The sequence below is a fragment of the Blautia glucerasea genome (assembly GCF_020537505.1).
In the GTDB taxonomy this organism is placed as follows: Bacteria; Bacillota; Clostridia; order Lachnospirales; family Lachnospiraceae; genus Blautia_A.
On record NZ_JAJBMO010000025.1, the window covers coordinates 1 to 57,259 of the forward strand.

49 protein-coding genes and 2 pseudogenes are annotated in these 57,259 nt (G+C 43.5%); 10 read left to right on the forward strand and 41 right to left on the reverse strand.

The window, feature by feature from the left end; all coding sequences use genetic code 11:
• The 4 genes from LIQ05_RS15740 to LIQ05_RS15755 all read right to left on the reverse strand — a co-directional run.
• Positions 1-2,095: Cna B-type domain-containing protein (locus tag LIQ05_RS15740; RefSeq protein WP_226822174.1), on the reverse strand; the 2,095-nt coding region annotated here is incomplete at its 3' end.
• Between the two features lie 251 nt (positions 2,096-2,346).
• The gene (locus LIQ05_RS15745; RefSeq protein WP_226822176.1) at positions 2,347-3,552 is read right to left on the reverse strand and encodes an AfsR/SARP family transcriptional regulator; all 1,206 of its coding nucleotides are present in this window, start codon (positions 3,550-3,552) and stop codon (positions 2,347-2,349) included.
• Between the two features lie 198 nt (positions 3,553-3,750).
• Positions 3,751-3,930, reverse strand: a complete 180-nt coding sequence (locus LIQ05_RS15750) for a chorismate--pyruvate lyase (protein WP_226822178.1) — start codon at positions 3,928-3,930, stop codon at positions 3,751-3,753.
• Positions 3,931-3,974: 44 nt separating this feature from the next.
• Positions 3,975-4,202 carry a purine biosynthesis protein PurH gene (locus tag LIQ05_RS15755; RefSeq protein ID WP_226822179.1) on the reverse strand — a complete coding sequence of 76 codons (228 nt, stop codon included), beginning with the start codon at positions 4,200-4,202 and terminating at the stop codon, positions 3,975-3,977.
• Positions 4,203-4,597: 395 nt separating this feature from the next.
• Between LIQ05_RS15755 and LIQ05_RS15760 the strand changes: the two genes are divergently transcribed.
• The 3 genes from LIQ05_RS15760 to LIQ05_RS15770 all read left to right on the forward strand — a co-directional run bounded on the left by LIQ05_RS15760 (position 4,598) and on the right by LIQ05_RS15770 (position 8,350).
• Positions 4,598-5,683: a polysaccharide pyruvyl transferase family protein gene (locus LIQ05_RS15760; protein WP_226822181.1), complete on the forward strand. Its 1,086-nt coding sequence runs from the start codon at positions 4,598-4,600 to the stop codon at positions 5,681-5,683.
• 16 nt (positions 5,684-5,699) lie between these two features.
• Positions 5,700-6,920: a Coenzyme F420 hydrogenase/dehydrogenase, beta subunit C-terminal domain gene (locus LIQ05_RS15765; protein ID WP_226822183.1), complete on the forward strand. Its 1,221-nt coding sequence runs from the start codon at positions 5,700-5,702 to the stop codon at positions 6,918-6,920.
• A 170-nt stretch (positions 6,921-7,090) separates the two neighbouring features.
• A complete protein-coding gene (locus LIQ05_RS15770) occupies positions 7,091-8,350 on the forward strand; it encodes a lipopolysaccharide biosynthesis protein (RefSeq protein ID WP_226822185.1) in 1,260 nt (419 codons plus the stop codon).
• Between the two features lie 71 nt (positions 8,351-8,421).
• On the opposite strand, the gene LIQ05_RS15775 is transcribed toward LIQ05_RS15770, so the two are convergent.
• The 21 genes from LIQ05_RS15775 to LIQ05_RS15875 form a co-directional block, all read right to left on the reverse strand.
• Positions 8,422-9,306 (reverse strand): Ig-like domain-containing protein, encoded by an 885-nt coding sequence (locus LIQ05_RS15775; RefSeq protein WP_226822186.1) that lies wholly within the window; start codon positions 9,304-9,306, stop codon positions 8,422-8,424.
• 191 nt (positions 9,307-9,497) lie between these two features.
• On the reverse strand, positions 9,498-10,841 hold the full coding sequence (locus LIQ05_RS15780) for a hypothetical protein (RefSeq protein WP_226822188.1): 1,344 nt from the start codon (positions 10,839-10,841) through the stop codon (positions 9,498-9,500).
• Positions 10,822-12,891 carry a hypothetical protein gene (locus LIQ05_RS15785; RefSeq protein WP_226822190.1) on the reverse strand — a complete coding sequence of 690 codons (2,070 nt, stop codon included), beginning with the start codon at positions 12,889-12,891 and terminating at the stop codon, positions 10,822-10,824. Before LIQ05_RS15785 ends, LIQ05_RS15780 begins: the two co-directional genes overlap by 20 nt.
• Positions 12,892-13,343: 452 nt before the next feature.
• Positions 13,344-14,003: a hypothetical protein gene (locus LIQ05_RS15790; protein ID WP_226822192.1), complete on the reverse strand. Its 660-nt coding sequence runs from the start codon at positions 14,001-14,003 to the stop codon at positions 13,344-13,346.
• A 62-nt stretch (positions 14,004-14,065) separates the two neighbouring features.
• Positions 14,066-14,770, reverse strand: a complete 705-nt coding sequence (locus LIQ05_RS15795; protein ID WP_226822194.1) for a hypothetical protein — start codon at positions 14,768-14,770, stop codon at positions 14,066-14,068.
• Positions 14,771-14,838: 68 nt separating this feature from the next.
• The gene (locus tag LIQ05_RS19955) at positions 14,839-17,856 is read right to left on the reverse strand and encodes a glycoside hydrolase family 3 N-terminal domain-containing protein (RefSeq protein WP_226822195.1); all 3,018 of its coding nucleotides are present in this window, start codon (positions 17,854-17,856) and stop codon (positions 14,839-14,841) included.
• A 212-nt stretch (positions 17,857-18,068) separates the two neighbouring features.
• Entirely contained in the window at positions 18,069-19,403 is a 1,335-nt protein-coding gene (locus tag LIQ05_RS15805) for an ATP-binding protein (protein ID WP_226822197.1), read from the reverse strand.
• On the reverse strand, positions 19,400-20,113 hold the full coding sequence (locus tag LIQ05_RS15810; RefSeq protein WP_226822199.1) for a LytR/AlgR family response regulator transcription factor: 714 nt from the start codon (positions 20,111-20,113) through the stop codon (positions 19,400-19,402). The genes LIQ05_RS15805 and LIQ05_RS15810 overlap by 4 nt, the downstream gene beginning before the upstream one ends.
• 121 nt (positions 20,114-20,234) lie before the next feature.
• Positions 20,235-21,584: a M20/M25/M40 family metallo-hydrolase gene (locus LIQ05_RS15815; RefSeq protein WP_226822201.1), complete on the reverse strand. Its 1,350-nt coding sequence runs from the start codon at positions 21,582-21,584 to the stop codon at positions 20,235-20,237.
• 209 nt (positions 21,585-21,793) lie between these two features.
• Positions 21,794-22,750 (reverse strand): tRNA dihydrouridine synthase DusB, encoded by a 957-nt coding sequence (dusB, locus tag LIQ05_RS15820; protein ID WP_226822264.1) that lies wholly within the window; start codon positions 22,748-22,750, stop codon positions 21,794-21,796.
• Between the two features lie 38 nt (positions 22,751-22,788).
• Positions 22,789-23,139, reverse strand: a complete 351-nt coding sequence (locus tag LIQ05_RS15825; protein ID WP_226822203.1) for a DUF6145 family protein — start codon at positions 23,137-23,139, stop codon at positions 22,789-22,791.
• Positions 23,140-23,268: 129 nt separating this feature from the next.
• Positions 23,269-24,105: a biotin--[acetyl-CoA-carboxylase] ligase gene (locus LIQ05_RS15830; RefSeq protein ID WP_226822205.1), complete on the reverse strand. Its 837-nt coding sequence runs from the start codon at positions 24,103-24,105 to the stop codon at positions 23,269-23,271.
• 132 nt (positions 24,106-24,237) lie between these two features.
• Complete coding sequence (gene argF / locus LIQ05_RS15835) at positions 24,238-25,239, reverse strand: ornithine carbamoyltransferase (RefSeq protein ID WP_226822207.1); 1,002 nt, start codon at positions 25,237-25,239, stop codon at positions 24,238-24,240.
• A 114-nt stretch (positions 25,240-25,353) separates the two neighbouring features.
• Complete coding sequence (locus LIQ05_RS15840; RefSeq protein ID WP_226822208.1) at positions 25,354-26,298, reverse strand: SPFH domain-containing protein; 945 nt, start codon at positions 26,296-26,298, stop codon at positions 25,354-25,356.
• A gap of 91 nt (positions 26,299-26,389) precedes the next feature.
• Positions 26,390-26,815 carry an NfeD family protein gene (locus LIQ05_RS15845; protein ID WP_226822210.1) on the reverse strand — a complete coding sequence of 142 codons (426 nt, stop codon included), beginning with the start codon at positions 26,813-26,815 and terminating at the stop codon, positions 26,390-26,392.
• A gap of 18 nt (positions 26,816-26,833) precedes the next feature.
• Positions 26,834-27,616 carry a TrmH family RNA methyltransferase gene (locus LIQ05_RS15850; RefSeq protein ID WP_226822212.1) on the reverse strand — a complete coding sequence of 261 codons (783 nt, stop codon included), beginning with the start codon at positions 27,614-27,616 and terminating at the stop codon, positions 26,834-26,836.
• A 15-nt stretch (positions 27,617-27,631) separates the two neighbouring features.
• Complete coding sequence (locus LIQ05_RS15855) at positions 27,632-28,288, reverse strand: potassium channel family protein (RefSeq protein ID WP_226822214.1); 657 nt, start codon at positions 28,286-28,288, stop codon at positions 27,632-27,634.
• Positions 28,289-28,363: 75 nt separating this feature from the next.
• Positions 28,364-29,656, reverse strand: a complete 1,293-nt coding sequence (locus LIQ05_RS15860) for a TrkH family potassium uptake protein (protein WP_226822216.1) — start codon at positions 29,654-29,656, stop codon at positions 28,364-28,366.
• A gap of 261 nt (positions 29,657-29,917) precedes the next feature.
• Positions 29,918-30,907, reverse strand: a complete 990-nt coding sequence (gene pfkA, locus LIQ05_RS15865) for a 6-phosphofructokinase (RefSeq protein WP_226822218.1) — start codon at positions 30,905-30,907, stop codon at positions 29,918-29,920.
• Positions 30,908-31,192: 285 nt separating this feature from the next.
• Positions 31,193-34,693, reverse strand: coding sequence for a DNA polymerase III subunit alpha (locus LIQ05_RS15870; RefSeq protein ID WP_226822220.1), 3,501 nt, complete (start codon positions 34,691-34,693; stop codon positions 31,193-31,195).
• Between the two features lie 188 nt (positions 34,694-34,881).
• A complete protein-coding gene (locus tag LIQ05_RS15875) occupies positions 34,882-35,721 on the reverse strand; it encodes a S1 RNA-binding domain-containing protein (protein WP_226822222.1) in 840 nt (279 codons plus the stop codon).
• A 2-nt stretch (positions 35,722-35,723) separates the two neighbouring features.
• On the opposite strand from LIQ05_RS15875, the pseudogene LIQ05_RS20740 reads away from it, so the two are divergent.
• Positions 35,724-35,852 (forward strand): annotated as a pseudogene (locus tag LIQ05_RS20740) (DUF6783 domain-containing protein); the annotation flags it as partial.
• On the opposite strand, the pseudogene LIQ05_RS20745 reads toward LIQ05_RS20740, so the two are convergent.
• The 5 genes and pseudogenes from LIQ05_RS20745 to LIQ05_RS15895 form a co-directional block, all read right to left on the reverse strand.
• Positions 35,793-35,951: pseudogene (locus LIQ05_RS20745) on the reverse strand (hypothetical protein); the annotation flags it as partial. The pseudogenes LIQ05_RS20740 and LIQ05_RS20745 overlap by 60 nt on opposite strands.
• 103 nt (positions 35,952-36,054) lie before the next feature.
• Entirely contained in the window at positions 36,055-36,795 is a 741-nt protein-coding gene (locus tag LIQ05_RS15880) for an amino acid ABC transporter ATP-binding protein (protein WP_330634022.1), read from the reverse strand.
• Between the two features lie 2 nt (positions 36,796-36,797).
• Positions 36,798-37,589, reverse strand: coding sequence for an amino acid ABC transporter permease (locus LIQ05_RS15885; RefSeq protein ID WP_226822226.1), 792 nt, complete (start codon positions 37,587-37,589; stop codon positions 36,798-36,800).
• Positions 37,590-37,603: 14 nt separating this feature from the next.
• Positions 37,604-38,392 carry a transporter substrate-binding domain-containing protein gene (locus LIQ05_RS15890; protein ID WP_416386005.1) on the reverse strand — a complete coding sequence of 263 codons (789 nt, stop codon included), beginning with the start codon at positions 38,390-38,392 and terminating at the stop codon, positions 37,604-37,606.
• A gap of 505 nt (positions 38,393-38,897) precedes the next feature.
• Entirely contained in the window at positions 38,898-39,230 is a 333-nt protein-coding gene (locus tag LIQ05_RS15895) for a glycoside hydrolase family 3 C-terminal domain-containing protein (protein WP_226822230.1), read from the reverse strand.
• Between the two features lie 127 nt (positions 39,231-39,357).
• Here LIQ05_RS15895 and LIQ05_RS15900 point away from each other — a divergent pair, with 127 nt between their 5' ends.
• Both LIQ05_RS15900 and LIQ05_RS15905 read left to right on the forward strand, forming a co-directional pair.
• Complete coding sequence (locus LIQ05_RS15900; protein WP_226822232.1) at positions 39,358-40,377, forward strand: SPFH domain-containing protein; 1,020 nt, start codon at positions 39,358-39,360, stop codon at positions 40,375-40,377.
• Positions 40,377-40,583 carry a TA system antitoxin ParD family protein gene (locus LIQ05_RS15905; RefSeq protein ID WP_226822234.1) on the forward strand — a complete coding sequence of 69 codons (207 nt, stop codon included), beginning with the start codon at positions 40,377-40,379 and terminating at the stop codon, positions 40,581-40,583. The genes LIQ05_RS15900 and LIQ05_RS15905 overlap by 1 nt, the downstream gene beginning before the upstream one ends.
• A gap of 64 nt (positions 40,584-40,647) precedes the next feature.
• Here the strand turns inward: LIQ05_RS15905 and LIQ05_RS15910 are convergent, their stop codons facing one another.
• From LIQ05_RS15910 to LIQ05_RS15960, 11 genes are all read right to left on the reverse strand, one after another.
• A complete protein-coding gene (locus LIQ05_RS15910; RefSeq protein ID WP_226822236.1) occupies positions 40,648-41,715 on the reverse strand; it encodes an MBL fold metallo-hydrolase in 1,068 nt (355 codons plus the stop codon).
• 48 nt (positions 41,716-41,763) lie between these two features.
• Positions 41,764-42,783: a hypothetical protein gene (locus LIQ05_RS15915; RefSeq protein WP_226822238.1), complete on the reverse strand. Its 1,020-nt coding sequence runs from the start codon at positions 42,781-42,783 to the stop codon at positions 41,764-41,766.
• Positions 42,784-42,799: 16 nt separating this feature from the next.
• A complete protein-coding gene (locus tag LIQ05_RS15920; RefSeq protein ID WP_226822240.1) occupies positions 42,800-43,774 on the reverse strand; it encodes an ABC transporter permease in 975 nt (324 codons plus the stop codon).
• Between the two features lie 10 nt (positions 43,775-43,784).
• Positions 43,785-44,759 (reverse strand): ABC transporter permease, encoded by a 975-nt coding sequence (locus LIQ05_RS15925; RefSeq protein ID WP_226822242.1) that lies wholly within the window; start codon positions 44,757-44,759, stop codon positions 43,785-43,787.
• Positions 44,749-46,263, reverse strand: coding sequence for a sugar ABC transporter ATP-binding protein (locus LIQ05_RS15930; RefSeq protein ID WP_226822244.1), 1,515 nt, complete (start codon positions 46,261-46,263; stop codon positions 44,749-44,751). The genes LIQ05_RS15925 and LIQ05_RS15930 overlap by 11 nt, the downstream gene beginning before the upstream one ends.
• Before the next feature lie 72 nt (positions 46,264-46,335).
• A complete protein-coding gene (locus LIQ05_RS15935) occupies positions 46,336-47,424 on the reverse strand; it encodes an ABC transporter substrate-binding protein (RefSeq protein ID WP_226822246.1) in 1,089 nt (362 codons plus the stop codon).
• 305 nt (positions 47,425-47,729) lie between these two features.
• The gene (locus LIQ05_RS15940; protein ID WP_226822248.1) at positions 47,730-48,401 is read right to left on the reverse strand and encodes a GntR family transcriptional regulator; all 672 of its coding nucleotides are present in this window, start codon (positions 48,399-48,401) and stop codon (positions 47,730-47,732) included.
• A gap of 333 nt (positions 48,402-48,734) precedes the next feature.
• Positions 48,735-49,049: a hypothetical protein gene (locus LIQ05_RS15945; RefSeq protein WP_226822250.1), complete on the reverse strand. Its 315-nt coding sequence runs from the start codon at positions 49,047-49,049 to the stop codon at positions 48,735-48,737.
• A gap of 120 nt (positions 49,050-49,169) precedes the next feature.
• Positions 49,170-49,511 (reverse strand): hypothetical protein, encoded by a 342-nt coding sequence (locus LIQ05_RS15950; RefSeq protein WP_226822251.1) that lies wholly within the window; start codon positions 49,509-49,511, stop codon positions 49,170-49,172.
• Positions 49,512-49,763: 252 nt separating this feature from the next.
• Positions 49,764-50,618, reverse strand: a complete 855-nt coding sequence (locus tag LIQ05_RS15955) for an alpha/beta hydrolase (RefSeq protein WP_226822253.1) — start codon at positions 50,616-50,618, stop codon at positions 49,764-49,766.
• A gap of 124 nt (positions 50,619-50,742) precedes the next feature.
• Complete coding sequence (locus LIQ05_RS15960; RefSeq protein WP_226822255.1) at positions 50,743-51,639, reverse strand: helix-turn-helix domain-containing protein; 897 nt, start codon at positions 51,637-51,639, stop codon at positions 50,743-50,745.
• 335 nt (positions 51,640-51,974) lie between these two features.
• On the opposite strand from LIQ05_RS15960, the gene LIQ05_RS15965 reads away from it, so the two are divergent.
• The 4 genes from LIQ05_RS15965 to LIQ05_RS15980 form a co-directional block, all read left to right on the forward strand.
• Positions 51,975-53,267, forward strand: coding sequence for an ABC transporter substrate-binding protein (locus tag LIQ05_RS15965; RefSeq protein ID WP_226822257.1), 1,293 nt, complete (start codon positions 51,975-51,977; stop codon positions 53,265-53,267).
• 157 nt (positions 53,268-53,424) lie between these two features.
• Positions 53,425-54,312, forward strand: coding sequence for a carbohydrate ABC transporter permease (locus LIQ05_RS15970; RefSeq protein WP_226822258.1), 888 nt, complete (start codon positions 53,425-53,427; stop codon positions 54,310-54,312).
• Between the two features lie 12 nt (positions 54,313-54,324).
• The gene (locus tag LIQ05_RS15975; RefSeq protein ID WP_226822260.1) at positions 54,325-55,179 is read left to right on the forward strand and encodes a carbohydrate ABC transporter permease; all 855 of its coding nucleotides are present in this window, start codon (positions 54,325-54,327) and stop codon (positions 55,177-55,179) included.
• A 17-nt stretch (positions 55,180-55,196) separates the two neighbouring features.
• Positions 55,197-57,259: glycoside hydrolase family 3 C-terminal domain-containing protein (locus LIQ05_RS15980; RefSeq protein WP_226822262.1), on the forward strand; the 2,063-nt coding region annotated here is incomplete at its 3' end.

Consider the following 57,259-nt stretch of genomic DNA (forward strand, 5'->3'; position numbering starts at 1 on the left):
CTCGTTTTCCGTCCTGGTTGTCTGCATCATCCCAGGTCTTGGTTCCCTCTACCTTTGTTGTCTCCGGGGTATGGGTATTTGTGATGATAAATCCGTTCTCGGCATCCCCGGTCACTACGGTTGTATATCCAAATACCGTTCCGACCTCTTCTACTGTGTATGCAATATCATTCTCACCATTCTTCTGGTCAAGATCTTTCCAGGTATAGCTCCAATTATTACTATCACTCAGTGTAACCTCATCACCAACTTTCGCATTATCAGCATACAACTGCACTTTAATGCTTTCTGGTCTCAGTCTGTCCTGATTTTCTTTATCATCCCAAACCTTTGTGACTTTAATTTTAACTTTCTTAGGAATAGATTTGTTATCAAACGAAGGACTCGCCATCGTCGTTGAATAATTCTCATCTGAATAGTATGTAACAGTTGCTACCAATTTATTACCATTTACTTTGTTAATAACAGCTTTTACATAAATTGTCTTTCCATCTATCGTTACATCAGACAGATCAGACTTTGTTTCTACAATTTTATAATAATGTGTTCCTTCTGTCTCAAACTTTCCAAGATCATCAAACAGAACTGTTCCATTAGTATTAGTGACTGTTTTTACTGAAGTCCAGGAATCTCCATTTTTCTTCAAAAGTTCAAAATGGAATTTACCATCATATTTACTCTCTGATGCAACTTTTCCATCAACGTTTTTCGTTACTTTGATTTGGAAACTAGTATCTACTACTGTCATACCATGGAAAACATTATGCCATTCCTGTCCACCAATTGCTGCAATTGTATCTGCAATAACCCAACCTGCTGAAACAGCTGCATTGGTAAATGTTGCATTGGGAACTAAGAAAATACCAGTTGCTGTATGAGTAGCTGCAGTCGTTGCATACGGACAGTTGAATATTACATTCTGTGCAACTCTATCCTCATCAGAATTTGCATTTGTTGTTTTCTCATATATAATATTTCCATTTGCATCTACAATTCTGAATTTGAACTGATTAAAGTCAACAGTTGTATCCGGTATATTCAATACAATATTCTGATCTTCACGAATAGTAATCATACGATTCGTGCTATTCATAAATGAATTAAATTCACCCGGCTGAAATCTTACATAATAGGTACCAGCCGCTGCGCCATATTTGGCGATATTAATATTGGTATATTCATCTCCTTTTTTATCCTTAACAGATTCATATGCTACAGAATTCGGCTCATTGTAAAGAGTAGTGGATGTTGTTTTAATTTCATTTACCATACCTCTTACAATTCCCTTGATCTGACTTTCTGTATAAGTATCAAAGTCAAAGATCAACTCACTATCATCAGTTTTAATTTTGCCCTCTACGCCTTTGCCTGCATAAACAATAGATCCGCCTGCATTTCCGTTTAATCCGATCTGCAGTTTGTTATCGCCAACAAACTCACCTATATAGTTATAGCCTGCGCCACCATTATTGTTCTTAGCCATCTGGACATTGCTGCCCTCAAAATTTAATTTTCCAATGGCAAAATTTGATTCTAAATGTCCTCTGAATGTGGCTTCATTTGCAACTATTCCAAAATTGGTGGAGGATCCCAAAATATTTCTAAAGTTCTTGCTGGTTCCTGCATTTATTGGAATCTGTGTTAATATAACAGTTTTAGAGTTTATGCTTACGGAACAAACTTTTCCGTTATCGCATTTTAATATTCCACCGTTTCGAATAATATCATACTTACTCTGGTCGTAGGACTCTCCTGCATTATAAGAACTACCTTGTCTTAATGATAACATTACGATTGGATCAGAACTGATATCCCGATTCCACTGGTTTGATTCCAGACTTACTGTTCCTGTTCCCCCAGTTACCTCAACTTTCGCAACCTTCGATGTTGCTTGATTTGATTCACTCGATTGCATCGCAGACAGATAATAAGTTCCATCTACTCCTGTAACGGTAACTTCCACATCCTGCACCGCATTCTGCTGCCTTACCCTTCCCACCGTCGCCGCAAAGGTTGTCACGGATGAATCGGCCATGATCATCACGAGAGCGAGAAACAGTGCCAGAAATCTTCTTAAATACCCATTCTTTTTCATAATTTCTCATTCCTTTCTTTGGATATGTAGATTTATTTTTAACCGAATTGGGAACTATTTTCGGTTGCATGATAATATATGGTTCTTAAATATATTTTATCACTTTAGCTCTTTCTCCATCTCTTTCATTTCTCGAAAGAGTCTCAAAAACATGAGATTTTGTATGGCAATTTTAGCATTTTTCAAGTCTTTTTCATAAATTAAAGGCAACTAACTTCACATTCGCCGCCTACTGCTGAGTGAATTGTAATTTACACCTCTGTTTCACACATCTCTCCAGTGGATGCCACATAGAAATCAACCTGTGTGGATTTCTTGTCCCCCGACAGTTTGTTGAAGGCCTTGGCAATCCGTTTGGAAACAATGGGGCAGTTTTCCTGGCTGATTTCAATCAGCATGACGATGTACTGCCGGGCGTTGTATCTGGTGTAAAAATCACCTTTTCGGATGGAGGACTGGATGGCTTGTCTAAGGAGCTCGGACTTTTCACGTTCTTTCTCTTCCGAAATGTTATGGGTCTTATAATCCAGTGTGCAAAGCATGACAAACACGGATAGGCCTGAACGCTCCACCATACGGCTGAATACGTGGTAGATATCAACAAAGCTGGGGAACGGGCAGAAATACGCGCCTACTGCGGTTTCTTTTTCCCGAAGCCTTTCCTTGATATCAGTGAGGGCGCCTGCTGCCTGCGAGGTTCGCTCTCCCATCAGTTTGAAACGCTTTAACAGTCTCTCCGAAGGGGCTACTCCCATTTCATCGAACAAAAGCTTTTCGGTGTTTTGGTAGACCTCAAGGCCTTCCTTATACCGGGACATTCCGATCAGGCTGTCGATTTCCCAGACCTGCCACTCGTCAAAGGGATAAATCTCAGCGGCCCTGTGGGCTACTTTATGTAAATCCTCATACCGTTCATGGTTTTTCAGCCAGCGGCACAGTTCCCCTGTAATATGGAAGTAATCATCTCTGCACTGGACATTCTCCACAGCAACCCATTCCTCACCGATCATGTCCGGGAGAAATTCACCTTTATAAATTTTCCAGATCTGCATCCAGAGATGGAGCTTGTCCTCTTCTCTTTTCTCCGCCCGCTCTTTTTCTACCAGCTTCTTAAACTCGTTTATATCTACCTGAACCGGGATGTTTTCGTCCCAGCAGCACATTCCGGACTGGATATTTATGTATCTGCTGTCCGGAAGTCCAATATCCTTCAGCTGTTTACGAAGTCTGAAAATGGTGTTGTTCAGGCTTCCGTTCTTATTCTCCACCTCAACTCTTCCATAAAGGGCTTCTATCATGGCCACTTTGGAAATTCCGCCATCCTTGGTGTGAAGCATAAGCAGCTGAAAAAGCTGTGTGGTCTTCGATGCTTTATTTCGGTCCAGCACCAGTTCCTTTCCTTTATATTCCAGTGAAAAGGTTCCAAGCATACGAACCTTTAATACGTTTTTGTCCATATTTTCTTCTCCATTGAACAGTTACAGTATATTCTAATATGCCTATATTATAACTTTTTTACATAATAACACCAGTATAAAAAAAGAACCAGTAACAATCGGTTAAAAAAAACAGAAGTTTTCATTACATTTTCTGAAAACTTCTGCTTTAGTTATTTCCTGATTTTATATTATCCGTATTAAAAGGCCTTTGGGAATTCATTTTATTACTTCATACTGCATCATCTCATATTTCAGTTTCGTTCCTTCTTTGATTTCCGCAGGTAAAAGGGCCCGGGCCACCAGCTTTAATTCGGGGGAATCTATGTCTGCGCGGCGCAGGTTGGCGTAGTCTCCGTCCATAGAAACCACTTCATAGTACCAGGTTTCAAGTATCATTTACAAAAATCCTCCTGCTACAATATATCTATAGTTAATATCCCTTACATTGGACACCGGCTTCTGCCTGGCATGTCCTCGCCTTTTACATATCTTGCATTAAATTCCATGTTAATCTGGCGAAGCTCCTTCTTCCCATCAATGTAGTCTTGATACATCTCCGCCAGACCGGCCATACAGCCGTCGCAGTTCGCTTCAATGTTTCCCAGTGATTCTGCAACGATCTTCTCCCGCTCTTCGCGTGTCGTTTCTGCAATTAAATATCCCGCCATTTCACACCTTAATCCTTTCTATTGTAAATTTTCTGTGTTATTTTCATTATAACTTACTCTGTTGGAAAATCAACCAGTTTAATTTCTGCGTTTTTCGCTTCAACATTCTCACAGCCTGTAGTCTGAATATTTCCAAAGCTCCCTTTAACAATCACAACTAAAGCTACCAGTACAATTAATGGAATTATAAATCCACCTGTAAAAGCTGTTTATTTTTTCTTCTATATGTTATATTATTAAGAGACTAACTTAACAGCCATGGCGGTCCGCACCAATATGAGCCATAGCTCAAAGTCCTATATCCAGGACTTTGCATTCCATATACCATACAGCACAGAATCCATCGCCCATCCGTTACTCGGGCGTCATGTGCCCTATACACCCAGGAGGATTTTATGACAAAAAAACGAGTAGGTGTGATCACCTTCCATAATTATGACAATTACGGTGCCATTCTGCAGAGCTACGCGCTTCAGAAGAAGCTGCGCCAGATTGGCACCCAGCCAGAGATCATTGACTATCGCTGCGATTATATCAGCAATCCCTTCCGTCTTGTGAATCTGAAAAAGAAGGGACTTTTTAATTACATTTACGGTGCCATCGGCCACATCTGTTATATTCCGCGCCGTTTCAAATGCAACAAATTCCGTAAGCACATGCGTTACAGCCAGCCTGTTACCCAGGGCAAAATGCAGCCGGTTGCTGGCAGATACGACATTTACATTGCCGGCAGCGACCAGATCTGGGACTATAAGCTGACTAATTTTGACACCACCTATTTCCTTGATTTCGTAAAAGAGGGGAAAAAGAAATGCAGCTATGCCGCGAGTATCGGCGAGAACCTCCCACCAGAAGAATACCAGCAGAAGTATAAAGAGCTTCTGTCCGATTTCGATGAGATCCTGGTCCGCGAAGATTACGGCGCTGATATTGTAGAGAACCTGACTGAGAAACGTCCGGAAGTTGTATGTGATCCTACCCTTCTTCTCACCGCTGAGGAATGGGATAAGCTTCTTGTAGAGCCGAAATATAAGGATAAATACATTCTGGTTTACCAGCTTGGAATCAACAAAGAGATCGTTGACTTTGCCCGCCGTCTTCATGATAAGACAGGCTACCGCATTGTTTACATCCCGTTCCCACTGGTAGGGCTTCTGAAGTGTGCCTGCAGGATTGCCATTGGTCCAGCCGAGTGGATGGGACTTTTCAAAAATGCAGAATACGTCATTTCCGACTCCTTCCACGGTGTTGTATTTTCCCTTATTTTTAACCGGAAATTTTTCGCCAAGGTAAACGGCCATCACATGAACCGCCGTGTCCAGCAGCTTCTTAACATGGTAAATCTTACAGACAGGACCATGGATGATGTTTCTTATGAGAAGCTTACCGAAGAAATTGATTTTACTTATGCCAACGAACAGATTGCCCGTTTCCGTGAGCACTCCATGGAGCAGCTGCGCCAGATGGTAGGAGACAAATAGCCCGGAGGTTTTTATTATGCTTACACCCAATCAGAAAAAACAGGACTGCTGCGGCTGTATGGCCTGCAGCTTTACCTGCCCCAAATCTGCCATTACCATGAAGGCAGACGAATGTGGTTTCCTTTATCCTGAAATTGATCAGGATTTATGCGTTCATTGCGGCCTTTGTACCAAGGTTTGTCCACTTCAGGAGAATTATACCGGTGTTGACGCAGTTCCGGATATTTATGCACTTCAGAATCATCAGAAGAACGTGGTCAGTGAAAGCTCCTCCGGCGGTATGTTTTCCATGCTTGCAGACTGGACACTTGCACAGGGAGGCGTTATTTATGGTGTCGCTTTTGATGAGGGATTTGAAGTCCGTCATATGCGCGCTGATTCTGCGGAGAAAGCCGCTTCCTTCCGGACTTCCAAATATGTTCAAAGTGATCCTGCCCAGATTTACCAGTCTATCTGCAACGATCTGAAAGACAATCTCACTGTGCTTCTCACCGGAACCCCCTGCCAGATTGCAGGTGTTACCCGTTTCCTGGAGAGGAAGCATGCCGATACCAGCAGGCTCTATACCTGTGACAATATTTGCCACGGCGTTCCAAGTCCTGCCGTATGGAAGGATTACCTGGAAATCCTGAAAACCAGATACATAGATTCCGATTCCCGGATCACTTCCATTAATATGCGGAGCAAACGTGTCTCCTGGAAAAAACAGGTGATGGATGTTTCTGTTTCCAAGGGAAGCCTGCTGCCTGTACTGGAGGAATTTTCCTTTAATAAAATTTTCCTCAGCCTTTTCCCAGTCCGTCAGTCCTGCTTCCACTGCCACTTTACCAGCTACAAACGCCCGGCAGATTTTACCCTGGGTGATTTCTGGAATGTGGACAGTGCAGGCATTAAGTTCGACGTCACAGGCGGCGTGAATGAGGTTCTGGTCAATACGGAAAAAGGCCGGAAACTTTTTGCCATTGTTCGTGAGAATGCAGTTTATCAGCCAGTTTCCAAGGCAGCTGGATGGCAGCCACATCTGGAATACTCTACCAAGGCTCCTGGAAATCAGGAGGCATTCTGGACTGAGTACAATGCAGCGGCAGATCTTGAGACAAAAGAAGCGCTGCTTCGCAAATATATGAAAGGCTCTACTCTTACCAGAATTATCCGTAAGGTAAACCCGATTTTACAGAAGACAGGGTTGTATAGTATTGCCGGAAAGATGTATAAAGCGGTTTTTGTAAAGAAATAAATTTGTTACTGTTCACTCAGTGACCAGTAACATAAAATTTGCAAGAGAGCAATATGATAAAATTATATTTGACAATTTCCAACTTCAAACTGCCCCATTGTTGGTTTACATAATTTTATCATTTTAACCTCAATGAACCAAATATTCTTCAATAGTAAAAGGATTTTTTAATGAAAAAAGAAAAAAATGTAAAAAAAGCGTTCCTGTGGAACATGATCGGAAGTACCTGCTATTCGGGTTCTTCCTTTCTGTATCTTCTTGTAGTAACCAGAATCTGCGGTGCCACGCTGGCGGGATTTTTCTCCCTAAGTTATGCAACAGCCCAGTTACTGCTCCAGATCGGCCGCTATGGGGTTCGTACTTACCAGGCCACTGACCTGAATCGCAAATATTCCTTTTCCGAATATAAACTTTCCAGGGTAATCACCTGTGGATTGATGATGCTGTTTGGAATTATATACAGTTCTTACAGCTTCAGCGGCGAATACATTATCATCAGTATTTTCGTTATTATGATGAAAATGATCGACGCAGTGGAGGATGTTTTCCACGGAAATCTGCAGCAGAATTATCATGTAGAGCAGATGGGAAAGGCTCTGGCAATCCGAAATGTTTATTCTGCAGTGTTTTTCACAGGCATTCTTATGATTACAAAGAGCCTGTATATTACCTGCACCGCCACAGCTATTACATCCCTGATTCTCTGTCTGGTGGTAAATTCCTGGTTTGCACGAAAATATGGGGAATCAACCGAATCCACTGCCAGTTCTGAAAATGCAGCTTCCAATAAGCTGCGTCACGTACTTGAGCTGCTGAAAATATGTACCCCAATGTTTATCGGTACTTTCCTTTCCCTGCTCCTTTACAACGTACCGAAATACGCTATGGCGAACGTGATGACCGATGAGTACCAGACCTACTACAGCATTCTGTTTATGCCGTCTTTCGTCATCACCCTGATGTGCGAGTTTGTATTTAAACCCACAATCACCACCATCGCCCAGTTATGGTGGGAAAATGACCTGAAGAAATTCGTCATGTATGTTTTGCGGATCATTGCAATCATTCTGGTCTGCTGTGCAGGAATCGTAGTTGGCGGATATTTGATTGGACGAACATTGTTGGAAATCATCTACGGCGTAGACCTTTCTCCTTATAAACTGCAGTTCATCGTACTGCTCACAGGCGGTGGAATCGGCGCAGAGGTTTATATGATCTACAACATCCTTATCGCCATCCGCTGGGGAAAGTGCATGCTTCCGGTTTATTCCATAACCGCAGTGATCACAATCGCTGCTGCCCGGGCTATGGTAAACCAGTGGGGAATTATGGGAGCTTCCCTGAATTACCTGCTCTCCTGCTCCATTTTGTTTGTGCTGTTTACTTCGATTCTGATTTATGTAATCCTTCGGAAAAAGCATCAAAATTAATTCAGACAATACAACATCCCCCGGAAAGGGAATGTCCGTTTAATGGGACTTTACTTTCCGGGGGATATTTTTTACTTTTTAACTGTTACTGTACATTTTACTTTAACTTTTCCGCAAGTTACTGTAATGGTGGTCTTTCCAGCTTTCTTTGCCGTGATCACGCCTTTTTTGCTTACAGTTGCAACCTTGGTTTTTGAAGATTTGTAAGTAATCTTGTTCTGATAGGAAATCGGGGTAACTACAGGTTTCAGTGTTGCTTTCTTTTTCACTTTCAGTGTAAGTTTTTTGGAGATTCCTGTAATTTTCTTTGCCTGTACGGTGCTGCCCTGCAATTTTACAGTGACAGTCTGGGTTGCTCCACAGGTTGTGGTAATTGTTACCTTAACGGTTCCCTTAGTTGCTTTCTTGGCAGCTTTTAAGGTTACTACATTTCCTTTTACAGATACAGTCAATTTCTTTTTATTACTGGAAACTGCAGATTTAATGCTGTCGCCTTTTTCCAGAGTGACTGGTAATTTCACGGACTGGCTCTTCTTCATCGGGAAGCTTGTAGAAGATACTTTCACAAATGGAGTCAGCTTCGCAATTGCTCTGGTCTCTTTACTTCCGCATACGCTGCAGGTTCTTTCTTCCAAGCCTTCTGTTGCCGCAGTTGGATCAGCTTTTCTTACATAATCGCCCCAGGTATGTTTTCCAGTTGCCGGTAGATCGCCAAGTGCTGTAATCTCTCCGTGGCATACACTGCACTCCTGGTGCTGCTTTCCTGCTGCTCCACAGGTTGGCTGGCTGTCTACTACGGTTACAATGTTGTGTGCTATCTTCTCGATTGCTTCACTCTTGGTCTGTCCGCATACGCTGCAGGTGTATTCTTTGCTTCCCTCTGCTGTACAGGTGGCCGGAGTGGTCTTGCTTGCTTTCTTTCCAGTCATGATTTCCGGTGGCTGGTAAGTCTTCAAGGTCTTTACGCTCTCCGTGGCATACACTGCACTCCTGGTGCTGCTTTCCTGCTGCTCCGCAGGTTGGCTGGCTGTCTACTACAGTTACAATATTATGTGCCAGTTTTTCAATAATGTCTGTCTTAGTCTCATTACACTTTGTACAAGTGTAATGGATACTTCCCTCTGCTGTACAGGTTGCATCTTTCTTCTCAGTTACTTCCCAGATTTGCACGAACTACCAGGCTGCTGCCCTCCACACTTACTTCATCAAGAATATTTGTATCATAGATACTGTCTTCATCGTCCAGCACATTAAGTGTGTATGCATTTTCAGATACTTCTGTAATCTTAACGCTTCCATTTTCATCTAATTCCTGACGGTATACTTTAACCGAAATCGTCATTTCTTCACCGTTAAGGATCCAGCTTGCTCCATTTTCATCGTCTGCTGCCATAGCATAAATTTCACCGGTAACATAGAATTCAATAGTATGTTCCTGTAAAGTTCCGTCAATATCAGTGTAGCTTAAAATAACATTGGCATCTCCCAGAGAATTAGCTGTAATAATCCAATGATCATCCTTTTTCTCCACTGTGACCGGAGCATCTTCACCCTCTACCGTTACATTTTTAACAGTCAATGTGCTGACATGTCCGAATGGATAATTTTTGTTCTCTTCATAGCAATCAAAAGATTTTTCTATCGGGAATTCTTCTCCCGGAAGCATCTGCACTGACCATGCCGGATAACCGTAATCCAGCACATTGTCTCTGGTAAAAATACTAACACCGATAGTATCAATCGGCATCTCATACTCATTGTCAGATACGATTGCAGCGTTTACATCAAACCAGCTGTTATCTCCAAATTTATTATGTAAACTCTCATAAGCCTCTTTTAAAGCCTTTCCGTCTATCAGCAGAATATATTGATTTTCTTCGTACTCTGACCAGAAGCTGCCAAAATCTTTCTGGCTTACAGGTGTATATTTGGTTTTTTCGCCTTCCTCAACACAGTATCCCACTTCCCACTGGATTTTCACATTTTTGTCTGCCAGATTTTCAATATCCAGTGTCAGTTCATATTGCTCATCTTCAAAAATTTCAGTTGCATACTCGCCGCTGCGCATATCTTTGAAATAGGTATAATAATCCAGCGCACCGAAGACAACTTCACGGTAAACATCTGATGACCTCTGTTCCTCTCCATCTGTCTCCTCATAAGATGCCCGTATGGTTCCTCTGATCTCACCTGTGGTCTTACGAAGTAATTTTCCAGTAGAAGCATCCTCTTCCCAGGCATCTGGATCATCCGAATTCCAATAAAATTCCAAATCTGAAATTTCTATTTCTTCCCAGCCATTTTCAGTAGAACGTTTCATCAGCTTCAGACCATCTTTGTAGTCGTCAAATTCAAATGTTTCTCCAAGCAAAATGTTTTCAGGCAATTCTCCCTCAATGGTACAGAAATCATGCATAATATCCACGGAAATTTCCTGCTCCGCTACCGGAATCCAGTTGCCTTCTTCATCCTCAACACTTGCCTGTACCATAAAGCTGGTCCATTCCTTCTCTATCCTTCGACTCAATGCGTAAAAACCATTTATCAGGCTCACTATAGCCTCTGTCTACATAGGGTACATAAATTACATCTTCATCATAACAATTTCCGTTCTGATCCGGAAGTAATTCCACCTTAAAGTCCCTGACAATCTCATCACCTCTGTCTTCCTCGCTGTATGCCCACTGATGATGAAGACTTAAATTTGCCTCCTTCACATCATTTGTCAGCATTCGGTTATCATCATCTGAATAATTGACTTCAAGGTAATAAATATCTTTGTCTACATGAATGTTACCGCTAAAGCTTTGTTCTTCTTCATTAAGATCCTTATAGCGAATGGTCAAAATTGCTGCTCCCGGATGTTCGGCAATTACATCCCAGCCGTATTTATTTTCTTTCACAGAGCAAACCGGAGTATCGCCTTCGCCTTCTGCATTCTCAACAGATACAGAAGTTATTTCGTATGGCAGGTTCCCGCCATCCCAGTTCTCTGCATTTTCTACCCAGCAGTCGCCAATTCTGTTAATCCATAAACCTTCATCCACCATCATTTGCCATTCGTTATATTCGTCCAAATGATAATCGTATACAGTCTCTCTGGTATTTAACGCAATCTGGCAACGGTTTAATTCAATCTGCTCATCTTCGTTACCGGTATTTACCATTACAAATACTCTTGCAGCAAATTTGTACTCCTCACCGAAATTGTCTCGCAGCCATTCGTATGCAGCTGCAAGCTTTTCCCCGTTTACAGTGAGAACTTCAGCATCATAATCAATATTCCAGAATTTCTCAACATCATTTTCGCTGATTTCTGTAAAACTCTGGTCATCGCTCCAGTCATATGCATTGTCCGAATAACCAATCTGCCACTGAATTTCCACATCTCTGTTTTCCAGTTCTTCTACATTTAACGGTACCTCAAAGTTCTCTTCGTCGTTAAAAATTTCGTCCCGGTCGGAATCGAACCAGATTGGATATTCCAATTCACTAATACCATATGATCTGCGGCAGATTTCTTCGTCATCGCCTTCTTCATTTTTTACATACGCAACAAATGTTATCCAACCATCGTCTGGTGAAATTCTGCGAACAGACACAGGAATTCCATTTTCGTCTTCTTCAACCTGCAATACATCACGGTTATAGTCATCTACCCAGTACTCCACATTTTCCGGTGGCTGATCAGAACCGTCTTCTGAATCTCCGCCCATAACTTCCACATATAATCCGGAAAAATCAAGTTCACTTCCTACTTCCGAAGTATCCAGACCTGCCGGCATCAGTTTATAATATAAATCACATATCTCAATCTCTATTTTTTGTCCTATAGTCGTTTTCTCTTCATTATCGACTACAGCTTCTAAACTAAACTGTACTGTACCTGGATTTTCTTTGGTACTAACAGAAAGATATTTCCTGCCAGGCTGGCTGCTTTCCGTAATTTCAGCTTCAGAAATATATTCTGAATCATACAGTTCGCCATCCTCACCGGCAATCAGTTTTAGCGTATAATCTTCTATGGATTTTGCATAATGTCTTCCATCTTCGTTCCACTCGTATACTACCCCAATTGGTATGTCTGCACCATTATTTGTATTTACTTTATTCGTCTGGTCAGTCCAGAATACCTCTATAAAATATCCTTCCCGCTCTTCACCCTCTTCTTCCTCATCATTGTCATCTGTGAAGGCGGCGATTTCCTCTGTCCCATCAGAAATAAAATCCTCTGCTGTCTCCTCTCCTGCTTCAAAACCGCTGGCTTCCATCTCTGAACCAAAATCTGAAATTTCCGCACTTTCCAGTTCTGCACTTTCAGCTCCAACTTCTGCGCCAGTTTCTGCTGAAACAGCTTCTTGCTGATCCTCTTCCTGGACGATCTCAGGCTGAGTGTCCTCGGGGTAAGCTGTAAATTCATCTTCAGCTACCCAACCTCCATCTGTACTCTCCGCCATTACCATAACGCCGCTGTTTCCCATTGCCATAGAAAACGCGAGCGCCCATGCAGCCAGACTTCTCCATCGTTTCTTGTCTCTCATTCATTTTCTTCCCTTTTCGGTCTGAGAATATCTGTCACTGCAAATATTCCCGCTCATTTCATGAGTTTCCGGTGCAATACTGTTATTACGCCCATCACGATCCAGTGCCACTTTTGGCTGCGGGGAACAATATCAGTCCTGCTCCATATAAGATAGATTTAGTATAAAATATGAGGTATGATTTTGGCAAGAAATTATTTTGAATATTTTAGATTATTGTTGTCTTATTTTGAATTTTCAGAACTTTTCACGATAATATAAGTGGATTTTCGTGCAGATTTACTACAAACAGAGACTAGAGCGTATTTTAAACAGGCTCTGGTAATAGAATTTCTAATTATAAAAAATCCAACCAAACAAAAGTGGATCGCAATAAAATAATCGTCAATCCACTACATAAACCTAAAAAAGGGAGGGTACGACTCCATTGAATCACACCCTCCCTAAACTTTTTATTCAATTCCTTTTTTGTAAATTACAGTAAGTGCTCCGCAGCCAACTGTGATGAAGAAACCAATGATCATTGAGAAAAGCATTTTAAGCCCACCGTACGCCATAAAAAACTGGAAAGCAAAATCATAATGCTTGTCATACTCCCAAAAGAAATTCCAGCGATACCCAATTACAAAAATTGCAGTCATAACTGTAATAAACAGGTACAGCACTCCACAGATAGGAATTACATGGGTTCTAACTTTATCCATGGTCGTATTATGCACATAACGACTGGTTTTCAGAACTGCAAACAACACTACAGGTACAACATAGAGCAAGGCCATAGCAATGAGACCTAAAGCACCCATAAATGTAGCACCGGCTCCAACAGAACTGGTAATCCACTGAGCTCCCACTACAAAAACTTGAAGGGGAACAAAAACTTCACCACTATTTTGCAGCATATAGCTTAAATCGTAGAAAAATCGTGTTTGAGATGATGCTTCCCCTGCACTCAGTACGATTCCTGTTTCCTGTGAGAATACCGGAGCAACGCTGCCCAATGCATCACAGATGATAAACGGCAGCAATAATGTAATCAGGAATCCGATCACACAGAGAATCCGGACAGCCTGTTCAACACCGACGCGCCATGTTACCTGTTCTTCTTTTTCCAAAACGACAGCTTCATTCGTCATATAGATTACTCAACTTCCTTTCTTTGTAAACTATTCCGCTTTTATCCAAAGGTTGGAGCGGCAAAATTCGAATCTGCAAAGACCGTATTACTGGAATCCCACTCATACCACTCAACAGGCGCAGCCGAACCCCAGGAATAAGACAAGGAATCCAGATCCGTACCATTCGCTTCGTTATAAGCGGTAAGAAAATCTGTTTCATCAAAATTATTGCTATAAACAGATTGCAAATGCTCAGCAGCACCCCAATAGAAATAATTGGCATCCAGCATATCCAAAACGAAACCATTGTCTGTTTCTTCAACAGCATAAAGACTTGGATACTTGGTTATACTGCCATCTGCATTTTCATAGTTGCTGACTCCCCACTCACTCCAGGTCTCCTGATCATTAAGATCCACATCACTGTTGCCGTTTCCAACTTCGTCTCCTTCTGAATTATACATAGAAAATGTTCCATCCTCTATTTTCCATGTTCCATAATGATAAGTATAAGTACTCGTAGGCTGACCAGGCACCAAACCTGAAACGTGTCCAATCCTATATGTACCATCCTTATAAAAGGTCAAAGCAGCCTCTAGATCTACAGCGTTGTTGCCGTAACTGTCCTCACAGTAGGTTTGGTATAAAACTTCTTCACTGCTGCTGTCCTCACTATCTTCGGCGGGAATACGACACCCCGCTAATGAGGTGACACACAGTGCCAATATGGCACTGCGTGAAAAGAGTTTTAAATTTTTTTTCATATCCTTCTACCTCAACAATTGTATTTGATTAGCTCAAAGAACCAATAACACTTTGGTCGTAATTAATCTTATTCAGCACTTTCCTGCTGGCTGAGCTGTTTCAGCTTCTTTTTCCTCCTAATAGTCCGGACAAGCATGGCAGCACTGCCTATCGTGCCAATTAAGCAAACAGCTATTAACGCACGCAATGCATTCTGCCACCACGGTGTCAATGTACGAATTACGGTATTTTCTGTAAATCCATCCAATGCAAAGCTATTGACAACCTGATATAAATTGTGTTTTGCACTGTCTTTCAACTGAGAAATCAGCAGTTTATCACCTGCATTCGCCAATTCCATAATTGGATCAACAATGTTTGGTGAAGCACTGGCAAGGAACTTTGTTGTACCATAGATCACACCATCTACGCCATCCATGTAATCCGCCTCATACATATCTGTAATAAAGGAGCCCCACATACCGAACTCATTACGCAGCACATTAATCTGAGCATTGGAATCCTGTCCTGCCCAAACCATACCAAGCCTGTTAAAGGATGTCATAACACTGACCAAACCGCCTTTTTCCGCAGCATATTCAAATGCTGGCAGATACACTTCACGGATTGTCTGCTCATTCGCCCAGGTAGAAATGCCGTGACGATTGGTTTCCTGATCATTTAACAGGTAATGCTTAGACATAGCATAAGCACCTTTTTCCTGTAAACCTCTTGTCTCAGCAGCGCTGACCATACCAGAAATAAATGCATCCTCAGAATAATACTGGGAATTACGGCCGCCATAAGGAGTTCTATGGATATCCAGACCCCAGCCCCAAAGATTTATCAACTTATCACTGCCGTCACGATGGTACATATTCTCGGCAGTAAGGCGTCCCATCTCTTCCAGTAACTCATCATTGAATGTTGCCGCACGTAAATCACCGCCTGTGAAAGAAATGGTCTTTTCCTCACTATTGGCGACAGCCCCACCATAACCACTCGGTCCGTTAGAGTCCTTTGTAGCCGGAATACCAAGCCGAGCGATCGGGCGTCCCACATCCTGGCCAAAAGTAACATTATCTACCAGTTCATCAACCGTCAGCTGGTCCATAAACTTGTCCCATACCTCACTGTCAAAAGGCTCACCTATCAAGTCAACAACTGTCAGGTCATTGTCTGCACCAGTAACTGGCATATCCATCTGGGCGTTAAGGGTTTCATCTGTTTCATAAGTCTGTGGTGCTGCCTGTTTTACCATCTCATCATTATACTGTACCTGGTAATAGGTTTTTGGGAAAGTACCTACCCAATCGGTTCTGGAGAGATAAACAATACTGTTGCCAGCAGCCTGTGCATCTTCATCTCGATTTAAATCTGCATGATCAAACTGATTTGTAATAGCAACGCTTTCGCCAGATGCATCTGAGGTTGCAAACACCTGATCATCAAAATCATATGTAGTTTTCCATACAAGGCTTGCATCTCCGCTTTCATTCAATTCAGCCATACGCTGGGCAGCCTCGTCCATACCTTCGGTTTTCATTGTCAGAATATTGTTCATTGCATCGTGAACATCTTCTCCTACCGTAAGGTAATAATCCCCTCCATCGCGGATGTAAGTTTTGGAAACATTTGCATCATAGCTGCGCATTTCTTTCTGATCCACCGGAATCGTAACATTAATGGAACTGTTTGCCGGAATTTCAAATTTATCATATGCAACCAGCTTGATCGCACTTTCCTCAATTCCATTTTCACGGTCACGCTCGCTATAAGGTGTCTGCATATAAAGTGTTACAGAATGAAGCACATCCGTGGAACCACTGTTTTCAATAACCATACTTACATCAAAGGTTCCATTTTCGTCATTTACATCCACAGAAAAATCACTATAGGAAATTCCCGTATTGTAATGAAGACCCTTTCCAAATGGCTCTGCAACATAGTCATCATAAGACCAATTGACATATGCATTATTTTCATTACCATTCAGAATGTAATCCTCATAACGTGTTTCATAATAACGATAGGAATGATAAATTCCCTCCTGATAAGTAACACTGGTATTCCAGTAATTACCCTGTGCGCCTCGCCACTTAGCCTGTTCTTCCTTAACCTGACGCAGTACTTCATCATCCACCTGGGACAAATCAGCTGTCACATAACCAAAGTTAGACATTTCAGGCAAAAGCTGGTTGTCTACATACATTGTGTCAACTAAACGTCCGGAAAAATCCAGTCCATCTTTGTTTGTAAGAAGATTTGCAATACCGGTTAATGTATCCGTATCGTTAATGTCCGCACTTGTCCAAACCAAAGCATCTACCCCGCACTCCGGATCATTAATGAAAGCTGAATCAATACTGTTAGATGTTGTGATTAAAACAATTGTTCTTTTAAATACGCCTTCATCTTTTAATTCCTTGATTGCTGTAAGCAGACCGCGTTCATTCTCTGAAAAAGCCAGATAATCCTGTGCTTCCGCATATGGACTGGCACTGTTATTTCCACTGTGACCGGAAACACAATCTGTACCCTCACTAGACCGTCTTCCAAACACTACTAATGCGGTATCACCAGTATCATTACCAAGTACTTTGCTTACTTCGCTCCAGGGAACCTCTCGTGGATCTGCTCCAGTTCTGGGCTGATAGTCTCCCTCGTAGAAGCTCTGATAGCCTTCATAAAGTGACTTGTTGACCTGAATTCCATTTTCTTCCAGACTGTTTTTCAGATCAAGATAAGCCGGTGCTGCAATACCAAATATACTAATTTTATCATTTTCACTTAGGGGGAGCGCCGGTTCACCATCTGTACCAGCATCATTTTTGACCAGTGTTGTTCCCTCTTCTACTATTCTTTGGTAGAGAGCATGATCATCCTGAATCAATCGAGTCTCATCTTCCTGGGTGAAATCATAATCGCTGGCTGATAATTCAGTCAGCCCCTCCACCTGGGTCGTATCAATGCCCAACACGGAGTTCAGTGCCCCTTTATATCTGAGTGCATAGGAGTTGCCGATCAATGCGACGATCAACACCGATACAAACAGAAGCGTCCAGAGGAACCAGAATTTTGTTTTGTTTCTTTTTACTTTTACCACTTTCCACCTCTCGCTTTCTTTCCCGATGGGGTGGAAATCACTTATCTTATATAGAGTTTTTCCCTATTAGCTTCCACCACATTTTCGGTTTTTTTACTGCACAGAAATGTCTGTGTAGAATTTCTTGTATTATATTTTGAGGTGAAAGCTCCGTCAATAAAACTGTCCTAACTCGACATTCAGCTGTCCCATAATGCAAAAAACGGGAAAGATCACTTTAGATCTTTCCCGGGAAAAAATATATTTAAACAAAATGTTTGCTCTGGAGGCGTACCTTGAGTAGATATACTGACATTCCCCCCGTATTTTTGAGTTACCAGAGATATGCTCTTTAATCCGAATCCGTGGTATTTTTCATCTGCTTTTGTAGTCTGCGGCAATCCATTTACAAAGGACAATTGATTCTCAAAATAATTTTCAATACGCAGGAACAAAAGCTCTTCCCTTTTGCCCATTGTCAAATTAATCTGCCGCCTGGAAGTATCTTTTAATTTGAGCACCGCTTCTATAGCGTTATCCAGGATATTTCCAAACAAGCAGTAAATATCATTGTCATCCATAAACCCCAACGCAGAACCATCTATCATGCAAGTAATTCCTATTTGGTTATTGGCACAAAATAAGAATTTCTCTGTTAACACCACATCTAACGCTTCATTTCCTGTTTTCAAAACGGAATCGTAAACAGTCGCGGCCTGCTCTAATTCATCCGCCGTTGATTGATCCAACTGCCCTCGCTGGCTCAGAAGGATATGCTTTAAATCATGGCATTTAACATTTAACGTATCAATAGTTTCTTTGCTGAGGCGGTAGTGTTCCTGATCCCTTAACCACATATAATGAATCAGGTCTGCCCTGGATTTTTCCTTATATCTGGAAAAAATACTGAACTGAAAAAACAGGATCAAAAGGCATGCAATAACCGAATACATACTTTCTACCCATTTTGTGAGCACTCCCCTGGGTTCTGCACTCTGCCACACACTAAGCACCACATTTACCAGCAGGACAATGACTGAAAACAGAATCACTTCTTGATTATCAATATTAATACATTCCTCATTCTGAAGTAATTTTGAAAATGTCTGATAAAAAACCACATAAATAAATGCCATCACCAAATATTGTATAAAATATTTTTCCAGTGAATCCGGAAGTGGAAGGAAAATATGTATAAATTGATAACAGAAGTAGGCAATATGCTGCACTGAATATCCGGCCAATGCGCAAAATAAAAGACTCAAAATCCGTTCGTTATAACATAGATACCCGAAAAAGACACAGGCAGCTACAACTGCAACACAATATAACACCCGATACCAGCAAACCCATACAGAAGTAAAATCCGGTGAGGCAGGGGAAACTGGAGCTGGAGGCACTACCATAAACAACAATATGTATACTGTTATGGATATAAGCACTCGTGCAATATAATTCGAGCGTCTTTTTCGACCAATAAGAAACATCCAAACTGCTATTAATAACTCAAACGGGAATAATGCTCCTGCCAATACATCTTCACCAAAAATCAGAAAATTGCTGATCATATTTTGATATCACCTCCCAAGTACAATGTCAAACGATTTAGGAACTCACTTTGTTTTGTCCTGCTAATAGGAAGCTGGATACTGCCCAATTCCAATATTTGGCCATGTACGCCTGTTACATAGCGCAAGTTCACTAAATAACAGTTGTTACATCGGGCAAAATTCTCCATTTCCAGTTTCTGTTCCAGTTCTGAAATTTTACCTCTCGCCACGATTTCTTCATCTACCGTATAATATGTGAGATAATGCCCTTTTACTTCTACATACTTAAGATAGCGGAGACTTACTCTGCGCTGTCCGCGATCTTTGTTTAGAGTAATATATTTTTCTGCATTTAGATTAATATATCGTATAGCTCTTCTGACTTTTGGAACAAAACTGTAATACTCAAGAGGCTTTAAAACATAATCCAGGGCTCCAACTTCATATCCCCGAATTGCATACTTTGCTACTTTAGTAACAAAAATAAGCAGTACACCTGTGTCCAGTTTCCGCAGCTTTCTCGCTGCCTCCATACCATTCATATGCGGAAGTTCAATATCCATAAAAATCAGGTCATACACTGCGCGATAACCTTCTAAAAGGGCTAAAGGACTATGGTACAACGTGATTTGAAACATTTCCCCCTCTGCTGTTTCAAAATGATGTAATATTTTTTTTAATATTATAATATCTGACTCCTGGTCCTCAACTATTGCTACACGAATCATACCCTCCTCCTTTCCCCTGATGTAATGGAATAACAAGCAGTCTAATAATAAAATTTTATCATCCGCCTTACTTTTTTGCAACCTTGCCAGTTCTCAGAGCCTCCACATTACCACAGGATCTTTATCCGTTTATCTGCGGAAGCTGATATTCCCGTACACCTTCATATCCAGATAATGCCAATAATAAAAGCAAATCGCGCTGTGGGCCCTTCCAGGATTCTGCGTGTTCATACCATTCGTGGATGGTGTGCTCTCCGCCGCCTTTGCCGCCCCAGCCTACGGTGATGGCTGGGATTCCCAGACTAATGGGGATGTTAGCGTCGGTGCTGGCCGCGCCGATGTATAGAGTTTCCATACCAAGTGCCTGGTTTGCTGCATTGGCAGCCTGGACGATCTGGCAGGATTTATCCTGGGTGCCAGCGGGACGCTTGCCTTTTTGTTCGAAGGTGACGGTGACAGGGTTCTCTTTGTCCTCCCAACGAGCATTTTCCTCCTGAACTGCGTCTTCTATAGCCTGGTGGAATTTCGCAGACAATCGGGTAAGTTCTTCTGCGTTTACAGAGCGCATATCCACCAGCATAGAACATTCTGCCGCAATTACATTTACAGATGTGCCGCCGTTTACTACGCCTACACTAAACGTAGTTTTCGGATTTTTCGGTGTCTGAAAATCGCTGATCTTTGCGATGGCTCTTCCCATTGCATGGATCGGATTGGGGATTCCAAAGCCAGTGAAACTGTGTCCGCCAGTTCCGCGGAATGTCACAAGGTAACGTTCACTTCCCACCGCCTGGTAGATGATTCCAGAGGTGTTTTTGTCGTCAATGGAGACGAAGCCGTCGTAGTGGTTTTTGGATTTCGTTGAAAATGCACTACTCTTCATTGACTCTGTTTTTTTGGAAAACTGAACGCTTTCCATAGATTCTGTTTTCTTTGAAAGCTGAACACTTTCCAGGAACTCCGTCTTTTCCTTCGCTACAGTCATATCTTTAAATGCGTGCTTAATTCCACGCAGATCGCCCAGTCCCTCCTCACACACATTTGCACAGAAAACAATATCTCCCTCGCCTCGAATTCCTGTGGCATTTAGTGCTCTTGCCAGACTGAGCAGTTCTGCTACTGCCCTGGTATCATCCCCGATTCCCGGACAGCTGTAGCGTTCCCCCCTTTTTTTCAAGGTAAGATCTGTCTCTCTGGGAAAAACGGTATCCGTGTGTCCTGCAATCATGATTCTCGGTCCATTTCCTGTACCTTTCCATGTTCCCAACATATTTCCTACTTCATCAATATGCACATCCGAAAGGCCCGCATCCACCATCTTCTTCCGGACATATTCCGCTTTCTCTCCTTCTTCATAAGAAGGCGCTGGAATCTGGCACATTTCCAGGTGCTCACGTAAGGTTCTTTCGTCATCCTTTTGCAGAAATTGTAATACTTCCTGCACCTTTTTATCTTTCAGTAATTTTTCCATAATCTTTCCCTCTCAATCATAGAAAAAGCCAGAAAGTTCCAGCATTCCCAGCCCAAACCTCCTGACTTCTATAACTATCACAAAATACTCCAAAACAGACCATCCAGGGCTCTCCCGAGAGGATTAGCCGCAATTGGCAGTTAGTTCAGCGCAGCGTTGCGACGGTCTGCGTGGAATATACCATGCAGAACCGCGTCCACCAAATGAATTTACAGTCTCTCTAACAACTTCTCCAAGTCTGCATAACTCTCAATATTATTTGACTCCCTGCGAAGTCCTGCACTGTGGGGCATTCCGGCTGTATACCATGCCACATGCTTGCGCATTTCCCGAATCCCGATGAACTCACCTTTTATTCCAATCTGAGCACGGGCATGCTTCAAAATCATCTCTTTTACTTCGGTAAGAGAAGGTCTGGCCAGCTCTTCCCCTGTTGTAAAATAATGATTCATCTCTCGGAAAATCCATGGGTTTCCTTCCACGGCCCGTCCTATCATCACCGCATCGCACCCAGTCTGACGGAAAAGTGCCTCTGCTTTTTTCGGTGAATCCACATCTCCGTTTCCAATAACCGGAATGGAAACAGCTTCCTTGATTCTGGCAATTGTCTCCCAATCCGCTGTTCCGGAATAAAATTGCTGACGCGTCCGTCCATGGACTGCAATCGCTGCAGCCCCGGCATCTTCCACACGTTTCGCAATATCCACAATATCCACCGGCTCATTCTCAAATCCAATACGAACCTTCACTGTAAGTGGCTTCTCAATAGCCGAAGAAACACTTTTCACAATCTCCACGATCAGATCCGGATTTTTCAAAAGAGCAGAGCCTTCGCCGTTATTTACTACTTTCGGCACCGGACACCCCATATTGATATCCAGAATATCCAAAGGTTCCCCCTCGATTTCCTTTGCCACCTCTGCCATAAGCTCCGGCTCACTTCCAAAAAGCTGGAGAGAAATAGGATGTTCCACAGGATCAATCTCCATCAACGCCCGGGTATTCTTGTTCTTATAGGAAATGGCCTTGGCGCTGATCATCTCCATGCAGAGAAGCCCTGCGCCCTGCTCTTTGCAAAGTCTGCGAAAAGCAAGGTCAGTAACGCCCGCCATCGGTGCTAAAACAAATCGGTTAGGAATCTCCACATTACCAATTTTCCACTTCATGTTTCTCGGCACTTCATATTTCAAATTATCCACACTGCTTACTCTCCTTGAGTCTCTTTATCCACATCTTCCCCAAGGAAAAACACACGATAATACATTTCCAGAGATTCCAAAAGCTCCTCTTTCTCTACGCGCAGCTTTTTAATCTTCAGTGCACCGCCGATATCGTCATAGAATCCATCTGCCTCGGTAGCCTCTGTTTTAAACTGCAGGTTTCCGTGATCATCAAATTCCAATGTGAAAATTCCACCAATCTCTTCTGTAAAAAGGACGCACATGATCTGCAGCTCTTTCTTCACATGATCTGGCAGAGAATCAAAATCTTTATTAAAATAATATTTCTGCTCATAGGCGCTTGCGCCGCAAAGTACTACGTTATCCTGATACAATTAAATCCCACCTTTCATTTTTATTCGTGTCAGCAACAACATTTTCGCAACTGATATTCCCGATTCACTGTAATGTTACAATAATCCGCAAGGAATATCATTTGCGAAAGTGCTCAAATAACACAATCTTTATACATAACTATACAGCCCGCGAACCGAAACTTCTCCTGCGCTGACAGCTACGATCGTTCCATCTGTTTTCTCCACAAGCAGCTCTCCGCCATCTGTAATACCTCTGGCAATTCCCTCATACGGCTCTTTCGCCAGTACGCGAACCGGCTGATTATAGTTGGCAAGGATACTTTCATACTCATCCTTCAGCCCGCTAAGGTCACAGGTTGCTGCGAATTTCTCATAATATCCTTCAAAAGCTTCCATCACCAGCCCTGGAATCTGGCTTCTGTCAAATTCCCTGCCAGCCTCCAGATAAAGGGAAGTAGCCTTGTCCGCCATCTCTTCCGGAAACTCTTTGATATTTACATTAATTCCCACTCCGATGACTGCATAGTCAATTTTTCCATCTCGAACCCCCATTTCCGTAAGGATTCCGCATATTTTTTTGTGGGAAACCACCACATCGTTAGGCCATTTAATACTTACGTCAAAACCAAGATCCTTCACTGCTTTCGCCACAGCCATACCCATTACAAGGGTAAGGGTTGGTGCATACTGAGGTTCAAATTTCGGTCTGAGAAGAATGCTCATCATAACGGAAGTACCTTCCGGCACCTCCCAGGAGCGGCCAAGACGGCCTCTTCCAGCTGACTGAAATTCTGCCAGTGCAAGAGTTCCCTCCGGTGCCCCCTCTTTCGCCAGACGCTTAATCCACAGATTGGTAGAATCCATTTCTCTTGCAAAATGGACGGTTTTGCCCGCCCATTTTGTATGTATCTGATCTGCAATTGTGGTTTCGTTATAGATGCTGCCTGCGGCAGCTTCTTCACGTAATTCTTTCTCGGAAATCATTTTCAGATACCCTTTCTGTAATTTTCAATTACCCCAAGCTCTTTAGCTAAATGATACTTCTTATCCAAAGGATAAAAAGGGAAACATAAGAACATAGGAATAATCGGAATTTATCATTATCTGGAAGCTGAATTATTTATTCTCCGGCTCGCCCAGTGTAGCAACCATAACCGCTTTAATGGTATGCATACGGTTCTCAGCTTCGTCAAATACCTTGGAAGCCGGGGACTCGAAGACTTCATCTGTTACTTCCATATCCGTCAGGTTGAAGCGCCCGCCCATCTCTTTGCCAATCTTTGTCTTAAGATCGTGGAATGCTGGCAGGCAGTGAAGGAAAATAGCTTTCTCCCCTGCATTTTTCATAACTGCGGATGTTACCTTATATGGTGTCAGATCATGGATTCTCTCTTCCCATACTGCATCCGGCTCGCCCATGGATACCCATACATCTGTGTAAATAACGTCTGCGTCCTTAGTTCCAGCTTCTACATCCTCTGTAAGAGTGATGGTTGCACCGGACTGGGCTGCGTACTCTTTACACTGTGCAACTAACTCATCATTCGGGAAATATTTCTTGCTGGTGCAGGCTACGAAATGCATGCCAAGCTTGGAGCAGGCTACCATCAGGGAGTTACCCATGTTGTAACGGGCATCTCCCATGTATACCAGCTTAATTCCCTTCAGATATCCGAAATGCTCACGGATGGTAAGCATATCTGCTAACATCTGGGTTGGATGATACTCGTTTGTCAGACCGTTCCAAACCGGAACACCTGCGTATTTTGCAAGGTCTTCTACGATCTCCTGGCCAAATCCACGATACTCAATACCATCATACATTCTTCCAAGAACTCTTGCTGTATCTGCAATGCTCTCTTTCTTACCGATCTGGGAGCCAGTCGGATCCAGGTATGTGCTTCCCATTCCAAGATCATGTGCAGCAACTTCGAAGGAACAACGTGTTCTTGTGCTGGTCTTCTCGAAGATCAGGGCGATATTTTTGCCCTTGTAATACTCGGTAAGCTCGCCTGCTTTTTTCTTTGCTTTTAACTCAGCGGATAAATCAAGAAGATACAGAATTTCCTCTGGTGTAAAGTCTTTTAGTGTCAAAAAGTTTCTGCCTTTTAAGTTCATAATAATTCTCCTCTATCTTTCCAGATTAGCCAGTCATACAAGTCTTCCAGTCTTTCACTTTCCAGATCGGCCATGTTCAGCTTTCATTGCATTGATTTCCTCGTTCCGAGAACGTTACTCTTCTTTCTTATCCTTCTCATCCACAACAACTTCCTTCAAAGAAGCTGCCAGTCCTGCCAGATTCTGGATTTCGGATGGGATAATAATCTTAGTGGACTTACCATCTGCCACTTTTGCAAGCGCCTCGAAGCTCTTCAGGGTAAGAACTGCATTGTCAGCGCCTGCCTCTTTGATCATACGAAGGCCTTCTGCATTCGCCTTCTGAACCTTGAGAACTGCCTCTGCCTGACCTTCTGCCTCTTTGATCATACGCTCTTTCTGAGCTTCTGCACGAAGAATTGCGGCCTGTTTCTCAGCCTCTGCATCAAGAATTGCAGACTCCTTTTTACCCTCCGCAACAAGAATGGTGGATTTCTTCTCACCTTCTGCGATCAGAATAGCCTCACGTCTCTCACGCTCTGCCTTCATCTGCTTCTCCATGGCTTCCTGAATAGCAGCCGGAGGAATGATATTCTTAAGCTCTACACGGTTTACCTTGATTCCCCATGGATCAGTCGCCACATCAAGGGAAGCACGCATCTTGGTATTGATCACCTCACGGGAGGTCAGGGTTTCATCCAGTTCCATATCACCGATAATGTTACGCAAGGTAGTTGCGGAAAGATTCTCAATGGCCATGATCGGATTCTCAACGCCGTATGCGTACAGCTTCGGGTCTGTGATCTGGAAAAATACAACGGTATCAATCTGCATGGTTACGTTATCTTTTGTGATAACCGGCTGTGGTGGGAAATCTACAACCTGCTCTTTCAGATTGACTTTTCTTGCCACACGCTCTACAAACGGAAGTTTGAAGTGTACGCCGGTTCCCCATGTTGCCTGATAAGCGCCTAAACGCTCAAGTACGATCGCATATGCCTGGGGTACGATGCGGATGCAGGATGCCAGGATCCACAAAACCAGAATGATAACGATCAGTAGAACTAAGATACTTCCCATATTTACGCCTCCTATTTACTTGAGTTTTCCGACCATAAGCTGGTCAGCATTTTTATCTGCAGGTAATCTGACAGCATCAGCCACTCTGTTACTATGGACGCACAATAAGCCGAACGCCATGAACTGCCTCGATCACCACTACAGTCCCCACCGGAATTGTTACGCTGTCGTCGGATGTCCGGGCCATCCATTCAATGTCGTTAATGCGCACCTGGCCAGTCTGGGCCAGATTGTCGATCTGCTGGATCACAACAGCGCTTTTCCCCAGAAGACCTTCCACATTTGTTTTTTCTGTGCCTTTATTCATAAGCTTCAAAGCCGCTGGCCTTGTGAAAAGAAGCAACACAAGTGAAACACAGAAAAACAGAAGAAGCTGCGGCACGATTCCCATTCCAACACCAGCTGCTATAGCAGCAGCAAGCGCACCTCCAGCAAACCAGATGGTGGTAAGTGCCGTGGTAAGCCCTTCAATAACCAGAAGCACAGCCAGGATTCCCAGCCACATAATAGGTGTCATAAGACTCCCCCCTTTTTCCTACCGTCTCTGCCTCGCCGCCTCATACATCAGAATTCCAGCAGCCATAGCTGCATTCAGGGATTCTACCTTGCCGCACATTGGGATCCGGATAAGACAGTCAGCAGCTTCTGCCGCCGCTTCTGTAAGGCCGTTCCCTTCATTTCCGATAAGAAACGCTGTGCCGCCCTGATAATCCTCCTGATCATAGGAATTCTTTCCTTTCAGGTGGGCTGCAAAAGTACGGATACCTCTTTGCTCCAGTTCTGCCTTTAATGATACCACATCCTCCACATATAGGAAAGGCATTCTGTAAATAGATCCCATTGTGGAACGGATCACCTTGGGATTTGTGATATCTACGCAGGTTTTGGTAAGGAAAATACCGGAAACACCAGCACCTTCCCCAGTTCTGAAAATCGTTCCTGCATTTCCAGGATCCTGAAGATCCTCCAGAACCATTACCAGAGGAGCGTCTCCTTTCAAAATGTCTTCCACAGTCCATACTGGCTTCTTCAGCACCGTAAGGATTCCCTGTGGGGTTTTGGTGTCGCACATCTGGCGGAAAACATTGTCTGCCACGATTTCTCTTTTTTCTTCTGGAAGTGCCATAACCTGTGTCATCAAAGATGCATCCTCCGTTAATGACCCGGTTACATAAACCTTGGAAATCCAGTCCCTGGGAGCTTCCCCGAACATCTTCCGTCCCTCAGCCACAAACAGGCCCTGTTCTCTACGAGCCTTGGCTTTCTGATTTAACTGTATGATATTTTTTACCTGTGTATTATTTGCACTGGTTATCATAAATTATCCTCCATGCTACAGCGGTTTCCGGAATTTGTTTAAATCCTCATTCCTGCCAACTGCCACCAGAATACATCCCGCTTCCAGCTTTTCAGAGGGATCCAGATTTACATTCACTGAATCGCCCTGTTTCACCGCAACCACATTGATATAGTATTTCTCACGGGCTCTGGTCTCGGAAAGGCTTTTTCCAGCCCAGTCTGCCGGAATCCGAAACTCCGCCATGCTGAAATCTGCAGACAGCTCAAACACGTCCTCAAATCCGCTGGCTGTAAAATTACGTGCAACGCGGACACCCATGGAACGCTCCGGATAGATCACCTGATCAGCACCAATCTTCTCCAGGATCCGGCCATGAAGTGAATTCATAGCCTTTGCCAGAACAAGCGGAACTCCCAGATCCTTCACCTGCATGGTGGCTGTAATACTGGCTTCCATATTCTCTGCAACTGCAATGATCGCAACATCTACATTCTGCACGCCAAGGGATTTCAGGATTCCAGGCTCGCGCACATCAGCCCGCACCGCATAGGTAACTCTATCTGCAATTTCCTGAATATTCTCGTCTTTATCATCAATTGCCAAAACATCATAATCCGACTCAGCAAGCTCTTTCGCCAGGGTCATTCCAAACTGCCCCAGTCCGATTACTGCAAAGGATTTTCCGCTCATTGTAATCTCCTTTAAAATCTGCCATGAAAGCAACGGACTTTCATGCGGTATAATGTCGCCCACAGACAACATTTCTTATCCTATCATAATATTCTCTTCTGCCAGATGCACATCCCTGGTACGCTTCTGCGCACGGGATACAACAGCGGCGCCCAGTGTCAGCGGACCAATTCTTCCAAGATACATAGTAAAAATAACGATCCATTTGGCAGGTGTATTCATAACGGAAGTCAGTCCTCTGGAAAGACCTACCGTTCCAACTGCGGAGGTAAGCTCATACAGCACATCCACAAATGAAGCCTCCGGCATTACTGCAAAAATCCCCAACACGGAAATAAACAGCACACCAAACACCATTCCCACTACAACCTGTGCGGAACGGATATAACTGCTGCGGATCTTTCTTCCGTAAACCTCCACATCTTTTTTTCCCCGAAGGTTGGTGATGATACAAAGTACAATTACCGCAAGTGTGGTCGTCTTCACCCCGCCGGCAGTTCCCATAGGAGAACCTCCCACCAGCATAAGAAACAGACAGCTCATTACACTTCCGCTGGTCAGCGCTCCCTGATCAATTGTAAAAAATCCGGCAGTTCTTGTAGTCACAGACTGAAATGCCGCAGCCATCAGTTTCTGTCCAAAAGACAGTTTTCCCAAGGTGTCCGGATTGTGATACTCAAAAAGGAGAATCAGAACAGTTCCTCCTGCCAGTAAAATCCCGGTTGTGGTCAACACGATCTTACTCTGCAAACGAAGCGTCCTAAAAAATCTGCCAGGAGAAAGCTTCTTTTGAAAAACCATTTTTATTCTTTTTCCGAGATCCCACCATACGGGAAATCCAAGTCCAGAGGCAATGATCAGCCCCATGGTAACAATATTCAGCAAAGGGTTGGTCACATAATCCGCCAGGCTATTCTCTCCGAGAAGATCAATCCCCGCATTGCAGAAGGCTGAAATCGCTGTAAAAACAGCCTGCGCAAGCCCTTTCACAAGACCAAATCTTGGAATAAAGCAAAACGCATAACCTGCTGCTCCAATCCCTTCTGCGGCAAATACACAGAGAACCACCTTTTTTACCACGGTTACAAGACCGGACATCTGCTCCAGATTGTAGGATTCCTGGATCATCCGACGGTTTCTCAGACTAATCTTTTTGTTTAGGTAAATAAAAATAATGCTGGCAAGTGCGATCAGGCCAATTCCGCCAATCTGTATCAGCAGAAGGATCACCAGCCTGCCGGCCAGACTCCAGTGTGTGGCCATAGTCACCGTCACAAGCCCGGTTACGCACACACAGGTGGTGGCTGTAAACATGGCATCTGAGAACGAAGTGGTCTGGCCTGCTGCGGTACAGAAGGGCAGCCACAAAATTAGTCCCCCTACAAAAATTACCCCCGCAAAGCTGAGGGTAATGATCTGTGCCGTATTCAGTTTGTGCAATTTATATTGCAGGTTTTGAATGAACATAAGCATCCTTTATGTTATTATTCACTGAAGGCATCACAAAATACACCTTTGTGGAGAATTCAGTGAGCAATAACTCTTTTATAATTACGGTCCACCTGCTGCCGGCGCACCGGAATAATCCCGGGACACGCGGCTAAAACAAAGTGAACCGTATTTTTGCTATTATTTCTTATAGTTATGGGAAAGGGACTCGCAAACTTCCCACATATATGGAGTTACGCTCTTCTCCATTGCAAGAGCTTCATTGATATCGAAATCAACGAAATCACCATGGCGGTATCCAACAACACGGCTCTTCTTGCCTTCCAGAAGAAGGTCTACTGCCATAGCACCCATCATAGATGCATATACACGGTCTTTACATGTAGGGCTTCCACCACGCTGCATGTGACCAAGGATAGTAGCACGTGTCTCGATTCCTGTAGCAGCCTCAATACGGGTTGCCATAGCCTGTGAATGACCGATACCCTCTGCATTGATGATGATATGGTGTTTCTTACCCATCTTACGGCTCTCAATAATGTTATTGATCAGCTTCTGCTCATCATAGTCATATTTCTCAGGGATCAGAACATCCTCAGCTCCGTTGGCGATACCACACCACAGTGCAAGCCAGCCGGCACCGCGTCCCATAACCTCGATGATACTGCATCTCTCATGGGAAGTAGAAGTATCACGAACCTTATCAATTGCTTCCATAGCTGTATTAACAGCTGTGTCAAAACCGATGGTGTACTCGGTACATGCAATGTCAAGGTCGATGGTTCCTGGAATACCGATTGTATTGATTCCAAGGTTGGCAAGCTTCTGGGCGCCGGCAAAGGAACCGTCTCCACCGATTACAACAAGTCCATCAATACCATGCTTGCGGCAGATCTCTGCACCACGCTGCTGTCCTTCCGGTGTACGGAACTCGGCACATCTTGCAGTGTAAAGAATTGTACCACCACGCTCGATGGTGTCAGATACATCTCTTGCTGTCATGTCGATGATCTCTTCATTTAAAAGACCGTTATAACCTTTCTGAATACCTTTTACTTTAAGTCCGCTGGACAGTCCACGTCTAACAACTGCACGGATTGCAGCATTCATTCCAGGAGCGTCACCGCCGCTGGTCAGGACACCAATGGTCTTAACTTTGTTTTCTGCCATAATAATCTCCTCCATCTTATGAATCGTCGGGAGCTGTGTCTCCATTTTACTATGAAAGTCCTGGACGGCAGCCGTGAATTCGTCATGCTTGCATGTCGAATTCATGGATATCGGACAGGCTGGAACGTATGAGTAAGCAGGGCGTTAGCCCGGATTACGAATACGTTCGGCAGTTGCGGAGCAACTGACTTTCATATATGGTAATGTCGCCGGAGACGACATGTCCGTTTAGTGGAAGCGCCCTCGTTTTTCTATACACATATTCAGCATTAGTTTATAGCATTTTTAAAGGTTTTTCAAGACTTTTTCCACTACTTTAACATTGTTCCCACCATATTTTTTCATCATCTGGCAAAGCCAGTCCTCCTGCAGGTTCACATGGTATGCTGCGGACAATTTTTTCATGGCTTTTACATCCTTCAGATAGACCACAACACTGTCCGTTCCCTGGGACTTTCGCAGGTCTTCCAGCAATTCCTTCTCCTTCTGGTTATAGTCGTCCTTGCTCTCAAACTGGATCCAGAGTTCTCTTGGAATATCGGAAAAAGCGCGGACCTTTTCCAGGATCAGCTTACTGGCCTTGTCGTCCTCGGCGGATACGCGGCCCTGGATAAATACACGGGCATCTTCGTTTATCATGTTCTGCCACTTCTCATAGTCTCTTGGGAAAACCATAACCTCCACGGTTCCAAGCAGATCCTCCAGGGTGAGGAATGCCATCACTTTATTGTTCTTGGTATATTTTACATTTTTCTCCGTGATCATTCCGCCAATAATAACCTTCTGATTATCCCTTACCCTGGACTCATCTGGGTCACCGGACTCATTGTCCTCTTCGTCTAAAGGCTGGAAATCAATGGTTCTGGCAGAGATCATTTTCTCCATGATACTGCGGTAACGGTCAAGGGGATGTCCGCTCAGGTAAATGCCAAGAACCTCTTTTTCATAGGCCAGAATGGTCTCCTTGTCGTATTCTTCCAGGTTGGGCATACGGATCTCGAATTCTTTCTTATCCTCCTCGCTGGCAATGTCAAAAAGGCTCAGCTGTCCGGCCATGGACAGCTTCTTATTACGGGAAATATCGTCCACGATCTGACCAAAAACGATCATTTTCTGGTGGCGGTTTCCTTCCAGACAATCCAGGGCACCTGCCTTGATAAAGTTCTCGATGGCACGCTTGTTCACCGCTTCAATATTCCGCTCAATAAAGTTCTTCATAGAAAGATATTCGCCGTGTTCCCTTCGCTCTGCCACGATTGCCTCGATAACCGGACGGCCTACACTCTTAATGGCGGAAAGGGCATAGAGGATGGAGCCTCCTGATACGGAAAAGCCGTACTCTCCTTTATTGATATCCGGCGGCAGAATAGGGATGTTCATCTGACGGCAGACCTGAATATACTCGGCAACCTTGGCCGGCTTATCAATAACAGAGGTCATCAGGGCAGCCATGTATTCTACCGGATAATAGTATTTCAGGAAAGCGGTCTGGTAGGTAACGTAAGCATATGCTGCAGCATGGGATTTATTAAAAGCATACTGTGCAAAATCAATCATTTCATCGTAGATCTTATTTGCGATCTTTTCATCAATTCCATTCTTAATACAACCTGGAACCCCTTCCGCTTCATTTCCGTAAACGAAGGCCTGGCGTTCTTTCTCCATGACGCTAAGCTTCTTCTTGGACATAGCCCGGCGGAGAAGGTCGCTTCGTCCCAGGGTGAATCCAGCAAGGCTCTGTACGATCTGCATAACCTGCTCCTGATACACGATACAGCCGTGGGTTGCCTTCAAGATGGGCTCCAGCTGTGGGCAATCATAGTGGATGGTGTCCGGGCGGTTCTTGCCCCGGATGTACTGGGGGATGAAATCCATGGGGCCTGGGCGGTACAGGGAAATTCCAGCGATCACGTCCTCAAGGCTGTGAGGCTTCAGCTCTTTCATGAAGCCCTTCATTCCGCCGCTCTCCAGCTGGAAAACACCGTCGGTACGTCCGGTTCCAAGGGAATCCAGTACCTTCTGGTCGTTGTAGTCTATTTTCTGCATATCAAGAGATATGCCATAGTTTTTCTTTACATTTTTTACTGCGTTGTTGATAACAGTCAGGGTTCGAAGACCAAGGAAATCCATTTTCAGAAGTCCAAGCTCTTCCAACGTGGTCATGACGAACTGGGTGACGATGGTTCCGTCCTGGGCTCTGGAAAGAGGCACGTATTCGGAAACATCCTTCTGGCTGATCACTACACCAGCGGCATGCATGGAGGTATGTCTTGGAAGACCTTCCAGACGTTTTGCCATGTCGATCAGGTGATGGACATCCGGCTGCTCGTCATATGCTTTCTTCAGCTCCGGGTTTACTTCCATGGCCTTGTCGATAGTGACAACTTTTACATTGGGAATCTTGGCAGGAACCATTTTCGCAATAGAGTCCACCTGGGCGTAGGGCATATCAAGGACACGGCCTACATCGCGGATAACACCACGGGCTGCCAGGGTACCAAAGGTAACGATCTGAACCACACAGTCTTTGCCGTATTTGCGCACAACGTAGTCGATTACTTCCTGTCTGCGCTCGAAGCCGAAATCCACATCAATATCGGGCATGGAAACTCGTTCCGGGTTCAGGAACCGCTCAAACAGAAGGTCGTATTTAATGGGGTCAAGCAGGGTGATTCCCAACGTGTAGGCTACGATACTTCCGGCTGCGGAGCCTCGTCCGGGACCTACTTCAATGCCGTTTTTGCGGGCGTAGTGGATGAAGTCCCATACAATGAGGAAGTAGTCAACGTAACCCATATTTTTGATGGTGTTCAGCTCATATTCCAGGCGCTCCCGAAGTTCTGGGGTGACCGGATCGTACAGGCGTTCCAGGCCTTCGAAGCAGAGCTTGTTCAGGTATTCCCAGGAAGTGTAACCCTCTGGGACATCGAATCTAGGCAGCTTGGTTACGCCGAATTCGATTTCTACGTGGCAGCGCTGGGCGATCTTGTGGGTGTTCTCCAGGGCTTCCAATGCATATGGGAAAAGGGCTGCCATTTCCCGTTCGGATTTCACGTAGTACTGGCCGCCTTCGTAGCGCATACGGTCTGTGTCGGAGAGCTTCTTGCCTGTCTGGAGGCAGAGAAGGATGTCGTGAGGGTCAGCGTCTTCTTTATAGGTGTAGTGGATGTCGTTGGTGGCTACCAGGTCGATTCCGGTCTCCTGGTGCATGCGGAGAAGCTGCTGGTTTACGTTCTGCTGTTCCGGGATTCCGTGATCCTGAAGTTCCAGAAAAAAGTTGCCTTTGCCGAAGATTTCCTGGTAACGGAGAGCGGCTTTCCTGGCGTCGGGGTACATGCCCCGGGTGAGGAAGCGGGCTACTTCACCTGCCAGGCAGGCGCTCAGGGCGATCAGGCCTTCGTGGTATTCGCGGAGAAGATCCAGGTCTACCCGGGGTTTATAATAAAAGCCTTCTTTGAAGCTTTTGGATACGATTTTCATAAGGTTCTGGTAGCCCTGGTTGTTCTCTGCCAGGAGTACCAGATGGTAGTAGCGGTCATCGCCACTGCCGATCTCACGGTCAAAGCGGGAACCAGGGGCTACGTATACCTCGCAGCCTAGGATGGGGTTGATTCCAGCTGCTCTTGCTGCCCGGTAAAAGTCGATGACGCCGTACATAACGCCGTGGTCTGTGATGGCGGCGCTGTCCATCCCAAGCTCCTTTACACGGGCAACGTATTCTTTGATTTTATTGGAACCGTCCAGCAGGGAGTATTCCGTGTGGACGTGGAGGTGGGTAAATGCCATTGTGAGGTCTCCTTCTTCGCAAAATAGCAAAACAATAATATTTATAATCAACTAACAGTTTAACACATACAGCATTTCTGGTAAACACCCGTTCGTATTTTTAGAAAAAAAAACGGCATACCATATTTTAGGGTTCCAATATGGTATGCTGGTTTTATTATTTTCCAATAAGTGGGTGTCAGGTTTAATTATTTTTTATAAATGCGTCTGTCCTTAATTTCGATCTTGCCTTCTTTGAGAAGGTGTCCAACTGCGCGTTTAAACGCATTTTTGCTGAGACCGAATTCGCGTTTGATGACCTCTGGAGAGGCTTTGTCGTCGAAGGGGAGGACGCCGGCGAATTCTTCGATTACGCTGAGGACACTCTCGGCATCTTCATTAATCTGGATGTAAGCTTTCTGGCGGTCGGTGACGTTCATCTTGCCATCTTCTTTCACCTCGGAAACCCGGAGGTCAAGGACTTCGCCTGGGCGGTATTTGCCGTTGGCTTCCCTGGCAGGAATAAGGGCAGAATATTTGTCATCAACGGCTACAAATACGCCGAAGCGGTCACTGATCTCATAGACGCGGCCTTTTACGGAATCGCCTGCTACGTATGGAGTTCTGGTGGAAAGGTAGTGATATACCTTCATGGTAGCACAGAGGCGGCTGCTCTTATCCACGTAGAGGGCTACCAGACATTCCTGGCCTTCCCGCACGCGGCTGGTCTGCTCATGGTATGGAAGAAGCAGGTCTTTCTCAAGTCCCCAGTCAAGGAATGCGCCAATCCTGGTTACCTGAAGGACCTTCAGGACTGCGGTCTGGCCTACCTGGAGAAGGGGTTCTCTGGTAGTGGCGATCAGGCGGTCTTTGGAATCTTTATAAATAAATACGTCCAGCGTGTCGCCTTCTCTGGTTCCTTCCGGAACCTGTTTGGCAGGAAGAAGCACTCTGTCTTCCTGTCCTGCATTTTTATCCGCTGCAAGGTAAACACCGAAATCTACGGTCTTTACCACAATAAGCTTCTGTTTTTTTCCTATTTCGATCATGGATTCTCCTTAATTCTGCAAGAGCGTGTCCCACCAAAACTCTTTTTTGCAAGATGTGCTTCTCAATTTGTGGGAGATTTTACCTGGATGAAGGCGGTGCAACGTGCTACGGCAACCGAATTCAGGTGAAAAAATACCGCAAAGTGGGGCGCACAGATTGCGGAAATAATTTTGCGGGCAGGCTCTATGGTTAAATACCGAATTTCAAATATATTGTAAACAAGTTCTATTTATCCAGTATAGCACACATTCCCCACCACTGTGAACATCAACTTATTGAAGTAAAGATAAAAAATGCAGAAAATCGTTTTTTGTGATTTTCTGCATTTTATTTTACGCATTTCTAAACCGGCTTAAGAAATCCCTTGTCAGAGGATCCTGCGGGTTTTCAAACAGTTCCTTCGGCGTTCTGTCTTCTACAATGACGCCGTTTGCCATGAAAATGACGCGCTTGGAAACGTCACGGGCAAATGCCATCTCATGGGTGACGATGATCATGGTCAGGCCTTCGTGTGCAAGGTCTCTCATAACCTCCAGAACCTCTCCCACCATCTGGGGATCCAGTGCAGAAGTCGGCTCATCAAAAAGCAGGATTTCCGGTTCCATGGCAAGGGCTCTTGCGATTGCCACACGCTGTTTCTGGCCTCCGGAAAGCTGTTTTGGTTTGGCGTTAATGTATGGCGCCATTCCTACTTTTTCCAGATAATACAGGGCTTTTTTCTCAGCCTCTTCTTTGCTCTTTTTTAAAACCTTGACCTGGCCGATGGTGCAGTTTTTCAGAGCTGTCATGTTGTTGAAAAGGTTAAAATTCTGGAACACCATACCTACTTTGGAACGGTATTCCGGAACGTTTACGTTCTTGCTGGTAATGTCGGTTCCGTGGTAACTGATTTCTCCGGAGGACGGAGTTTCCAGCATGTTCAGACAACGGAGCAGGGTGGATTTACCGGATCCGGAGGGCCCGATAATACAAGTTACATCACCCGGGCTTACGGAAAAATCAATGTCCCTCAGGACCTGGTTGCTGCCGAATGCTTTTTCCAGATGGTTCACTTCAAGGATTTTTTCACTCATGATCATTTCTCCTCCTTTTTCTTAGGGTAGGAATACAGACCACTTGTGTGAGCCAGTGTATCCGTTGTGGCAAGGTCATAGTTCTGCGGCCCTTCCATCCTGTGTTCCAGCAGGCGGAGCAGTCTGGAGCATACAAAGGTAAGGATGAAATACATTACCATAGCGATGGTGAAGGCTTCGAAATAGGTGTAGTAAGCTCCGGCAACGCCTTTTGTGGTGTAGAAAAGTTCTACGATTCCAATGATGGAAAGGACACAGGTATCTTTGATGTTGATGATCAGGTTGTTGCCGATCTGAGGCATAATGTTGCGCAGAGCCTGGGGAAGAATAACGCTTATCATAGTCTGTACGTGAGTCATTCCAATGGCTTTGGCTGCCTCGGTCTGGCCTTCGTCAACAGAAAGGATTCCGCCGCGGACAGTTTCTGCCATGTAGGCTCCGGTGTTGATAGAAACTACAAAGAATGCGGCGAACCACATAGACATGTTAATGTTGAACAGGTAAGCACTTCCATAATAGATGAACATGGCCTGTACCATCATAGGTGTGCCGCGGAAAAACTCCACGTAACATGCCATAATAAATTTGAGAATTCCAACCAGTGTCTTTTTGACGGTGGAATCTCTTTTATCTACAGGAATTGTTTGGATAATTCCAACTATAAAGCCAATAAGGCACCCTAAAAAGGTGCCTACAATGGCTATGATCATTGTATTTCCGGCTCCTGATAAAAAGGAGGAACCGTATTGCTGGAGCAGATACTGGATCCGGCCCCAGAAGGTTTCAGGAAGCATAGTTTTTATCTCCTTTACTCAGAAAGTGGCTGTACAGAAATTGCCTCGTCCATCATTGCGGTGTAATCATCTTCTGTCATTTTGTCCAGTACGCCGTTCAGGGCATCCAGAAGCTCGGTGTTGCCTTTCTGTACGGAAATACCGATGTTGATATCCTCGTCAGATACTTCGAAGGCGCCGTCTGTGCCAGAGAAATCAAGGAGCTTAAAATCCGGGTAAGCTACGCAGGCTGCCATTCCAGTAGGCATATCTGTTACAACGGCATCACATTTCCCGGACTCCAGGGCAACCAGCATAGCCGGTGCACTTTCCTGTGCCGGAAGGATGTTTGCGTCTTCGATCTGTGGCAGGCAGGAATCATACCAGATGGTATTCTGCTGGGATGTACAGGTTACGCCTTTTAAGTCTGCTACACTTGCAGCGTCTGCATAGTCTCCGTCACTTTTTACCAGGGTGACGATGGATGCATAGTAGTATGGCTCTGTGAAGTCTACCATCTGCTGGCGCTCGGAGGTAATGGACTGACCTGCGATAACACAGTCAACCTTTCCAGACTGTACAGCCGGTACCAGGGAATCCCAGTCCAGTTTCACGATTTCCAGATCGTAGCCCAGCTCGTCGCAGATTTTCTTTGCCATCATAACGTCGTATCCATATGCGTAATCAGAGCTTCCGGAAATAGGAACTGCTCCATTGGAATCATCTGGCTGTGTCCAGTTGTATGGTGCATAGCTGCACTCCATTGCTACCTTTAATGTTTTTTTCTCTTCTGCCTGTACCATTGTAAGTCCAAATCCCGGCATTGCGGTTACCGTAACAGCAGCTGCCATAAGACCACTTGTCATTTTTCTCCATAAATAGCTCTTTTTCATGCTTCTTTCCTCCTCTTTGTTAAACTCATTAATCACATCACAGCCGGCTTTTTCCAGCGTGTTTCCTCGTTTTGAGGTAAAAAAAAAGCAATGGCGGCGTTATCACACTAACGCGCCATTGCGTTGTAGTTCATATTACTCTTGTTTATGGGAGAAGTCAAGAGGGGAAGAACAGAAAATTTAATACAGTAACCTAAATCGTTACTGTTCACTGGTAATATTCCGCGAGGTGTTTTTTGTGAACAACGTTCACAGAAAACCCGAGAATTGCGGCGCGAAATCATGCGAATGTATGATTTCTGTGCATCGCGGAGCGGTTACTGGTCACGGAGTGAACAGTAACCTAAATCAGCCTTCCACACGCAAATTGCTGTACACAAATTCAGTGTAAGAGAGCCCGTAACCAAATGGGAAAAGGACCGGTACCTGTCTGGTGTCATAGTTTCATATCCGGGCGGTCATGTCCCTCCAGATCCTGAAAGTGATTCTGTCCGTCTACGAAGATTACGGTGTCGTAGCCGCCTTCTGCTGTCTTTTTCACAACCCCGGCGCGGTATGCATTCTGTTTTTCCAGAATTTCCGGTGCAATGCCGCCGTAGGACTGAATACGGTTGGCGTTGTCGCCGATCACAAGAACCTTTTTGGTCTTTTCCTGGGAAAGAGGGAGCTGGTTCTTTTCGTTTTTCAGAAGGATGATGGACTCGCGGGCCGCATCAAGGATTTTCTGACGATGCACCGGAGTATTATAAGAGCCTGGCTTGCGCAGCATTTTCCTCTACACATCAAAGATTCTTCAGTATTGACATTTTGATATTAAAATGATATCATTTATACATCAACCAGTTCATACATATCTTTATGGTAAAGCAATGCATATACCAGTCAGGAGGTTTATTATGCAGGAAAAAGTTTTAAGCAGTAAGAAAAATGGTATGGCAATGATGATTCTCTTCATTTTGTTGTATGCGGCAGCAACAGCACTTGCTGTAATCGGTTCCATCTTTTACTGTATTCCAATGGCTACAGTCGGATTCATCTGGTTATCCTTGGGATGGATTCCATTTCTTGGATTAAAGGTACTGAAACCCCAGGAGGCCCTGGTGCTTACTTTGTTCGGTAATTATGTGGGCACACTGAAGGATGATGGCTTTTATTGGGTAAATCCTTTTTGTACAGCAGTGAATCCGGCAGCTAAGACGAAATTAAATCAGAGCGGCGATGTGGATGGCGGTAATACTGCCAAATCAGTTTTGACATTAGCTGCGGCAGGCACTGGTGGATCTTCCAATAGCTCTTATGTAAGTAAGAAGATTTCCCTGAAAATCATGACGCTGAATAATAACCGTCAGAAGATCAATGACTGTCTGGGTAATCCTGTAGAAATTGGAATTGCGGTTATGTGGCGTGTGACAGATACTGCAAAGGCTGTTTTTAATGTTGATAACTATAAGGAATATCTTTCCCTGCAGTGTGACAGTGCCCTTCGTAATATTGTAAGAATTTATCCTTATGATGTGGCTCCGAATGTGGATACAACAGGGGATGGCGTTGCAGATGAGGGCAGCCTGCGTGGTTCCAGCGAAATTGTAGCCGGACGTATCCGGGATGAGATTCAGCAGAAGGTTGCGGAGGCTGGTCTTGAGATTATTGAGGCACGCATCACCTATCTGGCTTATGCTCCTGAAATTGCAGCTGTTATGCTGCAGAGACAGCAGGCTTCTGCTATTATTGATGCGAGAAAGATGATCGTAGATGGTGCTGTTGGCATGGTTGAAATGGCACTGGAACGGTTGAATGAGAACAATGTGGTTGAGCTTGACGAGGAGCGGAAAGCGGCCATGGTTTCTAATCTTCTCGTTGTACTGTGTGGCAATCACGATGCCCAGCCGGTGGTTAATTCCGGCAGTCTGTACTAATGGCTGATACCAGACCAAAGAAACAGATTCCGCTCAGGCTTTCTGCAAAGCTTTATGATCAGATTGCCGCCTGGGCAGAAGATGATTTCCGCTCCGTCAACGGCCAGATCGAGTATCTGCTTACTGAATGCGTCCGGCAGCGTAAAAAGAACGGGAAATATGTTTCCGACACTATGGATGAGCCGCCGGAACTGGATATTAAATAGAATTATAGAGTAATATACAAGGAAGGGGCTGATCTAAACGACCAGCCCCTCTGCTTACTACTTATTATGCTTCTTTTCCGTAAATAGAATGCTCCAAACGGAAGTTTTCCTTCTGGCTTGGATATCTGTAACGTTTGATGTCCTGATCTGATGGATAGTTGAACTGTCCAGCGCAACGCATAATAACAGTTTTGCACTCTGGGCAGCAATCTACACACAGGTCCTCGAACTGTCTTACCAGCATATCCGGATCTGAAGAAGAGTTTGCCCAGTTCTCCCAATGATCTGGGATAAGGACCTTTGCTTTTAACGCTTTTCCAAGTCTCGCACCATCATAAGGTGTCATCTTATCAAATGCACCAGGCTCGTTCCAACCGATATCAAAAATAGCAACATCAATATCATACTTCTGGCCAATTGCAACATATCCATCATTATACCAGGTATCTCCCAAGAATAAGATATTTCCAGCAGATGTTTTGAACAGGAAAGAAGTTGCAACCTCATCGTATGGCTGTGCAGGACCATCTCCAGTCTTTGTTGCGCAATCATCATAGTTTTTCAGGAATACAATTTCTGCTCCTGCCATTTTAATGCTTTCGCCTACATGCGCAGTAATAATTCTGTCATCCGGAACCTCAAATTCTTTTAATCTCTTTACAGTTTCCGGCGGAGCTACATATTTAGCATCTGTTGTCTGCATAGTTCCTTTAACAGTATAAATATCACAATGATCATTATGTACATGTGTACAGAAAACACCATCTACTCTATTAAATGAAAATGGATCAATTACCTGTGGATTCAGGCGAAGCCAGTTCATACTTGCTGCACCATTCTGCTTACACACACCACAATAATCAATTGTCGTATAGTGAGATGGTCCACACCACTGGTCAATAAGGAAAATACCTCCTTCATCTGTCTTCAGAACCCATGAAGGACCCCCACACCACCAAAGAGCAACTTCTCCCTTTGGCACTTCATAGTTCTCAATATGCTGATTTAAAAATGTCCCCCACTCTGGAAAAGACTCAAGAATCCAACGTTCTCTTGTCATCTCTCTGTTTGTTCTAATCCATTTTCCAGATACTAAACCTCTTCCATCTGTTTTTTCCACTTCATTACCCATAATTTTTTCTCCTTTACGCTTTCGTTTATTTTAAGTTATTTGTTATTATCATTCTGCACAGTAAACAGTGTAACGGTCTGTCTGTCTGTTTGCCGCACAGATAAGATCTCCTTGTTTGTGAGGTATTACAGTTACATTTGCCGGGCCAAGATTAGCATCAATCAAATGTTCTTCAATCTTTTCTCCATTTTGCTCAACCAAAATAAGCTCTTTTCCCGCATCTCGGAATCCTACAATAAATGCTGGCTTGCCATTAAAAGCACCGGCCCAAATAGCATGTCCAAATTTATGAGTTCCCGGAAGTGTATAAATTTTCTTAAATTTCCCATCTGTTTTTTTATAAATATTAAAATCTTTGCCATGAAATGGAGTGATTGTGCCATACTCAAGCTCCCCATCTCCATCGATATCTACTGCGACACAATCACTTGTGGGGTCTGTGATTTCTTCAATAATTTCCCACTCATCATTCTCTACTGCCGGTGGCACTAAACGGTGTACTCCATTCTTTCCAGCAATAAGGATTCCTCCTTGATTTTCAAGCTTAGTCAGACCATGATTCTGGAAAATATCAGCATAAACAACCTGCAATTCACCAATTGAACGTTCCTCATAATTAATTTTACCAACATAAACACTTCCTGGATAACTCCAGTCATCAATATATTCTTTTGTTTTACACAATGTTGCACACATGAGGTAATCCTCATTTCGAATCTGAACCACTTCGATTCTGTGCAAAAATGGAAGCTGCAATACCTCTTTTGTATGATAGCCGTTTTCATCCTCATAGCCCCAAACTACATCTGCGCCTTCAGATTTAAACACAGGAAAAAACTTCTGAATACAAAGGAACTCCCCATTTTCCTTCAATGGCACAATATTCATTCCCCCACCAGGCGCTGTACTGGCACAGACAGTTTCAAAAGTATCCGGATCAACCAGATCAATGACTCCAGTTCCTTCCAATTCTGATACAAATGCAACCCATTCTTTCTGATTCCGAACAACTTTTCCTGCCCCATAAACTCCTGGACAATATTTTTCATGAACTATTTTAAAATTCATAATACCACCAGCTTTCTTATACATCTTTTGTGTTATTTCTGGAATAAGCAATCAGTAGCACAATCAGTACGATTCCGTTTACCATAGTACGAATTGCTTCATTTACATTAAGAATGGTAAGGAAATCTGTCAATATCGTCATAATCAAGACACCTGCGATAGTTCCAACATAACTTCCACGTCCTCCTGTAACTGCTGTACCCCCAAGAATAACTGCAGCAATATTAGATGGATCATAACTGTCACCAACCTCCAGATAGGTCGTTCCAGTATAGCCAACCAGCATAAATCCTACGAATGCACACACGATTGGAGATACAATATATACCAGTGCCCTGATTTTCTTTGTATGAACACCAGAAAATCTTGCTCCAGTTGAATTAGCTCCCAACGCATACACATAGCGGCCAAATTTCGTATATTTCATAACAATAATAAATACAGTCGCTGCAATTGCCCAAATAATAATGATTCCAGAAATTCCACCAATAGTATTCATTGAGGTAAGCTTAGTAAGTATTGGAGAAGAAGAACCCTTCGGAGCTCCTCCTGTCGTTACCATCGCAACACCTTCAACAATAATTCCCATTCCCAATGTCATGATAAATGCATTTATCTTAAAGTAATTAATTCCAATACTTTCAATAATACCTATAATTGCACCAGCTAAAATAACTGCAACCAGTGCTTTTCCAATATTAGAATCCTGACCCTTAAGAATCTCCGCCCCAATAACATTACCAATCATAATGACATAGGGAACACCCATATCAATACCACCAATTAAAATTACAAGATTTTGTCCAATACATACAATTCCAAGAAATGCTGCAATTCTCAGCATACTCAGTAAGTGTTTTCCCTTCAGATATCCTGGCGACACAATATTGGCTATAATCAGCATAATAATCAGAATCACATACACCAGCACTTGCGGACGCATTAACGTCTGTATGAAATTATTTTTTTTCACAGCATTTGCCTCACCCATTTATGTCACCTCACTCTTCACGATTCCGTATTGAACTAATTGCCAGCGCTACAATCAAAATGAAGCCTTTGATCAAGAACTGATAGTTAGTTGAAATACCATTCAGGTTCAGTAGGTTACTGATTAAAGTAAAAATGAACACTCCAAACATAGTCCCAATCAGATCACCATTCGCTCCTACCATAGATACACCACCAATTACAGATGCGGAAATAGCATTCATCTGCATTCCAGTTCCAATTGTAGGGTCGCCCGAATTAATATATACTGCCATATAAATTCCACCAAGTCCACACAGTAATCCAGATAAACCAAATGCAAGTATTCCTGTTTTCTTAATATTAATTCCAGCTGAATACGCAGACTGAACATTTCCTCCCATTGCGCGGACAGCTTTTCCAAACGCAGTTCTGTTTGTAATTGTTCTTACAATTACCAAAATAATAAAAATTAGAATAATACTGTTCGGGATTACATCAAAAAATTTAAATTTAATAAATTTATAGAACCCCATATGCATCATACCGCCAGGAACTGGCATAATAAATAGTGCTAAACCAGCATACACAATTGACATGGATATAGTTACAATCAGTGCTGGAATATGAAATTGCTGTGTAATGAATCCATTTAACGCCCCGCACAGAAATCCACAAACTATTGCTGCTAAAATTCCAGGTATCCATCCAAATTCGGAATCAGCATTAATGAATGTAATACAGACAACGTTTGTCAAAGAAACAATAGACCCGAGGGAAATATCAATTCCTCCAATCAAAAGACAAATTGTCTGTCCAAAAGCTACCATCATTAACGGAAATGCTGCTTCAATCAATCGGTTAATATTTCTCAGCGACAGGAATGTAGAATTCATTACAATTGCCAGAATGTTAAATGCCAAAAGGAACAGTCCTGCAAAAATTACACTTGCATAGCGGTGCATAAAGTCCTGATCTTTCAGCAAAGCTTTCACCTTATTTATCACTTTCTGCCACCTCCTCTACAATTCCCATTGATTTCTTCATTATTAATTCTTCGCTTAATTCATCTTTCTGAAGCTCACCGGTAATTCTTCCTTCATACATTACAAGTACGCGGTCACTCATGCCGATAATTTCCATCATGTCACTGGAGCACAAAACTACACCGATTCCTTCCGTAGCCTGTTTTCTCATAATGTTATAGAAATCACTCTTAGCTTCAACATCAATTCCTCTTGTTGGATCATTAAATAGCATTATTTTAGGATCTGTTCCAAGTTCTTTTCCTAGAACAATCTTCTGCTGATTACCTCCACTAAGGCTGGAAACTGGATCAGTAAGATTATGAAGTTTGATTTTTAAGCTTTTACGGGTTTCTTCTGCAAATTTCTGCTCTTCTTTTAGGTTAATGAAACCTGCTTTTGAGCGCTTATCTAATGAACAGAGCGCTAAATTCTGCTGGATTGGAAGAATCAACATCAACCCTTCGTTTTTACGATCGCAGGGAACCAGGGCAATTCCATTATCTAATGCCTGTTTTGCATTTTTAATTTTTGCCTCTTTTCCATCAACTTTAATAGTTCCTTGTGTAAGCTTATGCACACCGCTGACTGCATCCAGCAATTCTGTCTGTCCATGACCTTGAAGACCAGCAATACCCAGGATTTCTCCTTTATGAAGCTGGAAGGAAACATCATTTAATTTCTCTGATTTTAGATTTTTAACCTCAAGTAAAACTGTGTCCTCTACCATTTCTGATTTCTTAGGGTAGATCTGAGTCAATGGTCTTCCAACCATCATCTTAATCAGTTCATCAACATCGATTTCAGAAATCTTACGGGTTCCAACAAAGGTTCCATCCTTGAATACAGTTACATAATCTCCGATCTCAAAAACTTCTTCCATTCTATGTGAAATAAAAATGATTGTTTTCTCTTTTTTTACTAAATTTCGTACAATATTAAATAACTTAACTACTTCTTCACTTTGCAGGGAAGATGTTGGCTCGTCTAAAATGATAATCTGAGGATTTTTTAATAAGACTTTCAGAATTTCAGCCATTTGCTGTTCTGCAACAGATAATCTGCCAGCAATTGCCTTTGGATTGATATGAATGTCATATTCATCCATCAAGGCAAGAATACGTTTTCTTACTTCTTTTCTGTCAATTAAACCGAATTTATTCTTTGGCTCTATAGAAAGAAAAAGATTTTCTTCAACGGTCAGCTCGCTTACCAGCGTAAGTTCTTGATATACCATGGCTATTCCAAGATCCTGTGCCTGTCTTGGATTCGCAGCCACAATTTTGTTGCCTTCCAGGTAAATTTCTCCGGAATCTGCATGGTAATTTCCGCATAAAATTTTTAAAACGGTGCTCTTTCCCGCTCCATTCTCTCCCGCCAGCACATGTACGGTTCCCTTTTTTACAGAAAAACTTACATCTTTCAGTGCCCGGTTACCGCCAAAGGATTTTTCTATATGCTCCAGTGTTAAATATTCACGATCCATATATGTACTCCTTTTCTAAGACAGCAGGTGGGCTTTTGAACCCATCCTGCTGTAATTTGTTTTAAATCAGCCTTATTCTGCTGCACCTGAACCATACATTTCCTGTAATGTATCTTCATTCAGAATTGTTGGTGCCCAGTAGTTATCATCCAGGTCTACTCTTACGAAATCATCAAGAGTTTCATCTGTAACAGGAGCAATATCATAAACATTTACTTTCTCAAAATCTCCGCCAGTGATTGCAGTTAAACCAAGATCAAGGGCATCTGCTCCAGAAGTACTTGGAGAAATTGGACAGCAACTGGTGAATCCATCAGCCTGTCTTTCTTTCCACATTTTCAAGAATCCATTATTTGCCTCACCTGTAATCGGTACCAATTCACGGTCAGCAGCTTCTAATGCATCGATACATGCACGGCTCATAGCACCGCCCAGGGAAAGGATTCCATCAATATCATCATGTGCAGAAAGAAGAGATTCAATTGCTGTCTTTGCTGTCGCATAATCATAATCACAATAGTTCAGGGAAATTGTCTCAATATCTGGATATTGCTCTTCCAGAGTTTCCTGTGCGCCCTGTACACGAAGTTCTGCATTCTTGGATCCAGCCTGTCCTGCAAGAATAACGATCTTGCCCTTTCCATCTAACTGCTCTCCAAGCCATTCTGCATCTTTTGCACCGAAATCATAATTATCAACTGTTAAGGAAGCTGTAACGTTATCTGTATCAACACCTGCGTCAAAGGAAATAACTGTAACACCTGCATCCATCGCATCATCAACAGCGGGAATTAATGCTGTTGGAGACGCAGCAGTAAGGCAGATAACATCTACACCCTTTGTAACCAGATCCTGCATATCGGATACCTGCTGTGAAGTATCACCGTCAGAGTTAGTAGTATAATACTCTTTGATCAAGCCCATCTCTTTGTACATTTCAGCCTGCTGTTCAAATGTTTTCTCCATCTGAACTCGCCAGGTATTTCCCAATGAGAAATTACAAAGAGCAACTGTGTAGCCACCTTCTGGCACGTTAGTCATATCAAATTCTTTTACCTCCTTTGTGTCTGCGGTTTCCGCATCTCCCGCCCAGACGCTGGTGGTCATCATAGAAAGTGCAAGACATCCCGTTACCAAACAACTAATTACCCGTTTCTTCATAGATTTTTCCTCCAATACATTTTTGTTCTGTTGTTTTTGATAGTGTTATTATAGTATACATTCTGTCGTGTGTCAATGCAAAATAACATAATTGTATACAATTCTGTTATTTTGCACACTTTTATCGTGCTGTAATTAGTAACATTTTCTCAACACTAATTTTTACTAAGTTTATCTCTTTTTTCAGATAGATAAAAAGCAAATACTAATAGATTCTATAACTATCAGTACTTGCTTTTATTGTCGCTACATTTCAAAGTCGTGGTCTTAGGAGTCATTAGCTTTTTTAATTATAATTTCTGTATTTATAAAAAAAATTCAGATTCGAAAAAATTAGTATCATCAACTTTAAATGCATGTCTGTTATGATGAGTCAGCAATCTTAAAACTTCTTTCTCATCACGTTTCTTTAATGCTTCAATAATCTGTTCATGCTGCATATACTGTTTATCCGCCGAAATTAAAAAATCCTTTCTCCAACACAGTAAAAACTGAATCTGATCATGCACCTCTCGCAAAAATTTATACAACAAATCATTTTTGGCAATCTTTGCAATCTCCATATGAAAAGCACTGTCAGACTTTAATAAATCTACTATATTATTATTTTTTCCCGCCTCATAACATGCACTACTAAATTTATGCATTTCCTGAAACTCACTGTTATTTCCATAAATAATTGCAAGCTTAGCTGCCAGATTCTCCATATCCGTCCGGACAATTTCCAATTGAAGAATTTTTTCATCATTCCATTTGGCGACAGTCGTATTGCAATTCGGTTTGCTTTCCAAAATACCACTTGCTGCTAACTGTCGTACAGCTTCTCTGACCGGAGTTCTACTGATATTAAATTCACTAGCTAATTTCGACTCCGCTATACTATCTCCCGGCTTCAAATCCCCGCTCAAAATTTGATCCACCAAATAATTATAAACCTGAACTCGTAATTCAGTTGTATTTACCCTGCTAATTGCCATTGGTTTTAAGCTCCTTCCATTGTTTACATTGATGTATTTTTGTATACAATTTATGTTTTTAGCGTACTATAATTGTGTTTGTTTGTCAACTACATTTTTTTCAAAATAATAAGGAGTATACTGCCTGCCAGCAATATACTCCTCAATATATTATCTTTTTTATTCTAACGCTCATATATAGCGTATTATCTTCTGTAATTATCTCAATTTATTCGTTATGTTTATATATTTTCTTTTGTGTTTTAATAGTCTATGTTTTTCATAAGTTTATATGATTCGGTCTTCTTTCGTTCTGCTATAAATAACTCTTATGTATCCTTTCAACCATACCGTTTACATACATAATCTCTGTTTTATGGCTCTTATATCATTCTCGTGTTTATTGGCATAGAACAACAATGTGTCCTGAACGCCTTTCATCTTCTGTAATTCATCAAGTTTGTTGGTAAGGTTAGAATAGTTTTCTGCTACGATGTGAAGCTGTTTCTCTGTCTGGTTTTCTACATGAATCCAAAGACTTCTTACGCTGTTGTCAACCTCTGAGACTTTCACGTCAAGCTGCGTTACTTTTCCATCAAGTTCTGTGACTTTCGTATCGAGCTGCGCAACCTTTCCATCAAGTTCTGTGACTTTCGTATCGAGCTGCACAACCTTTCCATCAAGTTCTGTGACTTTCGTATTGAGCTGCGCAACCTTTCCATCAAGTTCTGTGACTTTCGTATTGAGCTGCGTTACTTTTCCATCAAGTTCTGTAACTTTCGTATCGAGCTACGTTACTTTTCCATCAAGTTCTATGACTTTCGTATCGAGCTGCGTTACTTTTTCATCAAGTTCTGTGACTTTCGTATCGAGCTGCGCAACCTTTCCATCAAGTTCTGTGACTTTCGTATCAAGCTGTGTTACTTTTCCATCTAGTTCTGTAACTTTCGTATCAAGCTGTGCAACCTTCATATCCAATTCACAGACATGTTTGTCTACGCTCAGAAGATTAGCTTCAAGTCCTCCAACTCTTATTTCGAACTTATCAAACTTAGTCTCCAGCTCTCCAATGCGCGTTTCCAACGGTACAAGCAAACCAGCAATTGCCTGCAAATCTTCTCTTGTTAACATTATTATCACCTCCTATATATTTAAGATAAAAAAGTATATCAGCAAAATAATATAAAAACAATACTTTAAGTACATTTTGTTCTGTAATATAATCGCCGCACACTATGGAATGAGTATGTTAAACTTTTCTCAATTCCGTCAATTTTGTATACATATAATATAAGTCAAAAAAGATCTTTCAACATTGGTATCATACATGCCACATATAAAAAAAGGGAATACATTTCTGTACTCCCTCTCGTCTGTACCGCCTTATTCCCACGGCGCTTTCATTATTTCTTTCGCTTCAAATAAATGTTTCATCCAATCCCCGGCAAGCTGTACCCAGGTTTCACATTCTGCCTGAATGCCGTAGCCATTGGGGCAGGCTGTTTCAGCAGTTGCAAGGCCCAGGCCATGACCTCCTACAGGATAGATATGTAATTCTGCCGGAATGTCCAGCGCATGAAGTGCCTGGAAGAACAGCAGGGAATTTTCTACCGGAACGGTGTCATCCGAGGCAGTGTGCCACATGAACGTCGGTGGAGTATCTTTGGTTACATTGAATTCCAGTGACAGAAATCTGCGTTTCTCTTCATCTGCATAGTCTTCTCCAAGAACACACTCAAAGGAACCCTGATGTGCTTTTTCTCCGGAAGTAATTACCGGATAACTGAGCATAAGTCCATTCGGGCGAAATTTCTCAGCGTCCATTCCCAGGGCTTCCGCCACAAACGGTTTGTTCCAGAAAACACCAAGGCTTGCTGCCAGATGTCCACCGGCAGAGGAGCCTTGAACAACAATTTTCTCAGTATCAATATTCCATTTATCTGCATTCTCACGGAGCATTGCAACTGCTGTGGCCAGCTGCAGAAGTGCCTCCGGGAAACGTGCCGGTGCAACGCTGTAGCGAAGGATTGCTGCATGATACCCCATTGCCATAAACTTAACAGCCAGCGCTTCAGCCTCTCTGTCCGATGTCATTGCGTATCCGCCACCCGGACAGATCAATACAACTGGTCTCCTTCTCTCTGGATCTATCTCCGGAGAATTATCCAGAAAATAGGTAAATAAGTTTGCTGTGAACTCAGAGTCTTTTAATTGGATTTCTATTTTTTCATGTATCATTGATGTAACCTCCCGTTATAAACATCCAGCAAATATTCTCAATCTGTCTCAGCCCTCGATTATTTCACTTCTATTCTAAATACAAAGGATTCAAAAAGCAAGCTGAATTTCCCTTATCATTTTCTCAATCCTTCATACTCTCCCACCCCACCGGCTTCGTCGGATTATACATTTCCCGGAATTCTGTAGGCGTACAGTTATTCATCAGCTTAAACATCCGAAGAAATGCCGAAAGGCTGGAAAACCCTGACTTAAATGCAACTTCCGTAACGCTCACGCCCGGATCCTGAAGAAGAGTTTTGGCAAATTCAATCCTCTTCTGATTCAGATACTTGTAAAAGGTAGAATCTGTATACTGCTTAAACAAACGGGAAAAATGAAATTTACTGAAACCCGCCTGGGCCGCCACCCCTTCCAGACTCAGATCCTCTGTAAAATGATTATTAATATAATCCGTGATCAGAATAAATTTCTCCACATACTCCTTCTGCCGGCTGTTTACACCTGTTTCCTGCTGTCCGGCCGTATGCGCAGTCACATGCCCTCTCCCCACACAGGCGAGAATCTCCAGAAATTTCGACATAATGATTGTTTCCTGATAAGGTGCACCGCCAAAATATTCTTCCTTGATTTCCAGCATAAGTGTTTTCACCCGGTCATAAATCTGAGGATAACCCTCCGGCGTGATCAGAGTCACCGGATTAATGATCATCGTTAACAGATTCAGCTCTTTTGTGGAAATATGGCTGAGACAAGGCTGAAAAATAATCCGCTCCCCCTGTTCCGGTGCAAAAAGCTCATGAATCATACAGGGACCGATCAGCAGAATATCTCCTTCCCGCAAATAATAATCCTTTCCACCGCACAGTGCTCTATAACCATTCACGATGGGCATCAAAACTTCAAAAGAAGTATGCCAGTGCGGCGGATAGTTCTCATATTCATTATTATAATAGAGACAAATCTGTTCATCCTCCCGAAAATCCACTGTTTCGTAAATACCACTGAGTTTATGTATCATGCGATCACCTCTTGTTGTGTTTCGAAATATGTCGTTTTAACTCTCAAAAATTGCGTTTTTTGATATGTATATATTATAGCAAACATTTATTTTTTCAGCAATACTCCGTCATATTTTCATTTTGATTCGAAACTACCCTTCTATTTCATTGTATATTTTGCATAATTATTTGTATTTCAAATTATATATTTTAACATGTACATGTTTTCGTACAATTTTAAATAGCAATAATTAGGAGCTAAAGAACAAGAATTAGAAAGTAAACATCTCTAAACTCTGCTATAGTAAGAATTACCAAATACGAGACAACAAAATTTTAAAAGGAGGTTCACAATATGAACAAGAAACGAGCACTTTCAATATTAATGGCTGCAGCAATGGCAGCTGGAACACTGGTTACATCTGTACCGGTTTATGCTGATGATGTTGAAGAAATCACATGGATGTTCTGGGATGACCTGGAAGCTACGGAAGATCTTATTTCCAAAGGTTACAAAGAAGTCATTGATCGTTTCAACGAAGAGTACGATGGAAAATATCACGTAACTCCGATCACCACCAACCTGGAAGAGTACGATGGCAAGCTGAATGCGCTGATCGCAGCCGGACAGACACCGGACGTTTACATCTGTAACCCTGGTCCGAACATGGACGTATATGTAAATGCAGGCGCAGCAGCAGATCTTACAGATATTCTTGAAAACCAGGAAGCTGATTGGTACGCATCCTTTACAGATGGTATCTTCGAGAGAATGACCTATGACGGAAAGATCATGGCAGTTCCTACCAACTTCGCAGCAGCTTGTGTTTACTACAACACAGAGATGTTCGAGAGCGCTGGCGTTGAAGTTCCTACCACATACGATGAACTGATCGCTGCATGCCAGAAGCTTCAGGATGCCGGCTACACACCAATCTCCTGCTCCGCTGGTACAGCATGGTGCTTATCCATGATCGCCGGTTATCTGTGTGACCGTCAGGGCGTTGACCTTGCAGCAATCGCAGACCACACTGCTAACTGGACCGATGAGAACTGCATCGAAGCAGGTAACAAATTAAAAGAACTGTCCCAGTACTTCCAGGCTACAGCAGCCGGAGATTCCAACGACCAGGCTACAGCAGCTTTCTATAACGGCGAGGCAGCTATGCTGGTTCAGGGTTCCTGGGCAATCGCACAGATCAATGGTAACAACCCAGATTTCGAGTCCAAATGTGGTGTATTCCAGTTCCCTGGAATCGACGGTGCAAATGACCCGAACCGTATGATCGTTAAGACTGATAACCTTCTTATGAGCTCCACAACAGAGCATCAGGACGCAGTTATTGCTCTTATGAAAATGTTCACAGACGAGACAGCTCAGAAATACACAGCAGAAATCGGCGGCAAGTTCCCTATCATCAAAGACCTTGAAATCGACTACGACAAAGCTCCTGCACAGCTGAAATACGTTCAGGATGTCATGGCAAAGGCAACTGGTACATTCGGATTCTACAATGAGTCCCTTGCATCTGTAGAAGCTGGTGACTGCTTCGATAACGCAATGGTTGACATCTTCCTTGGAAACCAGACACCTGAAGAAGCATTCCAGACCGTACAGACATTCTATGAAGAGAACGTTTGGGAATAAATCCTCCCTTATAAAAAATAAGTTATAACCCCAGGCACATGGCTGCCGCGGAACGGACTAAGGCATGTTCCGCGGCAGTTTTTTACCTAAAGACTGACACACGCCAGAGATTTTTAAGCTGGCTCGTCTCACCAGACATTCGACGGAAGGAGATATTATGGATAAAATTCTGCGCGACAAAAAAGCCATTTTCGTATTTATCGCCCCGGCGCTGATCATGTTTCTTCTGGTCCTGATCATCCCGACAGTACAGATGGTTTACTACTCACTCTGCGATTACGCAGCACTTACACCCCCTAAATTTGTGGGATTAAAAAACTATAAGAAACTGTTTTTTGGTGACGCCACATTCCGTATTGCCCTGAAAAACTCCATCTTTTTCATGATCTTTTCAGCAGTTACACAGCAGATCTTCGGTCTTTTACTTGCTGTTATGCTGACCAACATCCCGAAAGGCCGCAACATTTTCAAAAACATCTATTATCTTCCCTGCGTACTTTCCTCCGCAGCACTTGGACTTCTCTGGTCCTTCCTTTTCAACCCGAGAATTGGTATCAACAACCTGCTTGCCAAATTCGGAATAGAAGGTCCGCTGTGGTTAATGGACTCTACCGGATTTATTGTACTTCCCATGTGGGTTATCGCATTTGTTGCCCTGTGGCAGTACCTTGGTCAGAACATGATGCTTTATATGGCACAGATCACCGGAATCTCCCGTGATATCTATGAAGCTTCCTATATAGATGGTGCATCAAAGGTAAAAGCATTCCGCTACATTACCCTTCCGCTGATCAAACCAATGATGATCACATCCCTTTCCCTGAACTGTATCGGTTCCCTGAAGTTCTTTGATCTGGTTTACAACATGACTCAGGGTGGTCCGAACCACAGAACAGAAGTCCTTGCAACCGAACTTTACGCAGAAGGCTTTAACTACTTCAAGTACGGCTATGCCAGTGCCATTTCCGTAGTTTTACTGGTGCTCTGCCTGCTGGTAACCCTTCTAGTAAAGAAAATCATCAAAGTAGAAACTTACGAGTCATAAGGAGGTGGGAAAATGAGCAACGTAAAAGTAAAAGCTCCGAAAAAGCCGGTGAAACCGGTGATCGTAGTAGTTTATATCCTGCTGGTGATCCTGGCAGTTGTTTATCTGGCTCCACTTCTGTGGATGTTATCTGTATCCCTGAAAGATAACGCTGGTGTTATGTCAGCACCATTTTCCCCGCCAGAGGTATTCCATTTTGAAAACTATCAGCAGGCATGGCAGATGGGAAAACTTGGCACAGCCCTTGCAAACTCCGTCATTGTCTGCGGCGCTACCCTGATTGTCAGCCTTTTCTTCGGCGCTATGGCAGCTTTTGCCATTGCCAGAATGCGCTGGAAATTATCAGAATTCATGCACACCTTTTTCCTTATCGGAATGATGGTTCCGGTACATTGTGTTCTGATTCCTCTGTTTGTAAGATTTGCAAAGCTTGGTCTTACCAACTCCCAGGGCGGATTGATGATTCCTTATATCACATTCTCCCTGCCCATGACCATTTTCCTGCTTACCGGATTTTTCCGCTCCATGCCAGGAGAAATGTTCGAGGCTGCTGCCATTGACGGCTGCGGAATTTATGGATGCTTTTTCCGGATCGCACTTCCGCTTTGCAGAACCGGCTTCTTCGTATCCGGTCTGATGACCTTCATCAACAACTGGAACGAACTGCTTCTTGCCATGGTATTTATTTCCGATCCTATGAAAAAAACACTGCCTGTTACCCTGACCTACTTCGTTGGACCTTACGCAACCAACTATGTGCAGATGTTTGCCGCGATCATTATCGCAATCGCACCTACAGTCGTTGTTTACTCCCTGTTCAGTAACCAGATCGTGGAAGGTCTTACCACAGGTGCAGTTAAGGGCTGATATGGAGGAGACACACTATGAATAGAGAAGAGGCTCGAAAAAAAGCGACCGAACTGGTCAGCAAAATGACTTTAGAAGAAAAAGCAAGCCAGCTGCGCTATGACGCACCTGCGATCAAGCGTCTGGGAATCCCCGCCTACAGCTGGTGGAATGAGGCGCTCCACGGAGTTGCCCGCGCCGGACAGGCCACTGTTTTTCCACAGGCCATCGGACTTGGTGCTACCTTTGACACCGAACTTCTGGGAAAAATTGCAGATACAGTAGCCACAGAGGGCCGCGCTAAATATAACGCTTATTCCAAAGAAGAAGACCGTGACATCTACAAAGGGCTCACATTTTGGTCTCCCAATGTAAATATTTTCCGTGATCCACGCTGGGGCCGCGGCCATGAAACTTACGGCGAAGATCCTTACCTTACCAAAGAGTTGGGAGTTTCTTTTGTAAAAGGACTCCAGGGCGACGGCGAGACTATGAAGGCCGCTGCCTGCGCCAAGCATTTCGCAGTTCACTCCGGACCAGAGGCGATTCGCCATGAATTTGACGCCATTGCTTCCCCAAAGGATATGGAGGAAACTTATCTTCCTGCATTTGAAGCTTTGACCAAAGAGGCAAATGTAGAAGGCTTCATGGGTGCCTACAACCGTACCAACGGCGAACCCTGCTGCGGAAGTCCCACACTTCAGAAAAAGCTCCGCGGCGACTGGGGCTTCCAGGGATATTTCGTTTCCGACTGCTGGGCTATCAAAGATTTCCACGAACACCATATGGTAACCAGCACACCAGCCGAATCTGCTGCCCTTGCATTGAACAACGGCTGTGATCTAAATTGCGGAAACACATATCTTCATATTTTGAAAGCTTATGAGAAAGGGCTGATCACCGAGGATACCATCACAGAATCCGCCATCCGCCTTTTTACCACCAGATATATGCTGGGATTGTTTGAAGAAACTGAGTATGACAAAATTCCTTACTCAGAGGTAGAATCCCCAGCTCATCTGGCACTTTCCCAGAAAGCTGCCGAGGAGAGCTTCGTACTTCTGAAAAACAACGGAATCCTTCCTTTGCAAAAGGATAAGATCAAAACAGTTGGAATTGTAGGACCAAACGCAGACAGCCGGGCGGCTCTGGTTGGAAACTACCACGGCACCGCTTCCCGCTACTGCACCATCCAGGAGGGTCTTCAGGACTATCTTGGAGACAATGTACGCGTCCTCAGTTCTGTTGGCTGTGATCTTTTCCGTGACCGCACCGAGCACCTTGCTTTTACCCAGGACCGGCTTGCTGAGGCGAAGATCGTTGCAGCAAACAGCGATGTGGTGATCCTGTGCGTGGGACTTGATGAGACGTTGGAGGGCGAAGAAGGAGATACTGGAAACAGCTACGCTTCCGGTGATAAGGAGACTTTGCAGTTGCCTCAGGTTCAGCTGGATCTGATGGAAGCCATGGCGGAATCCGGCAAACCAGTGATCCTGTGTCTCATGGCAGGAAGTGATATCGATCTTTCTTATGCTGCTGAGCATTTCGACGCAGTGATGGTTCTCTGGTATCCAGGCTCCCAGGGCGGAAAAGCAGCTGCCAGGATTTTATTCGGCGACGTTTCCCCGTCCGGTAAATTGCCAGTAACCTTCTACGAGACCTTGGAAGAGCTTCCGGAATTCACCGATTATGCCATGAAGGGACGCACTTACCGCTATATGGAAAATAAGGCACAGTTCCCCTTTGGATATGGGTTGACTTATGGAAAGGTCACGGTAACGGATGCGGCTGTCAGCACGAATGACGAGGCATCAGTTACAATTCAAGCCACAGTCACAAACCAGGGACACACCGCCACTCGCGATGTGATCCAGATATATATTAAAAATACCGATTCTCCACTTGCAGTAAGGAATCCAGAACTTGTAGCATTTACTCCTGTTTTTCTAAATGCAGGCGAAACCCAGACTATTAGTCTTACTATTTCTCCCAGGGCATTTACCGTTGTAGATGAAAATGGAATACGAAAAGAAGACGGAACTCATTTCCAGATTTTTGTTGGCTGTAGTCAGCCCGATGAAAGAAGTGTGGAACTTACAGG

Bases quoted from the DNA above. Each gene is read 5' to 3' on its own strand.
- LIQ05_RS15880 (WP_330634022.1), bottom strand. From the start codon at position 36,795: ATGAGTGAAAAAATCCTTGAAGTGAACCATCTGGAAAAAGCATTCGGC.
- LIQ05_RS15795 (WP_226822194.1), bottom strand. From the start codon at position 14,770: ATGAAAAAAAATTTAAAACTCTTTTCACGCAGTGCCATATTGGCACTG.
- LIQ05_RS15815 (WP_226822201.1), bottom strand. From the start codon at position 21,584: ATGGAAAAATTACTGAAAGATAAAAAGGTGCAGGAAGTATTACAATTT.
- LIQ05_RS15870 (WP_226822220.1), bottom strand. From the start codon at position 34,693: ATGGCATTTACCCACCTCCACGTCCACACGGAATACTCCCTGCTGGAC.
- LIQ05_RS15960 (WP_226822255.1), bottom strand. From the start codon at position 51,639: ATGATACATAAACTCAGTGGTATTTACGAAACAGTGGATTTTCGGGAG.
- LIQ05_RS15840 (WP_226822208.1), bottom strand. From the start codon at position 26,298: ATGGGAAGTATCTTAGTTCTACTGATCGTTATCATTCTGGTTTTGTGG.
- LIQ05_RS15885 (WP_226822226.1), bottom strand. From the start codon at position 37,589: ATGCTTCCTGAAACCTTCTGGGGCCGGATCCAGTATCTGCTCCAGCAA.
- LIQ05_RS15850 (WP_226822212.1), bottom strand. From the start codon at position 27,616: ATGATAACCAGTGCAAATAATACACAGGTAAAAAATATCATACAGTTA.
- LIQ05_RS15845 (WP_226822210.1), bottom strand. From the start codon at position 26,815: ATGACACCTATTATGTGGCTGGGAATCCTGGCTGTGCTTCTGGTTATT.
- LIQ05_RS15900 (WP_226822232.1), top strand. From the start codon at position 39,358: ATGCAGGAAAAAGTTTTAAGCAGTAAGAAAAATGGTATGGCAATGATG.
- LIQ05_RS15780 (WP_226822188.1), bottom strand. From the start codon at position 10,841: ATGGTACAGGCAAGTGTTGAGGATGAAGAAGGCAACTGGATTCCGGTA.
- LIQ05_RS15830 (WP_226822205.1), bottom strand. From the start codon at position 24,105: ATGATTTCCGAGAAAGAATTACGTGAAGAAGCTGCCGCAGGCAGCATC.
- pfkA (WP_226822218.1), bottom strand. From the start codon at position 30,907: ATGGCAGAAAACAAAGTTAAGACCATTGGTGTCCTGACCAGCGGCGGT.
- LIQ05_RS15890 (WP_416386005.1), bottom strand. From the start codon at position 38,392: ATGCCGGGATTTGGACTTACAATGGTACAGGCAGAAGAGAAAAAAACA.
- LIQ05_RS15975 (WP_226822260.1), top strand. From the start codon at position 54,325: ATGAGCAACGTAAAAGTAAAAGCTCCGAAAAAGCCGGTGAAACCGGTG.
- LIQ05_RS15965 (WP_226822257.1), top strand. From the start codon at position 51,975: ATGAACAAGAAACGAGCACTTTCAATATTAATGGCTGCAGCAATGGCA.
- LIQ05_RS15805 (WP_226822197.1), bottom strand. From the start codon at position 19,403: ATGATCAGCAATTTTCTGATTTTTGGTGAAGATGTATTGGCAGGAGCA.
- argF (WP_226822207.1), bottom strand. From the start codon at position 25,239: ATGAACTTAAAAGGCAGAAACTTTTTGACACTAAAAGACTTTACACCA.
- LIQ05_RS15855 (WP_226822214.1), bottom strand. From the start codon at position 28,288: ATGAGCGGAAAATCCTTTGCAGTAATCGGACTGGGGCAGTTTGGAATG.
- LIQ05_RS15895 (WP_226822230.1), bottom strand. From the start codon at position 39,230: ATGCTGCGCAAGCCAGGCTCTTATAATACTCCGGTGCATCGTCAGAAA.
- LIQ05_RS15940 (WP_226822248.1), bottom strand. From the start codon at position 48,401: ATGGCAATTAGCAGGGTAAATACAACTGAATTACGAGTTCAGGTTTAT.
- LIQ05_RS15950 (WP_226822251.1), bottom strand. From the start codon at position 49,511: ATGTTAACAAGAGAAGATTTGCAGGCAATTGCTGGTTTGCTTGTACCG.
- LIQ05_RS15750 (WP_226822178.1), bottom strand. From the start codon at position 3,930: ATGATACTTGAAACCTGGTACTATGAAGTGGTTTCTATGGACGGAGAC.
- LIQ05_RS15915 (WP_226822238.1), bottom strand. From the start codon at position 42,783: ATGAATTTTAAAATAGTTCATGAAAAATATTGTCCAGGAGTTTATGGG.
- dusB (WP_226822264.1), bottom strand. From the start codon at position 22,750: ATGAAGTGGAAAATTGGTAATGTGGAGATTCCTAACCGATTTGTTTTA.
- LIQ05_RS15970 (WP_226822258.1), top strand. From the start codon at position 53,425: ATGGATAAAATTCTGCGCGACAAAAAAGCCATTTTCGTATTTATCGCC.
- LIQ05_RS15745 (WP_226822176.1), bottom strand. From the start codon at position 3,552: ATGGACAAAAACGTATTAAAGGTTCGTATGCTTGGAACCTTTTCACTG.
- LIQ05_RS15930 (WP_226822244.1), bottom strand. From the start codon at position 46,263: ATGGATCGTGAATATTTAACACTGGAGCATATAGAAAAATCCTTTGGC.
- LIQ05_RS15910 (WP_226822236.1), bottom strand. From the start codon at position 41,715: ATGGGTAATGAAGTGGAAAAAACAGATGGAAGAGGTTTAGTATCTGGA.
- LIQ05_RS15955 (WP_226822253.1), bottom strand. From the start codon at position 50,618: ATGATACATGAAAAAATAGAAATCCAATTAAAAGACTCTGAGTTCACA.
- LIQ05_RS15770 (WP_226822185.1), top strand. From the start codon at position 7,091: ATGAAAAAAGAAAAAAATGTAAAAAAAGCGTTCCTGTGGAACATGATC.
- LIQ05_RS15935 (WP_226822246.1), bottom strand. From the start codon at position 47,424: ATGAAGAAACGGGTAATTAGTTGTTTGGTAACGGGATGTCTTGCACTT.
- LIQ05_RS15760 (WP_226822181.1), top strand. From the start codon at position 4,598: ATGACAAAAAAACGAGTAGGTGTGATCACCTTCCATAATTATGACAAT.
- LIQ05_RS15810 (WP_226822199.1), bottom strand. From the start codon at position 20,113: ATGATTCGTGTAGCAATAGTTGAGGACCAGGAGTCAGATATTATAATA.
- LIQ05_RS15785 (WP_226822190.1), bottom strand. From the start codon at position 12,891: ATGAGAGACAAGAAACGATGGAGAAGTCTGGCTGCATGGGCGCTCGCG.
- LIQ05_RS15905 (WP_226822234.1), top strand. From the start codon at position 40,377: ATGGCTGATACCAGACCAAAGAAACAGATTCCGCTCAGGCTTTCTGCA.
- LIQ05_RS15875 (WP_226822222.1), bottom strand. From the start codon at position 35,721: ATGATCGAAATAGGAAAAAAACAGAAGCTTATTGTGGTAAAGACCGTA.
- LIQ05_RS15765 (WP_226822183.1), top strand. From the start codon at position 5,700: ATGCTTACACCCAATCAGAAAAAACAGGACTGCTGCGGCTGTATGGCC.
- LIQ05_RS15920 (WP_226822240.1), bottom strand. From the start codon at position 43,774: ATGGGTGAGGCAAATGCTGTGAAAAAAAATAATTTCATACAGACGTTA.
- LIQ05_RS15755 (WP_226822179.1), bottom strand. From the start codon at position 4,202: ATGGCGGGATATTTAATTGCAGAAACGACACGCGAAGAGCGGGAGAAG.